The organism is Enterobacter cloacae complex sp. HYC003_NIDB, assembly GCF_056673375.1.
This window is the reverse complement of record NZ_CP114220.1, coordinates 2,245,771-2,303,441: the sequence shown is the minus strand read 5'-3', so window position 1 is coordinate 2,303,441 and position 57,671 is coordinate 2,245,771. Positions and strand designations below refer to the sequence as shown.

48 protein-coding genes (2 of these 48 only partly in view) are annotated in these 57,671 nt (G+C 53.9%); 9 read left to right on the top strand and 39 right to left on the bottom strand.

The features are described 5' to 3' along the window. The 6 genes from O1722_RS10805 to ttcA all read left to right on the top strand — a co-directional run. A protein-coding gene (locus tag O1722_RS10805) for a RecE family exodeoxyribonuclease (RefSeq protein ID WP_479954578.1) crosses the window boundary here: on the top strand, window positions 1-1,365 show its end. 1,908 nt of this gene lie to the left of the window's left edge; only the last 1,365 of its 3,273 coding nucleotides appear in the window; its start codon lies off the left edge, out of view; it ends in the stop codon at window positions 1,363-1,365. Between the two features lie 10 nt (window positions 1,366-1,375). After that, on the top strand, window positions 1,376-2,461 hold the full coding sequence (locus O1722_RS10800; RefSeq protein ID WP_033486898.1) for a RecT family recombinase: 1,086 nt from the start codon (window positions 1,376-1,378) through the stop codon (window positions 2,459-2,461). Window positions 2,462-2,499: 38 nt separating this feature from the next. Beyond that, on the top strand, window positions 2,500-2,742 hold the full coding sequence (locus O1722_RS10795; protein WP_020882485.1) for a DUF4060 family protein: 243 nt from the start codon (window positions 2,500-2,502) through the stop codon (window positions 2,740-2,742). 64 nt (window positions 2,743-2,806) lie between these two features. Further along, window positions 2,807-3,019: an excisionase family protein gene (gene xisR, locus O1722_RS10790; RefSeq protein ID WP_014884030.1), complete on the top strand. Its 213-nt coding sequence runs from the start codon at window positions 2,807-2,809 to the stop codon at window positions 3,017-3,019. Between the two features lies 1 nt (window position 3,020). Next, a complete protein-coding gene (locus O1722_RS10785) occupies window positions 3,021-4,259 on the top strand; it encodes a site-specific integrase (RefSeq protein ID WP_100151289.1) in 1,239 nt (412 codons plus the stop codon). Window positions 4,260-4,306: 47 nt separating this feature from the next. Continuing rightward, on the top strand, window positions 4,307-5,242 hold the full coding sequence (ttcA, locus tag O1722_RS10780) for a tRNA 2-thiocytidine(32) synthetase TtcA (RefSeq protein WP_033486896.1): 936 nt from the start codon (window positions 4,307-4,309) through the stop codon (window positions 5,240-5,242). A gap of 43 nt (window positions 5,243-5,285) precedes the next feature. On the opposite strand, the gene dbpA is transcribed toward ttcA, so the two are convergent. From dbpA to O1722_RS10650, 26 genes are all read right to left on the bottom strand, one after another. Then, a complete protein-coding gene (gene dbpA, locus O1722_RS10775; RefSeq protein WP_033486895.1) occupies window positions 5,286-6,659 on the bottom strand; it encodes an ATP-dependent RNA helicase DbpA in 1,374 nt (457 codons plus the stop codon). Window positions 6,660-6,716: 57 nt separating this feature from the next. Beyond that, window positions 6,717-6,869, bottom strand: coding sequence for a proline-rich small protein YnaL (gene ynaL / locus O1722_RS10770; RefSeq protein ID WP_015570430.1), 153 nt, complete (start codon window positions 6,867-6,869; stop codon window positions 6,717-6,719). A gap of 275 nt (window positions 6,870-7,144) precedes the next feature. After that, window positions 7,145-8,128, bottom strand: a complete 984-nt coding sequence (gene zntB, locus O1722_RS10765) for a zinc transporter ZntB (RefSeq protein WP_017382256.1) — start codon at window positions 8,126-8,128, stop codon at window positions 7,145-7,147. A 90-nt stretch (window positions 8,129-8,218) separates the two neighbouring features. Beyond that, a complete protein-coding gene (locus O1722_RS10760; protein WP_080296605.1) occupies window positions 8,219-9,349 on the bottom strand; it encodes a methyl-accepting chemotaxis protein in 1,131 nt (376 codons plus the stop codon). A gap of 297 nt (window positions 9,350-9,646) precedes the next feature. Then, complete coding sequence (locus tag O1722_RS10755) at window positions 9,647-10,135, bottom strand: hypothetical protein (RefSeq protein ID WP_033486893.1); 489 nt, start codon at window positions 10,133-10,135, stop codon at window positions 9,647-9,649. Between the two features lie 28 nt (window positions 10,136-10,163). Continuing rightward, window positions 10,164-11,480, bottom strand: coding sequence for a VasL domain-containing protein (locus tag O1722_RS10750; RefSeq protein ID WP_033486892.1), 1,317 nt, complete (start codon window positions 11,478-11,480; stop codon window positions 10,164-10,166). A gap of 23 nt (window positions 11,481-11,503) precedes the next feature. Next, entirely contained in the window at window positions 11,504-11,959 is a 456-nt protein-coding gene (gene tssE / locus O1722_RS10745; RefSeq protein ID WP_033486891.1) for a type VI secretion system baseplate subunit TssE, read from the bottom strand. Then, window positions 11,959-12,504 (bottom strand): type VI secretion system lipoprotein TssJ, encoded by a 546-nt coding sequence (tssJ, locus tag O1722_RS10740; protein WP_033486890.1) that lies wholly within the window; start codon window positions 12,502-12,504, stop codon window positions 11,959-11,961. Before tssJ ends, tssE begins: the two co-directional genes overlap by 1 nt. Beyond that, window positions 12,482-13,567: a type VI secretion system baseplate subunit TssG gene (gene tssG, locus O1722_RS10735; protein WP_033486889.1), complete on the bottom strand. Its 1,086-nt coding sequence runs from the start codon at window positions 13,565-13,567 to the stop codon at window positions 12,482-12,484. The genes tssJ and tssG overlap by 23 nt, the downstream gene beginning before the upstream one ends. Next, on the bottom strand, window positions 13,531-15,285 hold the full coding sequence (gene tssF / locus O1722_RS10730; protein ID WP_015570425.1) for a type VI secretion system baseplate subunit TssF: 1,755 nt from the start codon (window positions 15,283-15,285) through the stop codon (window positions 13,531-13,533). The genes tssG and tssF overlap by 37 nt, the downstream gene beginning before the upstream one ends. A gap of 41 nt (window positions 15,286-15,326) precedes the next feature. Next, on the bottom strand, window positions 15,327-16,928 hold the full coding sequence (gene tssA, locus O1722_RS10725) for a type VI secretion system protein TssA (RefSeq protein ID WP_033486887.1): 1,602 nt from the start codon (window positions 16,926-16,928) through the stop codon (window positions 15,327-15,329). Continuing rightward, window positions 16,928-20,383 (bottom strand): ImcF-related family protein, encoded by a 3,456-nt coding sequence (locus O1722_RS10720; protein WP_310889587.1) that lies wholly within the window; start codon window positions 20,381-20,383, stop codon window positions 16,928-16,930. The genes tssA and O1722_RS10720 overlap by 1 nt, the downstream gene beginning before the upstream one ends. After that, window positions 20,346-21,521 carry a hypothetical protein gene (locus O1722_RS10715; RefSeq protein WP_033486885.1) on the bottom strand — a complete coding sequence of 392 codons (1,176 nt, stop codon included), beginning with the start codon at window positions 21,519-21,521 and terminating at the stop codon, window positions 20,346-20,348. Before O1722_RS10715 ends, O1722_RS10720 begins: the two co-directional genes overlap by 38 nt. A gap of 51 nt (window positions 21,522-21,572) precedes the next feature. Beyond that, entirely contained in the window at window positions 21,573-22,478 is a 906-nt protein-coding gene (locus O1722_RS10710) for a DUF4123 domain-containing protein (protein WP_017382246.1), read from the bottom strand. Between the two features lie 208 nt (window positions 22,479-22,686). After that, window positions 22,687-23,646 (bottom strand): putative type VI secretion system effector, encoded by a 960-nt coding sequence (locus tag O1722_RS10705; protein WP_033486884.1) that lies wholly within the window; start codon window positions 23,644-23,646, stop codon window positions 22,687-22,689. Beyond that, on the bottom strand, window positions 23,643-26,411 hold the full coding sequence (locus O1722_RS10700) for a T6SS effector BTH_I2691 family protein (protein WP_033486883.1): 2,769 nt from the start codon (window positions 26,409-26,411) through the stop codon (window positions 23,643-23,645). Before O1722_RS10700 ends, O1722_RS10705 begins: the two co-directional genes overlap by 4 nt. Before the next feature lie 46 nt (window positions 26,412-26,457). Continuing rightward, complete coding sequence (locus O1722_RS10695; RefSeq protein ID WP_017382243.1) at window positions 26,458-26,724, bottom strand: PAAR domain-containing protein; 267 nt, start codon at window positions 26,722-26,724, stop codon at window positions 26,458-26,460. 15 nt (window positions 26,725-26,739) lie between these two features. Next, window positions 26,740-29,112 (bottom strand): type VI secretion system Vgr family protein, encoded by a 2,373-nt coding sequence (locus tag O1722_RS10690; protein ID WP_033486882.1) that lies wholly within the window; start codon window positions 29,110-29,112, stop codon window positions 26,740-26,742. Next, window positions 29,109-31,754, bottom strand: a complete 2,646-nt coding sequence (gene tssH, locus O1722_RS10685) for a type VI secretion system ATPase TssH (protein WP_033486881.1) — start codon at window positions 31,752-31,754, stop codon at window positions 29,109-29,111. The genes O1722_RS10690 and tssH overlap by 4 nt, the downstream gene beginning before the upstream one ends. Before the next feature lie 173 nt (window positions 31,755-31,927). After that, entirely contained in the window at window positions 31,928-32,419 is a 492-nt protein-coding gene (gene hcp, locus O1722_RS10680) for a type VI secretion system effector Hcp (RefSeq protein ID WP_009653685.1), read from the bottom strand. A gap of 5 nt (window positions 32,420-32,424) precedes the next feature. After that, window positions 32,425-34,131, bottom strand: coding sequence for an OmpA family protein (locus O1722_RS10675; RefSeq protein WP_033486880.1), 1,707 nt, complete (start codon window positions 34,129-34,131; stop codon window positions 32,425-32,427). Further along, the gene (gene tssL / locus O1722_RS10670) at window positions 34,128-34,817 is read right to left on the bottom strand and encodes a type VI secretion system protein TssL, short form (protein WP_033486878.1); all 690 of its coding nucleotides are present in this window, start codon (window positions 34,815-34,817) and stop codon (window positions 34,128-34,130) included. Before tssL ends, O1722_RS10675 begins: the two co-directional genes overlap by 4 nt. Then, window positions 34,814-36,154, bottom strand: a complete 1,341-nt coding sequence (gene tssK, locus O1722_RS10665) for a type VI secretion system baseplate subunit TssK (RefSeq protein WP_015570415.1) — start codon at window positions 36,152-36,154, stop codon at window positions 34,814-34,816. Before tssK ends, tssL begins: the two co-directional genes overlap by 4 nt. Window positions 36,155-36,169: 15 nt before the next feature. Continuing rightward, entirely contained in the window at window positions 36,170-37,705 is a 1,536-nt protein-coding gene (tssC, locus tag O1722_RS10660) for a type VI secretion system contractile sheath large subunit (RefSeq protein WP_023324775.1), read from the bottom strand. Window positions 37,706-37,745: 40 nt separating this feature from the next. Further along, complete coding sequence (gene tssB / locus O1722_RS10655) at window positions 37,746-38,237, bottom strand: type VI secretion system contractile sheath small subunit (protein ID WP_033486877.1); 492 nt, start codon at window positions 38,235-38,237, stop codon at window positions 37,746-37,748. Between the two features lie 613 nt (window positions 38,238-38,850). Next, on the bottom strand, window positions 38,851-40,467 hold the full coding sequence (locus O1722_RS10650) for a peptide ABC transporter substrate-binding protein (RefSeq protein WP_033486876.1): 1,617 nt from the start codon (window positions 40,465-40,467) through the stop codon (window positions 38,851-38,853). A 183-nt stretch (window positions 40,468-40,650) separates the two neighbouring features. On the opposite strand from O1722_RS10650, the gene mpaA reads away from it, so the two are divergent. Next, window positions 40,651-41,364: a murein tripeptide amidase MpaA gene (gene mpaA / locus O1722_RS10645; RefSeq protein ID WP_033486875.1), complete on the top strand. Its 714-nt coding sequence runs from the start codon at window positions 40,651-40,653 to the stop codon at window positions 41,362-41,364. Here mpaA and ycjG read toward each other — a convergent pair. Then, window positions 41,355-42,320: an L-Ala-D/L-Glu epimerase gene (ycjG, locus tag O1722_RS10640; RefSeq protein ID WP_033486873.1), complete on the bottom strand. Its 966-nt coding sequence runs from the start codon at window positions 42,318-42,320 to the stop codon at window positions 41,355-41,357. The genes mpaA and ycjG overlap by 10 nt on opposite strands. A 106-nt stretch (window positions 42,321-42,426) precedes the next feature. Between ycjG and tpx the strand changes: the two genes are divergently transcribed. Next, a complete protein-coding gene (gene tpx, locus O1722_RS10635; protein ID WP_033486872.1) occupies window positions 42,427-42,933 on the top strand; it encodes a thiol peroxidase in 507 nt (168 codons plus the stop codon). Between the two features lie 34 nt (window positions 42,934-42,967). Here tpx and tyrR read toward each other — a convergent pair whose 3' ends face one another. The 3 genes from tyrR to O1722_RS10620 all read right to left on the bottom strand — a co-directional run bounded on the left by tyrR (window position 42,968) and on the right by O1722_RS10620 (window position 47,067). Continuing rightward, window positions 42,968-44,509 carry a transcriptional regulator TyrR gene (tyrR, locus tag O1722_RS10630; RefSeq protein ID WP_003856887.1) on the bottom strand — a complete coding sequence of 514 codons (1,542 nt, stop codon included), beginning with the start codon at window positions 44,507-44,509 and terminating at the stop codon, window positions 42,968-42,970. A 111-nt stretch (window positions 44,510-44,620) separates the two neighbouring features. Beyond that, window positions 44,621-45,673, bottom strand: coding sequence for a YcjF family protein (locus O1722_RS10625; RefSeq protein WP_033486871.1), 1,053 nt, complete (start codon window positions 45,671-45,673; stop codon window positions 44,621-44,623). Then, on the bottom strand, window positions 45,670-47,067 hold the full coding sequence (locus O1722_RS10620) for a YcjX family GTP-binding protein (protein ID WP_023296695.1): 1,398 nt from the start codon (window positions 47,065-47,067) through the stop codon (window positions 45,670-45,672). The genes O1722_RS10625 and O1722_RS10620 overlap by 4 nt, the downstream gene beginning before the upstream one ends. Window positions 47,068-47,222: 155 nt before the next feature. Between O1722_RS10620 and O1722_RS10615 the strand changes: the two genes are divergently transcribed. Further along, on the top strand, window positions 47,223-48,233 hold the full coding sequence (locus O1722_RS10615; RefSeq protein ID WP_023296696.1) for a LacI family DNA-binding transcriptional regulator: 1,011 nt from the start codon (window positions 47,223-47,225) through the stop codon (window positions 48,231-48,233). A gap of 33 nt (window positions 48,234-48,266) precedes the next feature. Here O1722_RS10615 and O1722_RS10610 read toward each other — a convergent pair whose 3' ends face one another. The 9 genes from O1722_RS10610 to O1722_RS10570 form a co-directional block, all read right to left on the bottom strand. Next, window positions 48,267-49,181 (bottom strand): OmpG family monomeric porin, encoded by a 915-nt coding sequence (locus O1722_RS10610; RefSeq protein ID WP_023303821.1) that lies wholly within the window; start codon window positions 49,179-49,181, stop codon window positions 48,267-48,269. A gap of 65 nt (window positions 49,182-49,246) precedes the next feature. Beyond that, complete coding sequence (locus O1722_RS10605; RefSeq protein WP_058686507.1) at window positions 49,247-50,329, bottom strand: ABC transporter ATP-binding protein; 1,083 nt, start codon at window positions 50,327-50,329, stop codon at window positions 49,247-49,249. A 13-nt stretch (window positions 50,330-50,342) separates the two neighbouring features. Then, the gene (pgmB, locus tag O1722_RS10600) at window positions 50,343-51,008 is read right to left on the bottom strand and encodes a beta-phosphoglucomutase (RefSeq protein ID WP_022648295.1); all 666 of its coding nucleotides are present in this window, start codon (window positions 51,006-51,008) and stop codon (window positions 50,343-50,345) included. Next, window positions 50,998-53,277, bottom strand: a complete 2,280-nt coding sequence (locus O1722_RS10595) for a glycoside hydrolase family 65 protein (protein ID WP_033486870.1) — start codon at window positions 53,275-53,277, stop codon at window positions 50,998-51,000. The genes pgmB and O1722_RS10595 overlap by 11 nt, the downstream gene beginning before the upstream one ends. Continuing rightward, window positions 53,271-54,329 carry a D-glucoside 3-dehydrogenase gene (ycjS, locus tag O1722_RS10590; protein WP_094058377.1) on the bottom strand — a complete coding sequence of 353 codons (1,059 nt, stop codon included), beginning with the start codon at window positions 54,327-54,329 and terminating at the stop codon, window positions 53,271-53,273. The genes O1722_RS10595 and ycjS overlap by 7 nt, the downstream gene beginning before the upstream one ends. Before the next feature lie 11 nt (window positions 54,330-54,340). Continuing rightward, a complete protein-coding gene (gene ycjR / locus O1722_RS10585) occupies window positions 54,341-55,129 on the bottom strand; it encodes a 3-dehydro-D-guloside 4-epimerase (RefSeq protein WP_033486869.1) in 789 nt (262 codons plus the stop codon). A 16-nt stretch (window positions 55,130-55,145) separates the two neighbouring features. Continuing rightward, window positions 55,146-56,198: a D-guloside 3-dehydrogenase gene (gene ycjQ / locus O1722_RS10580; RefSeq protein ID WP_015570403.1), complete on the bottom strand. Its 1,053-nt coding sequence runs from the start codon at window positions 56,196-56,198 to the stop codon at window positions 55,146-55,148. 28 nt (window positions 56,199-56,226) lie between these two features. Next, window positions 56,227-57,069, bottom strand: coding sequence for a carbohydrate ABC transporter permease (locus O1722_RS10575; protein ID WP_015570402.1), 843 nt, complete (start codon window positions 57,067-57,069; stop codon window positions 56,227-56,229). Continuing rightward, window positions 57,056-57,671, bottom strand: partial view of a carbohydrate ABC transporter permease gene (locus O1722_RS10570; protein WP_033486867.1) — the 3' portion only. It continues 266 nt past the right edge of the window; the window shows 616 of its 882 coding nt (coding positions 267-882); the start codon falls outside the window, past its right edge; its stop codon occupies window positions 57,056-57,058. Before O1722_RS10570 ends, O1722_RS10575 begins: the two co-directional genes overlap by 14 nt.

Below are 57,671 nucleotides of genomic sequence, written 5' to 3'. Positions count from 1 at the left end.
CCTGCACACCAGAATGAGCCAGAACCGGCACAAAGCGAGCCAGAACTGCAGCAGGGAGAACCAGCTGTTGAATATCCTGCTTATTTTGAGCCAGGCCGCTATGAAGGTCTGCCGAACGAGGTTTACCACGCCGCCAACGGTATCAGCTCCACCCAGGTGAAGGATGCCCGCGTGTCGCTGATGTATTTCAATGCGCGCCACGTTGAGAAAACCATAGTCAAAGAGCGATCCGCGGTGCTGGACATGGGTAACTTGGTACATGCGCTGGCGCTGCAGCCTCAACAACTGGACGCAGAATTCAGCGTTGAACCGGTAATCCCGGAAGACGCATTCACAACGGCCGCGACCTTGCGCGCCTTTATCGATGAGTACAATGCCAGCCTGCCGGTGCTGCTAAGCGCGGACGAGATTAAAGCGTTGCTTGAAGAACATAATGCAGCCCTTCCCGTTCCAGTGCCGCTTGGCACGAGCCTGGAAGAAACGGCTCAAAGCTATATGGCTCTCCCTGTTGAGTACCAGCGTATTGAAGAAGGCCAGAAGCAGACAGCAACAGCAATGAAGGAATGCATTAAAGAGTACAACGCCACCCTGCCCGTGCCGGTTAAAACCAGCGGCAGCCGTGATGCGTTACTTGAGCAATTAGCAATCATCAATCCAGACCTGGTGGCGCAAGAAGCGCAGAAACCGACACCACTGAAAGTGTCCGGTACCAAAGCAGACATGATCCAGGCAGTTAAATCAGTTAAGCCCGATGCCATCTTCGCCGACGAACTGCTGGATGCCTGGCGCAACAACCCTGGCGAAAAGATATTGGTTACCCGCCAGCAGTTGGCCACAGCGCGGGCAATTCAGTCTGCACTCCTGGGGCACCCGACCGCCGGCATGCTGCTGACACATCCAAGCCGCGCCGTTGAAGTGAGCTACTTCGGCTTTGACGACGAAACAGGTTTAGAGGTGCGTGTACGCCCTGACCTCGAGATTGAACTGGACGGCGTGCGCATCGGTGCTGACCTGAAAACCATCAGCATGTGGAACGTGAAGCAGGAAAGCCTACGCGCCAGGCTACACCGGGAAATCATAGACCGGGACTACCACCTCAGTGCGGCTATGTATTGCGAGACAGCGGCGCTGGACCAGTTCTTCTGGATTTTCGTCAACAAAGACGAGAACTACCACTGGATCGCCATCATTGAGGCGTCCACCGAACTGCTGGAACTGGGCATGCTCGAGTACCGCAAAACGATGCGCGCCATCGCCACAGGCTTCGATACGGGCGAGTGGCCAGCGCCGATCACTACCGATTACACCGATGAACTGAACGATTTTGACCTGCGCCGCCTTGAAGCGCTGCGCGCTCAGGCTTAAGGGGGGATTTATGCATAACACAAACGTTACCGTTGCTGACCAGAACACCGTTATTAACTCCAACGTGGCTTTGTTCGATTCCCAGTATCTGAACGCCATCAGCACGTTCGCGCAGATCATGGCGCAAGGCACTGCCACCGTTCCTAAACACCTGCAGGGTAATCAGGCCGACTGCATGGCTGTAGCGATGCAAGCGGCACAGTGGCAGATGAATCCCTTTGCCGTGGCCCAAAAGACGCACCTGATTAACGGTGTGCTCGGGTATGAAGCACAGCTTGTTAATGCCGTCATTTCACGCAGCGGCGTGCTGGCCAGCCGGTTTGAATATGAATGGTATGGTCCATGGGAAAAGGTCGTTGGAAAATTCAATATCCGTAAAGGCGACAAAGGCGAGTACCGGGTCCCGGGCTGGACCCTGGCTGACGAAGCCGGGATCGGCATCATTATCCGCGCAACGTTGAAAGGTGAAGATCAGCCGAGAGAACTTGATTTACTGCTGGCTCAGGCCCGTACGCGAAACTCTACCCTCTGGGCTGACGACCCTCGCCAGCAGCTGGCGTACCTGGCCGTCAAACGCTGGGCGAGACTGTTCTGCCCGGATGTAATTCTGGGAGTTTATACCCCGGATGAACTGGATGATCGCCGTGAAGAACGAGAGGTAAATCCGGCACCGGCGCAGCACGTAAGCCTTGCAGACATTTCAGGTGACAACGTCACTACCATTCAAACGGCTCAGGAATCAGCTCAAAACATCGATGCACTTGCTGATGATTTCCGTGACCGCATCGAGGCGGCTCAGGATGTGGATAGCGCTAAAGCTCTGCGCGCTGATATTGAAACCGTGAAAGCAACGCTGGGTTCTGCCCTATTCACTGAGCTGAAAAACAAGGCCGTGAAGCGCTACTACCTGGTTGATGCACGGAACAAAGTCGAAGCAGCTATCAATTCCTTGCCACCTTCAGATGAGCCCGATGCAGCTACGCGGTTCGCAGAAGTTGAGCGAGTTCTTGCAGCGTCCAAACGCCATCTGGGTGACGAATTGCATGGTCAATTCAGCATCACCCTGGCGGATATGAAACCGGAATACGTGGACTAACGAGATCGGGAGGGGAAACCCTCCCTCAAGGAGAAGAAATGCGACTGATTAACCGAGGCAGTAAGCAATCCCCTTTGGCTCGCCAGGCATGTGAAATCGCACTCGCAGCCCACCAGCAAAGATACGGCGACTATGGGCGCAGCAAGATGAAAGAGACCTATACGGTGAGAGTGGAAGGCGTGAAGGTCTGGGTTGAAGTGGTCAACTGCAAGGCAAGCTACGTGGCCACGGCAATGACCGGCATGCGCCGACTGCGCTCCCTGCCCGGCCAGGCAAACTGAAACTGAAATATCAACGACTGAAGACCGGCATATCTATACTCATGCCGGTTACCTTAGGTGAACCATGTCGCAGGTAATTTTTAACGAAGAATGGGTTGTTGGCGCAAGGCTCACAGAAAAAACTGGCCTGACCGAACGACAGATTGAGAAGTATCGCCAGGGCTGCTGGGTGGAAGGAGTCCATTTTAAACGGGTATCTCCTTCAGGAGAAAAAACCTTGCGTGGCACAACCTGGTATAACTATCCGAGAATTAATCAGTTAATAAGGGATGCGTAAGATGGCAGCTTTGCCTACAGGTGTCGAAATCAGAAACAATAAGATTTGCATCTGGTTTATGTACCGGGGAAAGCGTTGCCGCGAAATTCTAAAAGGTTGGATTAACACCCCGGCGAACATCAAAAAAGCCGGGAATCTTCGGGCTGTGATCGTTAGCGAGATCAACCTTGGAGAGTTTGATTACCACCAGCGCTTTCCTTCATCTTCCAGAGCAAAAAAAACCGTAACCACTGTTTCAGTTCAAACCTTTTCAGAGCTGTGTGAACTGTGGACGAGCATTAAAGAAACAGAAATTAGCGCGAATACGATGCGTAAGACGCGCTCACAACTCGGTACGTTAATGCACATCATTAACGAAGACACGCCGGTTTCAACTATACGGCACAGCGACATTCTGAAATACAGAAAGGAACTATTGAACGGTGAGACACTTTACCTGGCAAATCCCAGAAGCAACAAACAGGGACGCACTGTGCGTACCGTGAATAACTATATATCGCTACTGTGCTCCCTTCTTCGGTTTGCACACAAATCAGGCTTTATCAATGGCAAGCCCTTCGAAGGGAGCAAGAAATTACACAAAGGGAAAGTTAAACCGGATCCTTTAACGAAGCAGGAGTTTAGTTTGCTTGCGGAATCCGAGCGTGGCCAAAGCCTGAATATGTGGACGTTCGCAGTATATACTGGCGTCCGTCATGGAGAGCTCGCAGCTCTTGCCTGGGAAGATATTGACTGGGAAAAAGGTACAGCCCATATAAAGCGCAATCTTAATGCGTTGGGCATGTTCGGCCCACCAAAAACCGAAGCAGGTAACCGGGTTATCACCCTATTAGAGCCGGCACTTGAAGCCTTGAAAGCACAGCGTAAGCTGACAGCACTACAGCCTAAAACCGAAATTGTCTTTAATCATCGCGAGTATGGCGCAGTGGAAAATCAAAGCCTGCGATTCGTTTTCATACCCCGGATGCGCAAAGGAGAGCAGAAAGCCTACTACTCTTTATCAAGCATCGGTGCGAGATTCAACGCAGCTGTAAAACGTGCTGGTATTCGCCGCCGGAATCCGTACCATACGCGGCATACTTTTGCCTGCTGGCTTTTATCTGCCGGCGCTAACCCGTCTTTCATAGCCAGCCAGATGGGGCATGAAAACGCGCAAATGGTTTATGAAGTCTACGGTGCGTGGATTGAAGAAATGAATGGCGAACAGGTGCTGATGCTTAACGATAAGCTCGCACGCTGAAAAATTTGCCCCTATTATGCCCCTATTGGCTCCGAAGGTAGTAATAAATGCAACAAAATCAAGAATTTAACAAGAAAGAACAATACAACCTGAATAAACTGCAAAAGCGACTGCGCCGTAACGTGGGCGAAGCCATTGCAGACTTCAACATGATTGAAGAAGGCGATCGCATCATGGTCTGCCTGTCGGGCGGTAAAGACAGCTACACCATGCTGGAGATCCTGCGCAATCTACAGCAAAGCGCACCGGTGAACTTTTCCCTGGTCGCGGTTAACCTCGATCAGAAACAGCCGGGCTTCCCGGAGCATATCCTGCCGGAGTACCTTGAGAACCTGGGCGTTGAGTACAAAATCGTAGAAGAGAATACCTACGGCATTGTTAAAGAGAAGATCCCAGAGGGCAAAACGACCTGCTCGCTCTGCTCACGTTTGCGTCGCGGCATTCTGTACCGCACCGCAACCGAACTGGGCGCCACCAAGATTGCGCTTGGTCATCACCGGGACGACATTCTGCAAACGCTGTTTCTGAATATGTTCTATGGCGGCAAAATGAAGGGAATGCCACCGAAGCTGATAAGCGACGACGGCAAACACATCGTGATCCGCCCACTCGCCTACTGCCGCGAGAAAGACATTGAGCGTTTCTCCCAGGCCAAAGCCTTCCCTATCATTCCGTGCAATCTGTGCGGCTCACAGCCGAACCTGCAACGTCAGGTCATTGGCGACATGCTGCGTGACTGGGATAAACGCTATCCGGGCCGCATCGAAACCATGTTCAGCGCCATGCAGAACGTGGTGCCTTCGCACCTGGCCGACGTTGAACTGTTCGATTTCAAAGGGATTAACCACGGTTCAGAGGTGGTGAATGGCGGGGATCTGGCGTTTGACCGCGAAGAGATCCCGATGCAGCCTGCTGGCTGGCAGCCAGAGGAAGAGGATGCGCAATTCGATGAACTGCGCCTGAACGTGGTAGAAGTCAAGTAACCTGGCAGCGTCTCAGATATCGTTTCTGAGACGCGTTTTAAGCTTATTTCAGTAGTCGAACGCGGCAGGTCTTCCCTTTAATCTTCCCGCCCTGCAACTGCTTCCAGGCCTTATGCGCAACCGACTGGCGAACCGCTACGTAGACATGCGCAGGATGGACCGTGATCTTGCCAATATCTGCCCCGTCGAGACCGATATCCCCAGTTAACGCCCCCAGAACGTCACCGGGACGCATTTTGGCCTTTTTACCGCCGTCGATGCACAGGGTGGCCATCTCCGCCGCCAGCGGAGCGATGCTGATATTACCAGGGGTATTCACCCAGTTGAGTTTCAGTTGCAGCATTTCCGCAAGAATATTGGCGCGCTGCGCCTCTTCAGGTGCGCAGAAGCTGATGGCGAGACCACTGTTACCTGCACGCGCGGTACGCCCGATGCGGTGGACATGCACTTCCGGATCCCATGCCAGTTCGAAATTCACCACCAGCTCAAGCGATTTAATATCCAGGCCACGGGCCGCCACATCCGTTGCAACCAGCACGCGAGCGCTGCCGTTAGCGAAACGCACCAGCGTCTGATCGCGATCGCGCTGTTCCAGATCGCCATGCAGCGATAATGCGCTCTGTCCGGCATCATTCAGGGCATCGCACACCGCCTGACAATCTTTTTTGGTATTACAGAACACCACGCAGGACGCTGGCTGGTGTTGGCTCAGCAATTTTTGTAGCAGTGGAATTTTGCCCTGCTGCGATGTCTCGAAGAACTGCTGCTCAATCGCCGGTAACGCATCGACAGTATCGATTTCAATGGTCAGCGGGTTCTTCTGCACGCGCCCGCTGATCGCTGCAATCGCCTCGGGCCAGGTGGCAGAAAAGAGCAGCGTCTGGCGTGTGGCTGGGGCAAAGCGGATCACTTCGTCAATCGCATCGCTGAAACCCATATCCAGCATGCGGTCAGCTTCATCCATCACCAGCGTTTGCAGTGCATCGAGTGAAACAGTGCCTTTTTGCAGGTGATCGAGCAGACGGCCCGGCGTTGCCACAATGATATGCGGCGCGTGCTGAAGGGAATCGCGCTGCGCACCGAACGGTTGCCCGCCGCAGAGCGTTAAAATTTTAGTGTTAGGCAAAAAACGCGCCAGACGACGCAGCTCACCCGCGACCTGGTCGGCCAGCTCGCGCGTCGGGCAGAGTATCAGGGACTGAGTCTGAAACAGGGTTGCATCAATGTATTGTAACAGGCCTAGCCCAAATGCAGCCGTTTTACCACTGCCGGTTTTCGCCTGCACGCGCACGTCACGGCCTTCAAGGATAGCCGGCAGCGCGGCGGCCTGGACAGGGGTCATAGTGAGGTAGCCCAACTCATTCAGGTTAGTCAGTTGGGCTTCAGGCAGAACGTTCAGCGTGGAAAAAGCGGTCACAATATACTCTCGTGGTAATGATTGCAGTCAGATGGCGCGTATCCTCGCAGATCTGCGCTAACGATGCGACAATTTAATCGGTTCTTCATCCGGCGGCGGATCCGGCATCGGCTGCGGACGTGGGACAGGATCGGGTATCGGCGTCGGATCGGTGGGCACCGGATCGGACTGCCAGGTGTTGAGGCGTTGCAGGGCAAGTAGCATACTCATCTTTTCCTCCAGATTAGGGTGCTGACCCCTAAAGGGTAGACGCAGATAAACAGGAGGCAAAAAAAAAGCCGACTATGAAGTCGGCGTCGTACGAATCAATTGTGCTATGCAGTAATTCAAAAAAAGGAAGTAAGACAATATGGAGCGCAACGCCCATCGCTTGACGTTGCATTCACCTGCGGGAGTAATATTGCACCTAACATGGTCGGAGTTTATTGACTTCGCTCAATTAAAATGTCGTTTTGAAGCCGACTCTGCCTCAGAAAAGCGTAAATTTACAGCCATTTACTACGATGCAACCACCATGCAACACCCCCAATCAAAACCACTAACATGACGCAAAACGTGGTGAAGCCATAGTGATATTCACCGCCGGGGATCCCTCCGAGGTTTACGCCAAACAACCCCGTCAGGAAGGTACTCGGTAAAAAGACCATCGCCATCAGCGACATGGTGTACGTTCTCCTGGCTAACGACTCCTGCATCACCTGGGCTATCTCATCCGCCATGACTGCCGTTCTGGCAATACATGAGTCAATCTCGTCCAGTCCACGTCCGAGCCGGTCAGCGATATCCTGCATTCTGCGGCGCTGATCGTCGTTCATCCAGCTCATGCGTTCGCTGGCCAGCCGCGCATAAACGTCGCGCTGAGGGGTCATATAGCGGCGCATCACGATGAGCTGCTTACGCAGCAGCGCCAGAAAACCACGTGGGGGGATTTGCTGATCGAGCAGGTTATCTTCCAGATCGATGATTTTATCGTGAAGTTCTTCTATAAACTCGCTGGCATGATCGGTCAGCGCATCACACACATCCACCAGCCAGCTGCCGCAATCCGTAGGCCCCGTGCCCTCTTTCAGATCGTTAATGACGTCATCCAGCGCCAGCACTTTTCGCTGGCGGGTGGAAACAATCAGCCGTTCATCCATATAAACACGCATTGCCACCAGCTGATCCGGACGCTCATCCGTACTGCCGTTTATACAACGCAGCGTAATTAACGTCCCCTCACCCATCCGGCTGACGCGGGGTCTGAGACTTTCTCCCGCCAGCGCATCCCGAACGTTGTTGGGCAATAGCGGCGTGGACGCGAGCCACTCGGCGCTGTCCGGGTGCGTGTAGTTGAGGTGCAGCCAGCATGGATGTTCGCTGTCGATGTGATCCTGATCTTCAAGCGGCCTTGCGCCGCCTTGTCCATCAAACACCCATGCAAAAACTGCGTCAGGTACGTTAACCTCAGACCCTTTAATGCTCTCCACAGCGCCTCCACCGTTTTATCTCTTTCGGTGTCAGTCTAGCTTTCGCCGAGGGTTAAGCAATAATTATGTGAGGCATCGTCCTGAATACGTTCAGGAATTCACCGCCCATTCGCGGCTTTTTAATGCATTATCAGTCTGGAACTCATTTTCCAGACGGAAATTACGTGTTCGTGTCTGGAGCTCAATCACCTGATTGCGCAGCACATCTGACGATCCATTGAGTTCTTCAACCATTGACACGTTGCTCTGCGTTACGCGTTCAAGCTCTGACAATGCCTGCGTAATTTGTGAAATACCTTTTTCCTGTTCTGATGTTGAGGCGGATATTTCATCCATCAGTCTGCTGACATTGCCCGAACCGGTAACAATGTCATGCATGTTTTTTTCGGCTTCAGAGACCACGTTAACGCCCTGCGTCACGTTATGGCTGGTAACTTCAATCAGTGACTTAATATTTTTTGCCGCTTCGGCGCTACGATGCGCCAGGCTTCTCACCTCACCCGCGACCACAGAAAACCCTTTACCATGGTCGCCCGCTCTTGCCGCTTCAACGGCGGCGTTAAGCGCCAGAATATTGGTCTGAAAAGCGATACCGTCAATCAGCGAGATAATCTCTGTCATTTGCTGGGCGCAGTCGGTAATCGACTGCATATTGTTCGCGACCTGCCCCATTAATTCTCCGCCTTTACGCGCCTGCAACGTCGCGAGATTCGCCTGTTCGCTGGCTAAACGGGTATTGTCGGCATTATTTTTTGTACTTGCAGCCATCTCTTCCATGCTGGCTGCCGTTTGCACCAGCGAAGCTGACTGCTGTTCTGTTTTGACGGAAAGCTGCGCGCTGCGTGAAGAGAGTTGATCTGAAAGGGTCATCGCGGTTTGCGAGGAGGCGCGAATCTCACGGACCAGCGTTGCAATGTTGCTGGAGAGACTATTAATCCCCGGGATCAGTCGTCCCGCACAGTTGTTACCAAATTCAGGTATCGACACGCCAAGTTTGCCTGACGTCACTTCTTCAATACTTTTTTTCACAGTATTGATGGGCGTCACAAGATATTTTGTCATGTACGCCCAAAGCAAAAATAAGGCGATGAATTGTACAATTATGACTGCAATAAAAAGCGAAGAATTTCGTGAAAATAGCGCTATAACTCCATCACTTACCAAAAATACACATAAAAGGAAATAGACAATGAACGTTCTGACACTAATATTTCTTAGCATACGTTTTCCTGGGACATTATATTTTGGTTGGCATTAAGGGTTATAGCATTGCCATACAAATTTGTCCTCACGTTCGTCGCTGGTTTGTTGTTTTGCAGTTTGATTTGCGCAGTTTTACTTAAGGCGGATAAAAAGCATGTTTTACGCTAAATGTCTGGCTTGTCGTTTGGTTGCTGATACCCCTTCAAAAATGGCAATTATATATTTAAGGAGGGGTACTGTAGGGCGCCGTTGTTTAGTGGTGCTTAATAAGTTAACGTAGTTAATACGCGCCCCTCCCGTTAGAGTGGCTTACGTTCAGGCCAGATAGTCGATAGTCTGGAAAAAACAGTCCTCATTCATGAGAATATTCTCTTTTGCACTTTGATGCCCGCGACGAATATACCAGCCTGTATCAGGCGCCATGCTTAAATGGAATATCCTCGCCCCCGACAGACTATCGGGGACATTAATACTCATCGTCACACACCCCTTCTCCGGCCCCCTGATCACCTGTTCTGGCATAATGGTGACGCTGCGATCCCCATTTTGCAAAATGATCGTCGTAATGGCATAACGACATATACCGCTACTGAGGCTGTAGCCAACCGTACTTAAATCGGTGATATGTTTTTTAGATAAAAATATTTCAATACCAGAACCTTCAAACCATGTAATGATTTGCTGCGCAAGATCCTCCATCCGCTCACAAAACGCCCTGACTTCGGCCTCAGCCGTATTAACATAGATTGGTTTGTCCCCGATATTCTGTTGCACTTTCTTAAAAAAACGCTCTCTTGCTGACATGTCAACTCCGTGTTTTTCGCCAGTCTCATTATTCTTTTTGGTGCTTCAGCAGGGCATAGCTGGCAATCAACTGCTGAAGATGCTGTTCGGTCTGGTTTAGCTGCGCTGCTGACAGGGGTTGCCCGGCAGGTAAAATGGAAAGCAGACGAAGCCGCTCCTCAAGCGGAACGGTATGGCTGAAGGACTGCGACATGGCAAACACGGCTGATTTCAGTTCGCTGACCGTCATGTACTTCCCCTTCTGTTCATCCAGCGCGTTTAGCCTGTTCGTCAACTGCTGTAACTGCGTCATTCCCTGATGCCAGCCATTCAGATCTGATTCTGCAAGTCCGGCAACGCTAATCTGCTTGTGCCACTGTTGCACCAGGGGTTTGGCCTCTTTAGGCCACAGCGTCAGCGCCTGCTGCACCAGACGGTCGCCGTAGCTTACTGCCCAGTCTGGTTTCAGGCGTAAAAGCTGCGCTAACAGCTGCTGTGTCTTGCTGATCCCCGGTTCAGGTGGCGGTGACGTTTGTTGCAGCGCCTGCAACTGTGCTGTAGAGAGTCCTTCAGGTAAAGGAGTCAGGGACGCGGCCAGCTGAGTTTGTACTGAATCTGGCGCATGCATCGTCTGCCATCCCACTGCGACAATGCTGGCTGCCACCAGCATGAACAACATACCCGCAGCAAATGGCTTCCACTGCTTCACGGGTACAGGAGGCTCTTTATTCGGCAACGACTCGGGCTGAACCACATAAACCCATTTGCAACGCTCTGTCGGTTCTGTGAGGTGGAGTTCCGCGGCCCCTACCGCGTTACCCGGCAGACTTACGCCCGAATTTTCACTGTTTTCCAGACGCACTGCTGCGTTCTGCATCATCGTGCGCAGAGCATCAAGCTGAGCAGCATGCTTAAGTTCGAGGCGCTGCAACATGTCACTCAGAGCGTTCAGATCCTCCTCAGCCTGATAAAGCTGCCCTAAATCGGCATACGTCAACGTCAGCGTTCTCACCACCTGTTGCAGGCGTTTGCTCAGTGCGCTGAGGATTTCAACTCGCGCATGAACAGGCTGTGGCCAGAGGCTTCCCCACTGGCGGACGACCAGGGCAGCCAGTACCGCCAGCCCTTCATTCATGCCGTAGAGGCCGGCGAGATGCGTGCGGGCGAGCGTATACCAGGCAGCCGTTTGTAGCTCCACACCGTTATGCTCGAACAGTGACAGACAGAGCGTTTCCGCGTGTTGCCAGTTAACATCCGGGCGTGCCGGATGGGTGAGCTTGTTCATTTCTTCGCGCAAGGCAGCGTAATCCGCAAGTGTGCGCGGATCCCCGCCGGTTTTAAGTTGGCGTTCAGAATTTATTGTCATAACTGTTTTAACCTGAGTAATAACTAGATGGCGGCTCGTGCATCGAGGTATTGCTGTTGTTTCAGATGACGGATTAATACCCTGCCCTCGGGCATAAATTCCGTGCCGTAGCGCACCAGCCCGACCCCCTTCAGCTCCGCATCAATGGCGTAGCGGAGTTCACCGGGCTGAATCTGTTCCTGCATCACCACGTAAATCCGGCTCAGGCGCGGCTCATATTTCAGCAATATGGCCGACAGTGTGGTAATCAGCTGATGGGCGGTACCGGGCATTCCCTGGAGGATTTTTGTCATATCCGGCAGGCCGTAGTCCGGCAAGTGAGCCAGCGTACCGGCGCGGCAGTTGAGGATGCGCTGCATGTTATCGAGTACTGATAAAATCACCTGATTCTGTTCGCTGACCTGGTTGAGGCTCAGGCCACCTGAGAAATTGCCGCTCAGCATTTCATACAGCGATGGCGTATTATGTCCCTTAGGCATCAGTCATCCTTCAATGGCTGTAACGTCAGGTGGTTATTCCCGGCCTCCAGAATGCGCGGCTTATCCGGATCGAGATCTTCACGTTTTAGAACCTGCTTCCAGGTATTGTTTACCAGGTCCGGGTGACGAAACAGGCCGATTACCGCGACAAACTGCGTTTCTTCTTCCATTGGCATATCAAGATTTGTATCACCGCCCGGTTTTACGACCACATCGCGGGTCGCCATCAGGTCGGTTTTCAGAATAGTTTCGCCATCGTTCAATAGTTGCTGGTAAACCGTTTTATCGAAGATTTTACGGTCTTTCAGTTGATAGACACGGACTACCACCGGCTCGGAGAGTGAGTTACTTTCGCGGGAATCGGTGTTTAGCGCTTCACGCGCCGTGAAATCCAGGTGCAGCATCTTAATTTTTTTGTAGAACACGGCGTTAAATGCCGATTTGGTGCCATCGGTGATACCCTGCGTCATCCCGCACCCCGTCAGGCTGAACGCCAGCAGTGCAGGCAACCAGCCTGCGGATTTAATCAAACTTGTACGTAACACGTCGGTTTCCTTGTTGTGGTATTGCCGGCTTCAGGCCAGTGTAATAGCCCAGTTCCGTCGTAAAGGTCGGTGGGATATCGTCTTTAAGTTCCCCCTCATCAGCACCCAGCACGCCGTTCATCCCGAGCCAGAAAGGGCCTTCGCCAAGCGGCGGAACGGCCAGCAGTCGGGTCCGTGTGGTCAGGGTGATCTTTGCTTTAAAACGCCAGCCGAGCCAGACACGAAGCATCACCAGAAAGTCCTGATACAGCAGACCGTCCGGCTTCCAGCCCTGTGCCTCCTGTTCATTATCCGTTGTAAGCGCAACCAGCAGTTGGCTACCCGCATCCATCGCTTCGTCACCCAGTGGCGTGTTGCCGTCCAGCAGAAAATCGTCATCACCGTAAAAGCCCAGCGGCTGACCCATTTCCACCGGCCGCAGGCAGTATGGACTAACCTTCACGGTGGTATCCGGGGCCAGCAACGTCACCAGCGCCTGCATTCCCTCCTGAGTTTTGCCCGGTTGCTGTAGAACACCCAGCAGAGCCAGAAAACGAGATACCGGTGTGGCGATGTGGTCTGCTGTGCCGGGAATACCCAATCCCACCAGGCTCAGCAGTGACTGCGAGATGCTGTCCGTACCACCGGGTTCAAAGGTGGCCGGATAAGAGTATTTACGCCAGATACGGTAAAACTGCGTCAGAATGCGATGGCTGAAAATATCCAGAAAACCCTGTAGTGCGTCATGCCCTTCCCGACGCTGAGCGATGTCATCGAGATACGCCATCGGCAGGGGTGAGTCGACACCGTACATTCCCATAAAGGTCGTGCGGATACGTGGTGGCCGGCTGTCATCATCCTCATCATACTCCACGGCTTTCAGCTCACTGGCCGGAAATCCCATGCCCGGATGCGGGGCAAAGCGTACCGGGTCATCGCCCGGGTGACTGGTCGAGCCCATCAGCGGCCTGCCCGGGTTACGCTTCTCCAGCAACTGGCATAAACGGTAAAAGTTAATACGATGCAGGTCGGCTTCCAGCCGTGGGCTCAGCCGGGAATGCGGCGGTTGTGCTTCTCTTCCCATTCCAGGCGTTCTCCGGTCGGTTGCAGAATGATAATCAGGCGGTTAAACAAGTAGATGTCAGTGTATAGCGCAAAGAATCGGCTCATCATCTCGCCAAATAAGCAGATGTCGCCGCGTCCGGCAAAGCCATTGCTGTCCAGCGTGACTTCAATCTGCACGCCACGGACCAGGTAGCCCTGTTCAAAGCGCTCCGTTTCACTGTGCTTCACCTCGAGGATGGCTTCCAGGCGGCGACGGTTCATCTCGCTGTCGGTCCATTCATACAGCGCCAGGGTACCGCGCAGCACGTCGGCATTATCCATCATCGACAGAAATCCGCTGCCAAGGTGACTCAGTACGCGCCAGTGAAAACGGTCCTGCGCAGGTGGGTAACAAGGCAGCGTCGGCGCACACAGGTTGCGCACGGCAATGCTGACCGAAGTGGTTTTCATCACCGTATCAAGCACGGTGCTTTGCAGCGCACGTCGTGGAAGTTGACCATTGGTGCCAGTTAGCGTCAGCGACAGGCTTTCGTCTTCCGGGACGGTATGATTATCAAATGCTTCGCCGCCAAGGATGAGCCAGGTGTTATGCAGGCCGGACGGACCGCGGCGCACGCGGGTGTGGTAGTAATATTCCGGTGCTTCATGACGCATCATTCCTCCCTTATGACGGAAGCTCGAAAACGGCACGTAGGTATGCTGGCTCGATGACATCACCGAATCCACGGTATAGATCTCGGTATGGCCATCCTGCACGCGCATCGGGCGCAGCATGTATTCGGTTTGCAGAGAATTGAGCGTCAGCGGATCGGATTCCAGCGGGAACAGGTTAATGACCGGCACACAATTCAGGCGCAGGTGCTTTTCGGTAAAGCTGAAGTCATGCTCCCAGCGTTCCGCCAGCACCACGTCGATTTCAAACCACGGGATCTCAGCCGGAAAGACCACGCTCTCCAGCCCGCGCAGCCCCGTAAACATGAATTTCTCGCGAAAGGTGAAGTACTCCAGCAGCAACTGGTAACCGCTGAAACTGCTGTCCCCCTTCGGCCACAGCCTGTCATCATCACCAAACCCCAGTGCGGTGAAATACCCGTCCATCGGCCTTCTGTCCATGTCGCCCGGCATGCGCAGCCACAGACGCGCAGTATTCATGGTAAAAGCTTCATGCATAGCGCAGGCCAGCGGTGCGTCAGCATTGAAATAGAACGGGATCTGGCTGAGATCGACACGGCTCCAGTCAGCAAGATGGCTACAACTGAAGCGCAGGCTGATGACAGAGCGCCCGTCAGGATCAGTCGACAGGCGGGCATGCTCCAACGCCAGTGGCTGAAGGGTTATCTCTTTAGTTGTGGTGTAGCGACAACGCGTGCCTTTTTCACCGATCGGCCGCGAATTGACCTCGAAACCTCTGGCAATACGCATCGGTTCTTTCATCTCACGCCAGACAGGAGTGAACTCCACCACCGACATCGAGGGAATAGTGCGCAGGTAATGCGGCCATAGCAGACTGACCAGCCCTTCAGTTAGTTCAGGCAGGTCGTCATCAAGCTTCTCACGCAGGCGGCCCATCAGAAAGGCAAAGCCCTCGAACAGTCGCTCCACGTACGGGTCGCGCGCGCCCGCTTTATCGAGATTGAGCATTGCCGCCTGTTCAGGGTGAGCGCGGGCAAATTCTTCGCCGGCTTCCAGCAGGTAGCGCATTTCAGCGTCGTAATAACGCAGGGTTAAGTCGTCCATAAGAACCTGAATATGTGTGTTTTAAAGGTATGTCAGTCGCTTTACCCGCAAAGTACCGCACAGCCTGCCGGGTCAAGGGCAATCAGGCCCGCCAGAAGCTGGTCCATCTCTGGCTGAAGCCGTGACTTATCGGTTTCACTGCGGGCGGCTTTCATACGCAGCAGCCTGAGGCGGCGCGATTTCACTTCAAACAACAGCGCTGGCGTCCACTGAGTGAGGGTGATGGCCTGTGCTGCAGCGTCAAGCTCACCCAGCAGATGCAGCGCCAGTTCATTCTTACCCTTCTGCTCAGCCACACGTGCCATCAGCAGACGCACCAACCATTTGTCTTTTGTGGTGTCGGTGCCCGGGCGCGTTTGCAGCCAGTGGAGTGTGGCATCCAGACCATCCGTGTCAGCTTTCTCCAGTGCTTCCGGTTCAAGGGCCAGAATATCGTTGCCAGTTTCACTCAAGGCACTGACAGACTCATCCCGCCAGTTGGACATCTCGTCGAGCACGCTCTGGTTTATCCAGTTCAGCGTGACCTCATCAGCAAAGGGTGTGCCGTCATTGAAGGCCAGCGTTTCAAGTCCAGGAAGGCGCCGCAGCAGCCCTTTCAGGTCAGCGGTAATGATATCGGCCAGCACATCCTGGCCTGATTTAATCAGGGCCTGATGGATATACCACTGCAAATCCAGCCAGAGATGATTGGCGCCACGCGAGAAAGTGCTGTCCGCTTGTTCCAGTATCTCCAGCCAGCTCTGTTGCAAATACAGCCGTTTAAGCATTGCACGCTGGTCAGCCCGCGGCGGTTCGATGCGCGTTTTCCCTTCGGCATCCGGTGCCGGGATTGCTCTTAGCGTGTCGTGACGCAGACTTTTCATCAGCCGGTGTGCGGCAAGCCAGCCATCAGGTTGCTCACGCAAATATCCCGTCAGGGTTCGGGCCTGAGCCAGCAAATCCTGACCGGATGTGATGCGGCTCAGCACTGGCGCATCCTGTTCTGACGTATGAGATGCCGACTGCGGGCGTGTCTGACTGCTGGCGTTCTGGGGCATTACCGCATCCACGCCACCGGCTTTCATCAGGCGGGCTCCCAGCGCGCTGTACAGGGCACTCAGATCTGGACGTGACGCTTCCGACTCAGTTTCAAGACTGTCTCGGATGAGCAGCAACGCACCGGTCGTACGCTGGGCATCGTCGCGTACCACTTCTGGCCAGAGTAACAGGCTGTCAAGTAGACGAGAGCCTGCGAGCCACTCCAGCGCCGGTTTACGGCTTCGCTCGCGCTGAGGATGGAGCTGTGTTCCATACTGGGTTAGTAATCCCGCCAGTAACTCAAGCCCTTCAGCAAACCCGGTTTCACCGTCCTGGTGCAAGCGCGCCCAACAATAGTAAGCAGCAACCCGGACATCTTTGGCCTCTGTGGTCAGCACCTTTTCAGCCAGCTGGCAAATCAGCCCGGTATCAATGCCGGAAAGTTTATTGACCTCCTCCCGGATACGCTGGAAATCATCGTCATAACCCGGGTCTTCTCCTGTAGGATTGATCTCACTGATAGGGGTAAGCCAGCTCTGCCAGCTTTCCATACGTGACTGCGCCTGCTGTCGCAGCAAGGTTTCATCCGCCTGGCAGGCAACAACCAGATTCTGCAAAGCGTCCATTATTCGACTCCGTCCATGTCACTGTTTTCTGTGTTGGTCATCAGCGCCTGCGCCATAGCCGCGCTGTCGACGCTGAATATTTGATCTGGCAGCGTAAAACCCCGGAGTGCCAGTAACGCCAGCGGCCCACTGCCCAGTTGTGAACGCAGTACCCACTGTAGGGTACGACCATCCGGGGTGGTAAAACTCATCATCCACTGACTGCGGTCAAGCTGCTCTCTCTTACTTTCATCCAGCCAGCGAATAAAGCCCCAGGTTCCGCTGTAATCACCAAACAGACGTGCACCCGCATTGACGGTGGTCCATGTCAGCATGGTTCCGGGCTTGTAGGTGTCACCAGGCCAGCGGAAGCTCTGCCAGTCTGCCATCTGGTTGAAGTAGTGCAGCTTTTGTCCATCAATAGTCAGTTGCGTTTCTACCACCTGCGGTACCGGACGCGCCTGTAGCTCAAAGCTGATGCCCTGACTGCCGTCGGTAAATAAGATATCCGATAGCTGGCTGAGCTGATTAATCGCCCGCAGGAAGGCTGGATTAAAGCTCAGCCCCTGGCTATTAACCTTATCTGGCACCCACTGGCTGCCCTCCTTATGCAGCACACCGCCGAGTTCCGCGGTCAGGAAGCGCTCAATGCGTCCGCTGTCCTTACGCACAAACTCAGCCAGCATTGGCAGAGAGGAATCACTCTTGCTGATCGCGAATGGGAAACGTCCGTCAAATGCCGTATGCCAGTTCGCCACCACGGAGCGACTCCATTTGTCATTCAGGCTCGCTGCCGATGGCTGAAGCACAGTTTCCCAGGCCTGGGTCAGTGGCTGCACAAACATGGTGCTGCCAAAACCACTCCACTCTTCGCCCAGGCTTGCAGCAATCAGGCTGCCGTACTGCTGGGTGTCGGTCAGATCCACGCTTTTACCCTGGAACACGGTCTGCGCCAGGCTCTGCATCATTTCCTGAGGGTCAGAGGCGCTGGCGACCTGTTGCAGACGCAGACGCACACGGGTGATACGGGTAAGATACGTTTGCAGGCTCAGTGAGTTGTCAGCCGACATAACGTTGCTGCCTTTGTTTTTACCCATAAGTGCCAGCAACGGTCCAAAGGTTTCATCCAGTGGGCCCTGCGGGCCTGAGGCTGACTGGTCAATTACCGGTTTGTCCTTCCCGCCTACCAGGTCTTTAGCCGATTTGATGATGGAATCCGACAGGTCTTCACTCTTCTGGCCGGTCTGCCCCTGCCAGGCGAGGGTGTTCATCAGGGCAATCAGCGGTGACTGGCGAACATCACTCATCAGCGTCAGCTGGTCGGTGACGTCTGCAATATTGTTTGCCGGATTAAGTTGCAGGCTGTTGAGGAAGCTCAGCCAGCTACCGGCAAAGTCGGTGAAGTAGCGTTCCGTCAGACGTGCTTTCAGTGCTTCCGGCGACAGGTCTGAGGAGACGGCTTTCCGGCTGTCGCTCAGCACCCAGTCAATTTCATCGCGGCGGGAGTTTGCCGCTTTCTCAATGGCCTGCTGAATACCACCCTCCCAGGCCTGACGGGTGAACATGCCCGGCACCACCTCATCGGTGGTAAACAGGCGACGGGCATCGGTACCGCCGGTCATGTCCTCCAGAGACACATCGGCGAAGTTACGACGCACGGATTTGAGCATGTTCTCGTACAGCGTACTTTCCGCGTTGCGCCGTCCAATTTGCTGCAACAGCACCTGGCGGCTCTGGCTGACCAGTTGCGCATCCGGTGTGGTTTTCCACTGTGACTGCGCTGGCAGTTCGTTGATGTAGAAAGCCCACAAATCCGGTGACAGGCTTTGCCACAGGCCAGCTGAGATGCCTAAACGCGTCGGCTGCACGGTTTTCATGGTTTGCGCGTAGAATGCACCATCAGCTTTATCCGGACGGGACATCATCAGCCAGGCTTTCAGCTGGTCATAACCCGGTTTCGCCATCTGTGTCCGCTGGTCGCTGTTGGGTGCCGAATTGACCAGCGCAATGAGCTTCTGCTTAAGCGCTTCATTTGCCGGGTCACGTATCAGACGGTTGTTCGCCACCCCGTACCAGGGCAGCATTGCGTCAAGCAACTGCTGATCATGGTCCAGACCAAAGCGCTGATACCATGGCGCGCCGTCCTGAATATGGTGCAGCAGACGACCGGCATCATTACGCAGAGCATGCAGGGCCGTCAGTTGGTAATCCGATACAGAAGTGTGCTCCACCAGAGCATGAGCCTGCTGTGCAACAGAAACTATTTGTGACCGGTTGACCGCAAACGACAGCAGCGTCCCTACCCCCCAGAAACTGATGATGGCCATCAGTGCCCAGGCCAGCGCTCGTTCCCACGGCATACCGACACGACGGCCACGTACGCGGGTGCAGTCGTCGACAATACCCTGCCAGGTTGCTGGCAGAGTCAGGGCATGACGCTGTGATCCATAATTCTCAGCGTCGGCTGTTCCCGCTGACATTCCGGCAGGTTTCTTCTCCGACAGGCTGAACATCAGACCACGTAGCGGGACGCGCTGCTGAGAAACAAAGAGCCATGGCTGCAACTGCTGAGCCCAGCGGGCAATAGCACCGTCGTTCAGGTGCTGGCTCAGGCGCAGCAGGAAGTCGTGGCTGCTGTTTTCCGCGACCTGACTCATCCCCTGCGCCCGCAGGGCCGGCAGCATCAGTTCCAGCTGGCGGATTACATCGTCTTCTTTTGCGCGTGGTGGAAAGCTTGCACCTACCGCCTGCTCAGGACGCGTACCCTGCGACCAGTGACTGCTGCACAGTTGCCACAGCCAGACCGGAGCGGAATAACGCAGCAGTTCGCTGATTTTTTCCAGGCCGCGTAAATCGCTGTCGCTGATATGTGGGGTCAGCTTAAGCGACTCGGGCAGTAAACGGATAATCCCGTCCAGCGGGCGCCCGCGGCGTAGTTTACGCAGCGCTGTGTATTTTTCGCGGTCAGGCTCCGATGCCAGGCTGCCGCCGTAAATCAGCACGGTGCGGTTGCCTTCAAGCCACTGCTGCTTTTGCAGGCCGGGTAGCAGTTGCTCAATCGCGGCTTCATCGCCGGTGATCAGCAGCAGGCGGATCTTGTTTTGCCAGAAGAAGCTATAGCGTCGGCATAAATGAGCTTTTACAGGATCCTTTTTACTGGACTTTTTATAGTTATTAAGAACATTAGCTGTGACGGACTTCCCTCCCGCGATATGCTGAAAGCGATACTCTTTTTGATGGAACCATACACCGAAGTTCATCAACATCAGGAACACAGAAATTAAAAACATGCATAAGAACCAAAGGCTCACTTTTTCTTTTGAGGATACCCATCCAAAGATATCCCCATAGTAGTAACATCCTATAAAAGTCAGTACACCAAAAATAATGAGACAGGATACAAGGCCAATCACTCTCCATTTTGCCGAGGTGTTCAATTTAATGCTCCTTGCTATTATCAAAGGGCTTAATGACATTTAAAAGGTATTCATCACCAACGCCAGTGACCATTAAAACCGGCTCATTGTTTTTTTCTGATATGAAAAGTGCCAGAGCAAACACCAACCAAAAATGGTGCTCATTTAAATTACCCAGCATCAAATTTAAATACATTCTCTCACACTCCCATTCAACATTCATAGATAAAGATGAGAGTCTTAATATCCCCGAAACTTCTGAAACTTCCTCTGCACTCATATTGCTAAAAAGTACTCTTGTCGTTTTAAGGACATCTGACTGGTAAGTCATCATGTGGATGACCTCTTGTTTGGTGAGATTTTTGTTGCATACCATTGGTCGCAAGGCTATACCGTTATTGGCTTTTTCAGGTGGTTGCTCTTGATGAGTCACCAGCAATATTGAAGCGAACTCTGTTGAGTTAGGAGGGTATTTTTCAAAACTTTCAATGTTTGCAGATATTATTATTGACACCCGATTTTTTGAGATGTTGGATAATGTATCAAATTCCTGCCCTAATGCTTTACTCCAACAGTAATAATTACGCAAGCAATTTTCATCAAACCCGATCGCAGCCCAGCACTCTTTAAATATTGAGAAAGTAATATAATTACTATCATAGGTAAATATAACATCAAATATACATGATTCACTCAACCGTAACAGCCTTGTTCTGACAGATGCCAACAGTTCGTAAATCAGTTGTTCTTCAGTATATAAATCATCGTTATGGCCCCGTAGTTTCAATCGCTGGTTATTATATATTTCAACCGAATGAGACATTGCCATATCGGTTTGCGATATTACAGAAGGGAGAAACGCTTTATAAGCGGAAACATAAAATTTTTGACTTGCCCATTCAGTCCAGTCTTTCCTGACCAATGCTGCTTCGCGCTCTCTTGCTTCGAATGCCGACAAACACAAACCATGGTAATAGGTTCTAACGGGAATTATGACAGAAAAAGCTAGGGGCACCGAAAAAACCAACAGGGTAAGTAATTTTAACAACTCATTATCTTCAGCAGGCAAAATAATTTTAGCCCCAACCCAACTAACCACCACAGTCAACAAAATACTTATGAAAGAAAAAAACCATTTACTCCATTTAATTCCAGGAATCTTATCGACTGGAGGGATTATTTGTACAGGCCAATTCATATCATTCTCCATCATTGTTAACAGCACATTTTCTTTAAGAGAAAAAACTTCTTAACATGCCATACTGTCAATTATGGATTTAATATCTGAGTATGACTGAAGATCTTTACTGCGATTACTAAATATGATCTTCTTAAATACCTCATCCTGATAAAATAGTCGCTGCGCGCTCAACACGTCAAGCCCAAAATCAATAAGATCCTTAGCGGATGTAGAGAAAGTTGAATAATAATAATCCAGCGCAGGACTCAATAATTTCATCACATCACGCTCACTAAATTTATGCGGCATTCTCATTTTCCGATATGCTCGCAAAATATTATTAACAACTGAAATCCGGCCCATTTCGAATGCATTTTGCTCTGTTAATCCAAGTGAGTAGTTTAATTTTTTTTTGCATTTACCATCACCATTCGCCACCTGAGCTATTCCGCCTCCATCAATATAAGACCATGTATTAATATTGCTTAATAGCTGTTGCTTTTGCCATTTATCCAGCGTATACATTAACAAACCAAATACTGATGGGTCGTAATAGCGAAGTAATATATTACCAACTGATTGAATCGACTGTACGGCGGACAAAGCGACCTGTTCAGCAAGCTGCTCCCCAGTTAAATCCGTCGAAATCCACGCACAGACGCTGCGCCCTTCCCCGGACTCAAGCTTTTCTATTTTCAACTCATTCAATGAATTGTAAATACTATTCTTAAACAATTGGCCATCTCTCTCGCTGGAGGCACTAAGAGGGAAAAGGTAAAGTGGTAAAGCCCCCTGAAGTTCATCCTGGCGGAATGTAACAGGGTAAGATTTATATTCTCTAAGAATACTGGGCAAAAAAAGTGATGAATGATACTGTTCTAAAGATGCATCTATCAGTAGAAAACATTTCCCATTTTTCCCAAAAGCAGCATTGGTAATTTCTTCATGTATATCGTTAAAAAATATACCATCCATAATCAACCCCACCAGAATAATATCAGAAACACATTTCAATTAATTTATATTTATGACTTTCATAAAACATCATTATCTTATTCATATTGAGCCGCCCCTCTCAGTAGCGATAGCAATTTTCTCCTGAATAGGTAAATTTCAAACTTGGGCATGCTGGTTTACCTTGATTCCTGCCGGGGGCAACCAAAATAACAATGTTTTTTTCTGTCTAGTAGTAAAACCAGCCTTCATCTGAATAAATGAATTTCCCACTGGGACAGGCTGGTTTGCTTTTATCACCCGGCTCATACCACTTCCCATTATCTTTTAGTTGCTGCTCATGTTTTTTTGTTATTTTATTGAGATTGATTGTTGCAACACGTCTCATCCCCAGCAACTGAAATATCTCCTCCGCCAGTTTGCAGCGTGTTGGCGCACAGGCTTTATATGCAAAGAATGCAATCAACCCCGAAATTACAGAAGACACCACAAAAGCCATTACCAGGAAAAGATAAAACCTCTCAAATAAAGAGACACCATTTGGATTTCCTTTTGAGAGAGAGATAAATACACATACAGAAACAAAAGCCACCATCAATATGGTGATTAGAATGAACATATTTTTAATGCGCCACAGCATATGCGCAATATGCCCCATATCACATTTCGGACATACTGACACTATCCGCTCTTCCGGTAACGCAATGGCATAGACCTCATAATGGTCATGCTGCCACTCAACAATCATGTCCACATCATCGCCAGTCTGAAGTCGGGTGACACCCACCCAGCCGCGAAACGGCTGGCCATTAATCATCCCCTGCACATATTCCGCCGAATCATTCGATGACTCGCTTTCAGCCATCATTACAGCCCCGACACCCGGGCTCCCTGCAACTATCGCTGCAGCGGCGGCAGCTCCGCGCTGGCCATCTGATATCTCCGGCAACATGCTGGTCCGGTAGGCAACTGCATCAAAATACTCCCGAAAATATTCGCTACGGAAAGACTGCAGTTTCCCTGATATTTTCTCCAGAGGACCATAAGGCGGCAATACCGGCGGCGGCGGAAGCTCACGTGTCCACGGCCTGCCGTTCATCACCTCAATCTCTCGCTTTGTACGCAGGTCTGCTAATTTTTCTGGCTCAACAAAACGGGAGCATATCTGCTGATTTTCAACTGAATTCATGAAATATCCTTTATCGCCCCTTCCAGGGCTTTATTCTGGTCTGTCAGACTGCGGTTGAAAGGTGCTGTACCGAACACGCATTTTCTACACCATATCTGAAGCTCATCGTCCGATATCCAGGTCACAACCACCTGTAACAAAGTTATCGCAACCATCACTTCCCAGGTCATCAGTACTGCAAGTATTCGGATCCCTAAAATTTCCCAAGCCAAAAAACCTGTAATTTTCCCAGCTACTTTTTTAGCTATCGGTTGACTAAACTGTTCCAGCAGAAGACCGACTGATTTTGTGACTGCCAGGACATCAACTGTTGTTTTAATAAGCAATACAGAGGAAAGTAAAAAACGATTGCTTTGCAACTCTTCGTAAGTACTTGCACCATCAGCAAACACCGAAATTAAAGACGCAGTTCCACCCGCTGCCGCCCCAACCCCCTTGACCCAGGCCACTGTAAGCTCACGCGCTTCCAGACCTTTTTCTATTGCCGGCAAAATAACCGACGTCCCCTGACTCACCATCGCCAGCCCGCTGGCCAGCAGGCTCGCCAGCGGCTTCTTTTCATCCCTTACCTGTCCGCACAGGTAGATAAAATCCATCGCATTCAGCACCAGCAACAGACTGTTTATTCCCGCCAGCCGGTATTCGGCCTTGCCCTTTTCTGATGCAAAGTGCTCTTCCAGCCTGCTGCTCATTCTCTGTTTAATCTCGGCGACTTCATTCCCGCTCGCCATAAAACGTCCACTGCGCCGTATACCTTCCAGCACCGTCTGACGTAACGCCGGGGCATCTTTCAGATACGCATTCACTAACGAGTGAACTTCTTCTGAAGGTATTCCCGCCCTTATCATAAATATCAGCCTGAACGCCGTGGTCGCCAGCTTCTCGCCTGCCTTATCCACCCGCAGAATGCGGCTTACCCTGTCTCCCACCGTGACGATAAACGCATCCGTGTTGAAGAGCTGTACTTCCAGTTTGCTGGCATTTTCCCTCAGCCCCTTCACGACACTGTTCATCGATTTCTGGTAATACCCCTCCAGCTTTTTCATATTGCTGACCTGCTGCATCAGGGCTGCCGTCATGGCGGTCGCCGTCAGAGGCGTCACGTCCTCGTCCTTTTTCCCTTTCACCGTCGCCAGATACGGCTCCAGCTCACTGATTAGCTGCGGGTTATTGGCCGCCACATGCCGCCACAGCAGATTCCCGCGATTTTTAGTGCTGTACTCATTCCACCAGCCGTCTATCTTTGCCGCCCCTGCCGGACAACTGTTGATCCCGTGCATGGCCATCCCCACCGCTGACTGGTAGAACAGCCCTGCCCGCTGTGCCTCGCAGTGGAAATCATCCAGCGTTGCCAGCAGTACCGGTGCACTGAGCCAGTTCACCACGCTGACGATACGCTTCTGGAAGATAGCGTTAACCGAATCAACCAGGTTCGTGTAGCATGTATCAAAGTTCGCCTGTCGGGTTGCGTTGAGCTTTTTCTGATAGGGTGCCCAGCTCCGGGCCCGGACTCCACTGAAATCCTGCGAGGGTTTAGGCAGATTTAACGCCAGCTCCTCATCGACCTGCGCCTGTATCGCGGCAACCCGTCGCTGGTGAGCAGCCAGCGGTTCGGGTGGACTCATCAGCACACTCTCCGGGTATGATGCCGTCACGTTCTGCGCATGCCAGTTTCTCACTAACCTGTCATCTGCCCTGATTTGTGCCAGCACATCAGGCTTACCCTGATACCTTTTCTCAAGCGCCTGCAGACGCGAATCCAGATATTCGTCTGTCAGCATGGGACCATCAGTTCTTCGTCTCCGCATTGCGTCCTCCCGAGATTCGGCATTGCTTTCCAGCAGCGTTCTGACGGCATCGAGATTTGTTTTGGTGGCGAACTCAAGCTCACGTTCCTGCAGAAACTGCGCCTGGCGCCCCAGCACATCCTGGCTCCATCCGTTAAGTTCATGAACAATCCCCACCGGATCCCAGAGTGGAAGCAGCAGCGGCGTCATCCCCTCACTTCGGTTTTCCATGGCCGTGACCGTCGCGTCTGCCATGCCACTGCGGTTTTTTGCCCACGGATACAGACTGGACTGCAGTTTCACCACATCATTATTAACCCGCCAGGGATCATCCACCGTCGGATCCCAGAGTGACGATGCCCGGCTGACGTTTACCACTTTCGCATCATCCGGACCAGGAAGCAGACCAGAAACAGAAGGAACCTGATAGTCCAGTACCTGATTCAGGCTTGCCCCGGTAACGTCGGTCCCTGTTTTTGTGCGCTGAGATCCCGCCACCGAAGGCATCACTTTCTGCATTCTCTCCGTGCGCTCTTCTGGCCTGGTGCGATACCGATCGAGCGTTTCCTGCTCCCACGGATACTGACTGAACGCAAACCACACATTGCCGCACTTATCCGGGGATTCAATGCTCATGAACTCGACGTTTTGAGCGATATGCTCGCCCGTTTCGCACAGCGCTTTATCCACCGGTACAGGATTAGACGCCACCTGTTGCAGCCACAGTGAGCCGTCCGGCGCAACGCTGTAGCACTGCCAGTAATTGGTGCCCTGCTTTCCTTTTTCATAAAAAACGTAAAGGTAGCCCTGGCGAAGCGCGCGGAGTGTGTACTTTTCATTACTGGCGAGCGTTACCCCGGTGATGCACGGATCATTCGCCCATCCCGGTAAACTAGCATTAATATTTTCCGGCACAACAGCATAGCGCACGGGCAGTACTGTCAGGCCTTTCGTTGTGCATAACCCCTGGCATGCCATATTCACATCCTTTTTTTAATTAAGCCTGTAAATAAAAAATTCTTATTCAACCAGTGAAAAAATTAGAGCCTGCGATCACTTTATGGCCGGAACATAGACAAAGCACACGGTCCTGATCCTGTACCAGAACTATGCCATTACTGACGATACCAACTGCAGTGGCCAGGATGGGAAATGTTCCCTTACAGACAGTACAGATGGCTTTGTCATTATTTTGTGCCACCTGTTTTCCATCACTAAAATAATTCGCAGTTGCAGTAATTATTTTCCCATTACTCGTCCTGTCACCTAAAACGGCTAATTTTGTAGTCATCTTTTTCCTCAAGTATTAGCTAAGCATCACCACAGCCCCTTGCTGTTGGGCTGCAGAAATTACTCCAGGTTTGCAACCAGAAGGTAGCGAAAGCGTTGAATTTAACGTCGCCGCAGACTGCTGTTGAACCGCAATACATTTCAACGTGACGTTTTTGCCAGTACCAACTTCAACCCCCGCGTCACTTAACCGTATAAATGCCCCCCCACAAACCAAAAGGATTTCTTTTTTGGCTGATATGACAACGCTGTTGTCAGAACTGGCAACAGAAAGCTTTTCTTTAGCAAATAAATTCAGCGCGTCCGACTGTGCCTGAATATCTACTTTGCCCTCCGAGGCATACATTTTTATTCCCAGTTTGTGTGCAAATAAGCTCAGAATATCGCCCACCGCCAGGGTTAATTTTTTGGCAATGCTAATGTCTGCATTTTGACCTGCGGTAACAATTAGATTCTCCCCTGCCGAGACTTGTATGCTCGCGGGGGTGACCTGCGCAATTCCTGAAGGGGCAGACAGAAGTAACGCTTGCTGCTTAAGATCGCTAAGCGTCTGATTCATTAATGTTGTTTGTTTCTCAAGATCGGCTAATTCCGCCTGGGCTGCTTGAGCAGCGTGACGTAATCCAGAAGTCACCTCTCTGGCAGCGTCAAGTTCTTTGAGCGCAGCTTGCATTTCACGCTGCAGTCCCTTCGCTTTCGCCTGCCCGTCCGCCGAGATGAATAGTCCTTTCTGCGCCCGGATGGCCCCCCAGCTGTCCGTCCTGAGCTCAAACCCCTCACCGCGCTGCTGTTTCTCGCTGTCGACCAGGTGGCCTAGATTCAGCTGGCTCTTGCCGCCGTACTCCGTGCTGACCTTGATATGCTCTTTCCCGCGCTCGTCGTCGAGGCGGATTTTATTGTTCGCCGGCGTGCGCAGCACGTTACGTCTGTAGTTGCGGATGGTGACGTGGTCGCCGTGGGCCGAGTCGTGCAGCACACCGGCAATGTACGGCCGGTCCGGGTTGCCGTCCTCAAAACCAATCGCCACCTCGGTACCCGCCAGCAGCGGCAGGTGCAGGCCGTAGGTATTCCCGGCGTACGGCCGGGACTGACGGACCCACAGGCTCTCGAACCCGGTCTCCCAGTTCTCACGGTCAAACAGCATATTGACGCGGTAGCGGCCGTCTTTATCGATATGCCCGTAGATGTCATTTTCGGTGGTGCTCGTGACGCGGGCCGGTAAGGTACCGGCCATCACCGGACGTGAACCAGGCTCAGGGCGGAAACTGAAATCCGGGCTGTCCGGGATACCGTCAAACCTGACGCAAAAGTCCGCATCACGCTGCGCATGGCTGTGCATCGCCGTGACAACCACGCCCTGCGCAAACACTTCTGCCACTTCGTACCCGCCGGTGACTTTCAGCAGCATACCCGGAGAGAGCTCCGGACAACTGGTGAAGGCAACGGTCTGCGTCTGGTCATTAAGGTAGCGCTCATGACGGATGCGGGCGTAAAACGCCCCGGACTCCGCGGCCGGGTTGCGGTCATACGCGCTGCCCGGTGTCAGGTAGTTATCGGCCCAGTGATAGGCCTCACCGTAGGTGGTGGTATCCCCGCCGGTTGCGTCAACCCGGGTGTTCATATCCTCCGTGGCCTGACGGTAGTTGTAATCGCGGGTGCTGACCTCCTTCTGGACCACCTTATGACGGCTCTCCATCTCCCACACCGAGTCCACACCCTGCGAGTGCTGCCCTGACGGCGGCACCGACGGCAGCGTCAGGCCTTTCTCATATCCCTGCCGGCTGTCGTAAAACTCCACCACGTCAATGTTGAGGCGCGTGTCGGTGGTGAAGCGGAACCAGATACCGACCTCACCCAGCAGGCGGGTGATAAAGTGCAGGTCGTCCTCAGCGTACTGCATCACCTGCTCACGGCGCGGATACTCTTTACTCAGTGAGAACAGGAAGTCCTGGCCGCGCATGCCGTGGCGCTCGCGCAGGATTTTCTCCACAATCTGCGGGACGGACATGTCCTGGTAGATGGCGTTCTGGTGCGAGCGGCTGAGCAGGGCCAGACGCGGCTCAAGCGTCACTGCGTAACGGGTTTCATCCTTTGAGGTACCCAGACGTTCAAAACCCGTGACCACGCCCTGAATCACCCGCACCGGCTGCTGTATTTTGATGCCGTACCCCTGGTCTACCGGGGCCTGAAGCGTCAGGGAAGCCGCTTTCATCAGCATCATCTCTTTGCTGATGGCATGGTCCGCGCTGGTGAATTCAGTACGGTAGCTGAACGGCGTGCTCAGGGCTTCATCGCCATCAAACGCCAGTACATCAAGCCCTGCATCGCAGCCCTTCACCGACAGCAGGTGATGGCTGTGGCTGAATCTTAGCGGGGGATTATTGCTCATGCGTGCACTCCTTGTGTCCGGTCAAACTCGAGCACTATGCCCTCTTCCTCATCCCAGCCCAGCGTAAGATGCTGCGGCTTCTGCCCCGCTGCCATATGGCTCAGCAACTGCTGGCTCAGGACCGGCAGAATCTGCTGGTTCAGCAGACTGTCAACATTGCGCGCCCCGGTGTCCGGCAGCAGGCAGGCGGCGGTCAGTGCGTCGTACAGACTTTCGTGGATATCGGTCTTCATACCGTAGTGACGGTTGAGGCGTTTACTGACCTGCGCCAGCTTCATTTCCACGATGGTGCGCATCGCTGCCTTTGCCAGCGGACGGTAAATCACCGTCTGGAAGCGCGCCAGCAGCGCGGGCTGGAAGTGGTCCCGCAGGACAGGACGCAGCAGTTCATGCAGGTCCGGCTCTGTCGCCTCCGGCTGTTCCTCCAGCATCTGCATGATGAGGTCGCTGCCGAGATTGGAGGTCATCAGAATCACCGTGTTGCGGAAGTCAATTTCCCGCCCCTCGCCGTCGCGCATGACGCCCCGGTCAAACACCTGGTAGAACAGGTTCATCACGTCCCGGTGCGCCTTTTCCACTTCATCCAGCAGCACCACGCTGTACGGGCGCTTACGGACGGCTTCGGTCAGAATGCCGCCCTGACCGTAACCCACGTAGCCCGGAGGTGAGCCCTTGAGCTGCGAGACGGTGTGTGGCTCCTGGTATTCCGAGAGGTTGATGGTGATAAGGGACTTCTCGCCGCCGAACAGTTCATCGGCCAGCGCCAGGGCGGTTTCGGTCTTGCCGGTGCCGCTCGGCCCCACAAGCAGGAACACGCCCTGCGGGCCGTTCTCCGGCGCCAGACCGGTTTTGCTGGCGCGCAGGCGCTGCGCAATGGCATTCAGCGCACTGTCCTGACCGACGACGCGTTTCGCCAGACTGTGCTCAAGGCTCAGCAGTTCCGTCTGCTCGTCCTTCATCAGGGAAGAGAGCGGTACGCCCGTCCAGTCGGCGATAACGGTGGCGACGGTACGCGCATCCACATCCAGCCCCAGCAGCGGGGTATGCTTTTGTATATCGCTCAGTTGCTGTTGCAGGTCCGCCATCTCCGCCTGACGGGAGATATCAGCCCGGCAGGCCAGCAGTTGTTCCGTCAGCGCCAGCTCCTGGCCGTACTGGATTTCCCGTTCGTCGAGTTGCAGGATGATGCGGATTTCGTCCTGTTCAATGGCCACCAGACGCTCGCCGTGGGTGGTGTTGCCCACCGCGATATCCTCCAGCAGCGCCTGCTTCTCCATAGCCAGTGCCGTGAGCTGCGCCTTCATGCGGGTCAGCGGCTCCGGTACCGTATCCAGGCTCATGCGAATACGGGCAGAGGCGGTATCCAGCAAATCCACCGCCTTGTCCGGCAGCTGGCGTCCGGTCAGATAGCGTCTGGAGAGCGTGACGGCGGCTTTAACCGCTTCATCGGTAATATGCACGCCATGATGCTCCGCGTAGCGTGACTTGAGTCCGCGCAGCATCAGGCAGGTGGTGTCGTCGTCCGGTTCGTCCACCTTCACCATCTGGAAGCGACGCTCCAGCGCGGCGTCGCGCTCAAAGTACTGTTTGTACTCACTCCAGGTGGTGGCGGCGATGGTTCTGAGCTCACCGCGGGCGAGCGCCGGTTTCAGCAGGTTGGCCGCATCGGCGCCGCCCGCCTGGTTGCCCGCGCCGATAATGGTGTGCGCCTCGTCAATAAAGAGCAGAACCGGCAGGGGTGACTGCTGCACCGCGTCGATGATGTTTTTCAGGCGCTGCTCGAATTCCCCCTTCACACCCGCCCCGGCCTGTAACAGGCCGAGGTCAAGGGTGCGTACCGCGACCGGCTTCAGCGCGTCCGGCACATTGCCCTCATGAATGCGCAGCGCCAGTCCCTCCACGAGCGCGGTCTTGCCGACTCCCGGTTCGCCGACCAGAATCGGGTTGTTCTTGCGGCGCCGGGAAAGAATGTCCACCATCTGGCGGATTTCATTGTCGCGGCCATAGACCGGGTCGATTCTGCCCTCACGGGCGCGGGCGGTGACGTCGAGGGTGAACCTGTCCAGCGCATTCTGCAACGCCGGGTTCAGCTCTCCTTTTATATCCGCATTCACCGGACGGCCGACAAACTCCACCTCATCACCCTGCGTAAGCTCCGCTTCCTGCTGCACCTCCGGGCGTTCATCCGACTGCGCATCCAGAAGTCCACGCAGGCGCTCAAGCTGGCTCTGCGCCAGCGTCAGCAGCGGCCACAGGCCGTCGCAGCGCAGCAGTTTCGGTTTTTCCACCAGCGCCATCAGGAGGTGAATGCTGCGGATATGCTCTTCCCCCGCCAGCGAGGCGTGCAGCCAGGCGTCCTGCATAAGGGACTGCACGCCCTCCGAAAGCTGCGGACGGCTGCGCACTGACCGTGGCAGGCTGTCCAGAAAACCCAGCATATCCTGCCATATCGTATCCATATCCCATTCGTAGCGCCGCGCCAGCACCGTCAGGTCGCCCTCACCCTGCTCCAGCAGTTTCAGCAGCCAGTGCTCAGGCAGTATTTCCGCATGGGCGCGGGTCTGGCACAGGGAAGCGGCCCCTTCCATTGCGCGGGCACAGTAAGGGTTAAGACGGCGTAACAGGATGGCTGGATTTTCCATGAGACTCTCTCTTTATCAGTTCCGGACACGCTACCGCCCGTCGCTGTTCCCTGTTATTCAGGAACCCAAAGCGCATCAGGTCGGGCAGGCAGATTGTGTTTTTCTTTGCTGACCACCCGTCAGTGCAGGCGCTCAGCAAAAAAAGCAGACGGCTGACCGTCTGCTCAGGGCTCTTACGCAGTGGCGCGTTCGTTCCAGGAATCGGAATGAATGATGTTGCCGTCCTTGTAGGTCCAGGTGATTTTTTCGTAGCGCAGTTCAATCTGCTCGAGGTGGTTGTGCTTCTCGAAAGCCGGGTCCTTGATGTCATGCATCTTCGGATTCACTTTCACCAGCTTCACGTTCTCAAGCTTCGTGTTGAAGTACTCCACTTCCTGGCCTGCGTCATTGATTCTGTACCATTTGAACTCAGCCGATTTCAGGGTCTGGCCGGTCGTCACCGCCTTGTACAGGTACGGGCTGGAGGAGTCGATTTCCTTGGTGAACAGGAAAGGCGTGTGGATACGGGTGCCGGTCAGCTTGCCGGTATTGTTATCGGTCGGGATGTACAGGTTGTGCTCCTGGGCCACCACTTCGATACTGCCTTCACGATCCTGAACGTCCACGGACCCTTTGATGTCCGCGCCGCCGTCGTCCTTCAGCCACAGATAGACTGGAATTGCCATGTTAATTACTCCGTTACATTGTTATCAGCGCCATCATCCTGCGATGACGCATGGGTCGTGCCCGGCGCCTGACAGGCATTCGCCTGTGGCACCAGACTGATTTCGACACGGCGGTTGAGCGCACGCCCTTCCGGGGTGTCGTTGGTGGCGACAGGACGGCTTTCACCATAGCCCTGCACCGCAAAACAGCTTTCCGGCACGTCGCCGGTATCCCGCATCCAGTTGCGTACCGACTCCGCGCGCTTAAGCGACAGCACCTGGTTGGACTGGTCATCCCCGGTGCTGTCGGTATGGCCCGCCACCACAATCAGCCAGCCGGGCTTCGCCTTGATCCCCACCAGTGAGTTCACCAGCAGCTTTGTTGAGGCGGGTTTAAGCGCCCACTTTCCGGTATCGAACAGCGACATGCTGTCGAGGCGGATGATTTTCGGTACCGGTTTGAGTTCCGGCTCAGGCGGCGGAGGCGGAGGCACATAAGAGCGAATCGTATTCAGCACTGGCATACGCAGACGTCCGCCCTGATACAGACCTAGACTCAGCCGGGCCGGTACGCCGTTACGTGCATGGTCGTCCAGCAATGCCGCATCCTCGCGCAGCACGGCAACGGCGTCAGCTTTCGGCCCGGAGTCATTCATCGGTATACGTTCATAGCGTGCAATATCGAAGCTCACGCGTTGCAGCAGCTGGCGATTATTCCAGCCACTGCTGAGTAGCGCAGCAATGGCTGCCAGCGTGAAGATTCCGAGCGCACCGCGCCAGGTTCGTCCATGCGGTGTCAGGCCTCGTCCTTCTGGCAGTAAAGGGAGGACAAAATTCGGGAACAGGGAAATAACCGTACTGTCCGTTCCCGCCGGCTGCCAGCCAGACACCTGCTGCATCGCAGTATGGCGGGACAACCACGCTGTCCAGATAGAGGTGGCCATGCTTCCGGCCAGGATCGGACCCAATCCCCACAGAACCGCAACAGGTTCAATGACAGGAATATCGGGGTTTTCATCCATAAGGACAGCCTGGACGTGCTGTTGGAACCAGCTCATCAGGCTGTTCATCAGCACCTGTTGCTGCATCGCAGGCGTTCCGCCAGTATTAACCCATTCAGCAACTGAGCCAGGCGCTGAAGTCCCACTCCAGACCTTTACCCCTTCCCCCAGGATCGCCGTCTGCCAGAGCATGTCATTCATCATCGCACTGCCGACCTGTCCATTCAGAACCAGTGGCACAGAATGGCCGGTTGCTTTACGCAACCGGCTAATCTGCCAGCGCAGGGCAAGCAAACGACTGGTAAGGCGCTCACTGTCAGGGTGCTGCTGCGGACAAACACTGACCATCACTGACAGCTGACGTCCCCAGTCGGGGCGCAACCACAGTACCTGACGGGCGGCCAGCTCCAGTTCCAGATGATCCTCCACACGGATCCAGCAGCCCTGCGTGACAGTAAGCACAGGTGACTGATGCGGCCAGGCAAGCGGCAGATCGCCACAGACCAGTACCACGGGCTGACAATAATTGGCTTCAGGCAGGTCCTCCAGACACAGGGTGAAATCGTGCTGCACGCGACGGCAGGCGACAGCCCAGAACGCTATGATGAGTCCCAGTACCGCCAGCAGGACGAGAATGGAAACCAGACGGGATGCTGGCAGAAACCACAGGCAGACCACTGCACTCAGCAGGGCAGCCCAGAGCGCAAGCCCGCGCTGTTGTGCAGGGCTCATTTCACGGCTCCCGGCAGCAGGGTAAGCAGTGTCTGATCCAGCCAGCAATCCAGTCCCCACCATAATGCGGTGACCACCACCACACTCAGGCCAATGCGCATAGGCCATGATGCCAGCCACCCCCCTATCCCCCGTCCGGCATGGCTTTCCGCCAGAACGGGATGGGGTTGTGAATAGCTGAACGGCGCAACATATTCATTCAGTGCATTCATGAGTTTCTGCCGCTCAGGATCGTTCTGGGAGCGGAAGTTGCCGAGGAATCCGAGCATCATGACTCGCTGGAAGCAGGTCACAACGGCGTGGTCAGGAGCCGGTTCACGCAGCACATCACGCATCCGATCGCATAACGTGTCACCGGCGTCCATGGTGCCAAGGAAATATCCCTGTAGGGGAATGTCATACCACTGTATACAGGCGTCATCCTCCACACCGCGACCTTTGACTGCCTCATCAAGCAGCGCACACTGTGCCGTAAGAATATGCTGGCAGCTGGCTTCATCGAGTTCGCTCGCTTTCAGTTCTCGCTGCACACGTCCGACATCATCAATGCAGCGCTCCCAAAGCGTACGACCTTCCCCGTCCTGGAATGTCGGGCCGTGACGCAGACTGATAACCTGTAGCCAGGTGTCCTGTAACAGGGCATCAATATCAATGAACGCGGCAGTAGCGCGTTTACGATCATTCATGTTCTCAGTACCGCAAAGAGTTCAAGTTCAGGCTCGGCGAGCATTCCCGGAACGTAAAACATACAGGTGCCGCTCTGGAACATTTCGATGGCCAGGGGATGAGAGACATCAAGGCTGAAATACTGATTTTCCAGGCGTAGTGGAATGGCTGCCGGCACATGGCGCAGCGGCATCAGAGGGACGCCCACCCGCGATGAATTGACGATACTCCTGACATGATCGGGACTGCCGACCTTGCACTGGCGCGGGAACTGCTCCTGCAATTGTGCCACCGGCATCGGTGAACGCACGGAGAGGTAATAATCAGCGCCTTCGCGCAGACGTGGATCATGCAGACGGGCCTGCCAGAAGTGAAGTCGGTCATCATGCTCAAGCTCAATTGCCACCACCCGCGACGGCAGGCTGGCTTCCAGAAGATCGCCAAGTAAATCAAACAGCGGCGGGAAGACGTTATTCAGCTGCTCATGCTGCCATGCCGGGATCGCACTGACCTGATGCTCCAGCGAGAATGTCAACAGGCTGCCTGCAAGCCTTGCCAGCTCCGGATAGAGACGCTCAGGCGGGCTTTGCGGGTGGCGCTGAAACTGACCCAGCACGGGCTCAGCACTGTTCAGGGCATTGAGCAGCCAGAACAATGAAACATCGGCTACGGCAAAATCCGCCATGCGCTCATTACTTTCCCGGCGCATGTCCATCAGGCGGCCCAGACGGGCGCGCAGTTGCGTCAACAGTTGCTCCAGCTGGGTCATCAGCCAGCGACTGCCCAGTAACGCCAACAGCGGCGGAAGGTATGTCTCATCAAGTGCCCAGTTCCCCTGCGAATCTTGTTGCAGGCGGGCAACCGGACAGGTCAGGTAATCGCTGTTGTTCTGATGGGCAAATCGCAACGTCAGCTCTGGCCGCATCACTGCAATCTGGCGGGTATCATCGCCAAAAAGGTTGCGGACATCCCGCCAGCGCTGGCGATAGCGAACAGGACGCGCGGCCACCTCATCGGGCTTAAGGCAGTTGCCACCATTCGCGCGCAGCAGCGGAAGAGCCAGAACCACCACCACGTCCTGTGTTTCACTCTCAAGCGCCAGCACCGGTGGCAGGTCGTCAGCATTGTCCGTATCGATTAATGTCCCGTCAGGGAACCGGAGGTGCAGATGACGGGCCTGTAGACGGCCCAACTTCAATACATCCGGTTCGAAAGTGGCATTAATCACCCCCCAGGGATGGGAGAGACCCAGTCGGGCGATACATTCCGCAGACCAGGCCGCATAGGCGGCCTGTTGCTGGAAGTGCTGGGGAGAGACCATCTGGCCCCTGCCCCATAACGGTTGTTCCGTTTTCATGCTTCCTGCCTTACGTTACGCTTTCGCTTTCGGCATCTGGCTCACCAGAGACAGGTTCACATCCATGCCTTCCACCTGGAAGTGCGGCACCGCAAACAGCTTCACGCGGAAGAAACCCGGGTTGTCTTCGATATCTTCCACCACCACCTTCGCGTCACGCAGCGGATGAGAAGCCTGCAACTCATCGCCCGGATCGGTCATTTCCGTCACCAGACTACGCACCCAGGTATTCAGCTCCAGCTCCAGCAGGCGGCGGTCCTTGGTGGTGCCGATGTTCTCGCGCTGGATGAGCTTCAGGTAGTGCGCAATACGCGACAGCAGGAAGATGTACGGCAGACGTGCGTTGATGCGGCTGTTGGCCGTGGCATCCGCAGTGTCATACAGCGCCGGTTTCTGCGCGGAGTTCGCCGAGAAGAAGCAGGCATAGTCGCGGTTTTTGTAATACGAGAGCGGGATAAAGCCGAGGTTGGCGAACTCGAACTCGCGGGTCTCCGGGATCATCACCTCAGACGGGATTTTCACCTGGTTGCCGGTACCCAGATCGTACAGATGAATAGGCAGGTCTTTCACCGCCCCGCCCGCCTGCGGGCCACGGATCTGCACGCACCAGCCGTTATTGATGAAGCTCTTCACCATGTTTGACGCGAAGGAGAACGACGCGCTGGTCCACAGGTATTTCTCGTGATCCGGGCCTTTCACCTGCTCAACGTAGTTAAAGCTGCGTACAGGTACGGTATCCGGGCCATACGGCAGACGCCCCAGCACGCGCGGCATCACGAGGCCGATGTAGCGGGCGTCGTCGGTGTCGCGGAACGATTTCCACTTGATGTATTCCGCGCGGTCGAAGTAGTTGCCGATATCCTTAATTGCAGCCACCTCTTCCATGGAGTCTTTCAGGAAGAATTTCGGCCCGACAGAGCCAATAAACGGCATATGTGCGGCAGCTGACACTTTAGAGATGTTGCGCAGCAGCGCCACATCCTGCGGGCTGGCGTCAAATTCATAGGATGAAATCACGGAACCAATCGGCTCTCCGCCCGGGGTGTCATATTCGGCGGTATAGGTGTGCCAGTAGAGGCCGCTCTGGATAAGTTCTGGCGCGTCTTCAAAGTCCTGACGCAGATCTTCTTTCGACACATCCAGAATTTCGGTTTTCACGTTCTGGCGGTAGTCGGTGCTGTCCACCAGCTGCTTCAGGCCGCGCCACAGGGACTCCACCTTCTGGAACTCCTGGTGATGCATTACGGCATCCAGCTGACGACTAATCTGGAAATCCAGCTCAGCGATATGGTGGTCAATCAGCGTTTTGTCGAGCTTCTCCACCGGCTGACCGGATTTGCGGATGCAGTCCATAAACACCTGCATCGCCGCCGTCAGGCGTTCACCCGCCGGAGCGTCAGAAAGCGCGGCGTCATCCAGAAACGCATTGATATCCCCCAGGCTGGAGGCCGGGGTCAGGTTGATTTTTTCAAACAGGGAGGCGTAAACGCCCTCTTTTTCCAGTACGGTGGTCTGCCCCTGCGCGGAGGCGGTTTCAGTATTCACAGACATCAGCATATTCCCGGTTAATCCATTAAATTACACATGCCGCTTATTTCGGGGCCAGTGCACTCATTTCGTCGCGTAATTCCTGAGACAGCGCCGGGTCTTTAAGAATTTTCTCGAGTTCTTTTCTGAAAGTGGCGTTATCAAGGAGATTGGATTTGAGGTCGCGTAATAAATTACGCATGGCCAGCATGGCGCGGAGCTGGGGGATCTGGCGGGCAACCTGTTCAGGTTCGAAATCCTTAATATCGGAGAAATTCAGATTTATGCTTTCTTCCGAACCATCCCCGGCCATTGTGTTAGGAACCGTCAGATTCACTTCCGGGTTAAATTCCGAAAGTACGCTGTTGAAGTTATTTTTGTTGACGTTAATTTTCTCCCTTTCCGATAATGGGCGATTCTCTTTTCCATTACTGAAATCACCGACGGTGAGGAGTTTAAGCGGCAGTTCGATTTTCTTCTGCGCGCCACCTGTATGCAGAGCCAGCTTTAAGTTTATGCGTGCCTTGGGCACCTCATTCTGGAATGAATCGGCCATAGCAGTCCCTTTCTTTAAAAGAAATAAATGTTAAGTGAGTGACGTTTCTTTACAAAACCATATTAGAGCAAAAGCCCATTTAAAATCAACTTATCAGATCAAAGATCTACCATTAGACTTTTCTTAAGAATATTCCACTAAATTATTGTATTCATAAATGCCATAGATACATGACACACAGTAAAAATTAACCATTTATTCACATTAATTTGGCAGAAATGACTGCTTTGATTGGAAATATTGAACTTATTGTTCCATGAGGTTGAATAATTGATTTACATCAATGCATTTATTAACGCATCCCTTAACAGTGCAGAGAAATAAGGTTTTAATTCAATAAATGGCCTGAATATGAAAAATCCTGTATCGGACAAATTTAATCTTAAAAAAAGTAATGACTACATTGCTACTGGAATGGCGAATAAATGACTACGCGTTTTTCGATAAACGGGAGGAAGAATCTCTCTGAAGATATTCATCATGACAATGAGTGATGGGCTGATAGGAAGGGGATATTCGGTATTAACCAGGCTGTAAAATCATACCCCCTGAGAGCGGGCGCTTATGCGGTTAATGGATGTTTACCATAATCACGTAGCGCCCTGACCTCTTTTTAATGCTTTTCAATATACATTGTTCGGCTGTATGCAACATCCTCTGGGTTATTTATCGGATAACCTTTAACCCAGGGCTTGATGAGACGGCCATTGGTGTATTGATAAATAGGGGCAATCGGTGCTTTCTCGGTGAGGATCTTCTCGGCCATGTTGTAGTCGGCATTACGCGCTTTTTCAGTGGTTTCGAGCGTCGCCTGATGAATAATCTTATCGTAAGCAGGATCGTTGAATCGTGAGATATTCCCGCTGTGGGAGGAGGTCAGCAGCGACAGGAATGTCGACGGCTCGTTGTAGTCCCCTACCCACGATGCACGGATGACGTCAAAATTCCCGGTATTGCGGCTGTCGATGTAGGTTTTCCACTCCTGATTCTGCAACTTAACGTCAACACCCAGATTTTTCTTCCACATGGATGCAACGGCAATCGCAATTTTCTGATGGTTTTCAGACGTGTTGTACAGCAGCGTTAATTTAAGCGGGCGCTGAGGGCCATAGCCTGCCGCCTGCAACAACGTTTTCGCCTGCGCATTCAGCTCCTGCTGCGTCATCTGCTCAAATGGCGAGGCTTCCGGCGTAAAACCCGCAGTGACATCGGGAGTAAAATGCCAGGCCGGTTTCTCACCGGTCCCCAGGACTTTCTCCGCCATAATACGTCTGTCGATAGTCATGCTGAGCGCGAGACGTACGCGGGCATCCGCGGTTGGGCCTTTTTGCGTGTTAAACGCGTAGTAATAGGTCCCAAGCTGTGGCGGTGTATATACCTGACCCGGAATATCTTTAAGCAGCTTCTGGTACATGTTTTTCGGAAACGATTCTGTAATATCGATATCGCCCGCCAGATAGCGTTTGGTCGCTGAGGACTCCTGATTGATTGGCACAAAGGTGACTTTTTTAAGCACCGTCCTGGCGTTATCCCAGTAATGAGAGTTCGGCTCAACCACCAGTTTTTCATTCACCACGCGATCTTTCAGCACATAAGCACCGTTGCCAATGAGCGCGCCAGGGCGCGTCCATTCCTTACCGCTTTCCACATTGGCCTTTTGAACAGGATAAAACGCGAAGTTAGCCGTCAGATTGCTGAACCAGGGCAGCGGTTTGTCCAGCTGCACGCGCAGCGTTTTAGCATCCACCGCCGTCACGCCGAGCGTATCCGGAGCAGCTTTGCCGTCGATAATGGCCTGGGCATTGTTAATACCCGCCAGCGCCGCAAACCAGGCGAAAGGTGACGTTGTTTTAGGATCAACCAGACGACGCCAGCTATAGACAAAATCTTGTGCCGTCACCGGAGTACCGTCGGACCACTTAGCGTTATCCCGCAGCGTGAATGTCCAGACGCGGTTATCATTGCTCTGCCAGCGCGTCGCCACGCCGGGAACTAACTCCCCTTTTTCGTTCTGATTCACCAGCCCTTCATAGAGGTCGCGGATCACCTGTATCTCGGGCAATCCCACCGCTTTTGCCGGATCGAGCGAAGCGGGCTCATCTTTGATATGTCGAACCAGCTCCTGCTTTTGCGCCAGAACCGTTCCTTCGGGAACCTCCGCGGCATATGAAAGTGAAGAAAGCCCGCACAGCCACAGCGCAGTACAAAGAAGCGAAACAGGATGCTTCATACGATCCCCTTAATGATGTCAGGTAACAGGCAGATGCGTAATTATTTGTTTCGAAACGGAGAAATGCAAATGCTTCCTCCGGAAAGTTGATGTCAGGCAATTTTCCACACACACGGAAACTATTTGATTAAGCGCGGCTTTTGCACAACACTGCCAGAAGTGACTTTATCATCAGGGTTTACTATGGCAACTACCCGACCAAGAACGGAACGCGGCGCCTTCCCGCCCGGGACTGAACATTATGGACGCTCGTTTTTAGGCGCGCCGCTGATCTGGTTTCCGGCACCCGAGGCCGATCGCAATAGCGGCTTAATCATTGCGGGCACGCATGGCGATGAAAACTCGTCTGTCGTGACGCTCTCGTGCGCGCTACGTACGCTGGCCCCCGATTTACGACGTCATCATGTGATTTTGACCGTCAACCCGGACGGTTGTCAGCTTGGATTACGGGCGAATGCACGCGGCGTTGACCTGAACAGGAACTTCCCGGCGGCAAACTGGCGCGCCGGTGAAACGGTGTATCGCTGGAACAGTTCGGCGCAGGAGCGAGATGTTGTCCTGCTCACGGGAGACAAACCCGGTTCCGAACCGGAGACTCAGGCATTGTGCCAGCTTATTCATAAGATCCACCCGGCCTGGGTTGTCTCTTTCCACGATCCCCTCGCCTGTATTGAAGATCCTCGTAATACGGCGCTCGGGCAGTGGCTGGCGGATGCGTTTGCTCTACCTATGGTGAGCAGCGTTGGCTATGAAACACCCGGGTCGTTTGGCAGCTGGTGCGCGGACCTTAGCCTTCACTGTATCACCGCAGAGTTTCCGCCAATCTCCTCGGATGAAGCGAGCGAAAAATACCTGCGGGCGATGACAGATCTCCTGCGCTGGCAGCCTCAAAGATGAAGTACACCGGAGGTAAAATTCAGGGCGGGTGATACGTCAACCGACAGCCAGGTTGGGCCGTCAAGATCGGCAAAACGCACGCTGTTCACCAGCGGGAGCGCAGCGCCGATCGCTCTTGACGTGCACAACATGCAGCCCAGCATCAGAGCAAAGCCTTGCGCCTGCGCATCTTGTGCCAGTGCCAGGGCTTCGGTTAATCCACCTGTTTTATCCAGCTTAATGTTCACCATTTCGTAGCGTCCCTCGAGAGCTGACAGGCTCTCACGGGTATGACAGCTTTCATCTGCACAGACGGGAAGCGGATGAATAAAATTCGCCAGGGCGGCATCGTCTTCTGCCGGGAGGGGTTGCTCCAGCATGGCAACGCCCAGATCGGCAAGCAGCTGACAACGGGCTGCCAGCCCTTCGCTATGCCATGATTCGTTCGCATCGACGATAAGAGTGGCATCAGGCACCGCCGCACGAATGGCGACCATGCGTTCGCTAATCAGACGATCGTCGAGCTTCACCTTTAATAATGTTGCACCGGTGGCATACAACGCCTGAGCGCTGGCGGCCATTTGCTCTGGTTCACCGATGACCACCGTTTGCGCGGTGACGATCGATTGCGGCAGCGTAACGTCCAGCAGCGCAGGCAGCGGTTTTTGTTGTTTCGCCGCTTCCAGACTCCAGAGTGCGCAGTCAATCGCGTTGCGTGCCGCGCCGGCCGGCAACCGAAGCTGAAGAGCCTCGCGCGTCAGACCCGCCTGCAACTCGGGCACCACCGTCATAATTTGCGCCATGACTGACGCCAGGCTTTCTCCGTAGCGAGGATAAGGGGTACATTCCCCGACGCCTTTTACGCCGTCCTCTTCACATTCAACCACGACCACACAGGCCTCATTACGGCTGCCGCGCGAGATCACAAACGGGGTGTGCAATGGCCAGGCTTCTTCATAGACCTTAACGCTTCTCATCACTGACTCCTTGCAGGCCGGAAAGGCAGAAAATTGGTTTGCCGTGCTAACTGCGGATGACATACACTAGCCACGACGTTAACTATTTGTAAACAGGAAGATATCTATGTCACAACTCGTTCATTTCCAGGGCAACCCGGTTGCTGTTGCAGGTTCCATCCCACATTCTGGCAGCAAAGCACAGCCTTTTACTCTGGTGGCTAAAGATTTGTCTGACGTCACGCTGAGCCAGTTTGCTGGCAAACGTAAAGTCCTGAACATTTTCCCAAGCATCGATACTGGCGTTTGCGCTGCATCAGTGCGTAAATTCAACCAGCTGGCGACCGAAATGGACAACACCGTAGTGCTGTGCATTTCTGCTGACCTGCCGTTTGCCCAGTCCCGCTTCTGCGGCGCTGAAGGCCTGAGCAACGTCATCACCCTTTCCACTCTGCGCAGCCCGGATTTCCTGGAAAAATACGGTGTTGCCATTTCCGAAGGCGCGCTGAAAGGTCTGGCTGCTCGTGCGGTACTGGTGATCGACGAAAACGACAACGTTGTTTTCAGTGAGCTGGTTAACGAAATCACTACCGAACCGGATTACACCGCTGCACTTGAAGCGCTTAAAGCCTAAACGTAAAAAAGCCTCTGCAAAGAGGCTTTTTTATTTATTCGTCACCCTTCTTCTGATTTAACCCATACTCGCGCAGCTTATTCGCAATCGCGGTATGTGACACCCCAAGACGTTTAGCCAGCTTGCGCGTGCTCGGATAGCTGCGATAAAGCTGCGTTAACACCGAACGCTCGAAACGGCTGGTGATGTCATCCAGCGAGCCTTCCATTGCCTCTTCGCCTACCGAGACCGTCCCGGCATCGTAATCCGGCAACAGAATATCCTGAGGGCGCAGTTCATACCCTTCAAGCTGAGTTAATGCGCGATAGACCGCATTTTTAAGCTGACGAATATTGCCCGGCCAGCCGTAACGCGTCAGCACGGTGCCCAGGTCGGCAGAGAGCTTCGGACGCGGCACGCCCTGCTCGTCGGCAAAACGGGCCACGAACAGTTCTGTCAACGGCATGATGTCCTGCGGGCAATCGCGCAGCGGCGGAATATTGAGCGTCAGAACGTTGAGACGATAGTAGAGATCTTCGCGGAATACCCCTTTCTGCACCAGCTCCACCAGGTTTTTCTGGGTGGCGCAGATGACGCGCACATCCACGTGTACTTCATGATCTTCCCCCACGCGGCGAAACGTGCCGTCATTGAGAAAACGAAGCAGTTTCGCCTGCATGCGTGGCGACATTTCGCCAATCTCGTCCAGCAGCACCGAGCCGCCATTCGCCTGTTCAAAGAAGCCTTTTTTACCTTCCGGCGCATGCCCGAACAGCTCACTTTCCACCGCATCTTCAGGAATAGAGGCGCAGTTCAGCGCCAGATACGGTTTTGCCGCACGCGGGCTGGCCATGTGCACAGCATGCGCCAGCAGATCTTTCCCCGTACCGGTATCCCCGGTAATCAGCAGCGGCGCCGTAAGATTTGCCAGCTTGCGCGCCTGGTCGATTACATGACGCATCTTCGGGCTCACCGCAATAATCTGGCTGAATGCGCCGACGTCCTGGCTGGAAAGGTTCTGTAACTGACGCCCCATGCGCACCGTGGAGCGCAGCATGATCACTGCGCCGGTCAGCACCCGCGCGGCATTTTCCCCTTTCAGGTAGACCGGCGTGATCTCCATCAGGAAATTCTGTCCGTTGATGACGACGTGCTCGCTATGGGTATTTTGCGGGTTGCTGTCCAGCCAGCGCTGGAAATTAAACCCGGTGATCAGTTGCGTGGCGTGGTGCCCGATAAGTTTTTCCTGAGTCTGCGCAAACAGCTGGCAGCTGGCCTGGTTAACGCGCTCGACTTTATTTTTCAGATCGAGAGAGAGAAACGGCTCCGGCATTGCTTCCAGCAGCGCGCTCAGCGCAAGATGTTCCCGCTCGGACGGCATCCAGGGGATGGTGCGTACATCCGTAACGCCAGCGATACGGCGGATTTCCGCCATCAGGCTACTGAAGGTATTAAATTCAATTTCGGCAAAATTGAGGTAAATTCGCCCGACAGGGTCGATCTCTATGCCACGTAAATCAATGCTACGTAAAACAAGAAGATCGAGTAACTCGCGGGTCAGACCGAGACGGTCCTCACAAAAGACTTCCAGACGCATGGGAAATTCACCGTTTAAGCCAATAACAGTAAAATGATATGTCAGATCACGGTATTCGGGAAGGTGGCTGTCAACAAATATTGACAGCCCGCACGATTAGTAAACAAAACCTCACTGAGCAGGTTTTTTATTGAGCGTCTCTTTAAGCTGGCCAATCAATTCGCGACGGAAATCCCCCAGCCGCGGCTTATCGCCATCGATCCAGGGGAGTGGACGACAAACCTCCATCGCTTTGATGCCCAGGCGTGCCGTAAGCAGACCGGCACCAATCCCCTGCGCCGCCCGGGCAGAGAGACGCGCCGCAAGATCCTGCGACATCCAGTCCATCCCGACCTCCCGCACCAGTTCGCTTGCCCCGGCGAAGGCGATATTCAGCAATACCAGTTTGAACAGGCGCAGCCGACTGTAATAGCCAAGCTCAATGCCATACAGTCTGGCGATGCGGTTGATCAGGCGCAGGTTGCGCCAGGCGATAAAGGCCATGTCCACCATCGCCAGCGGACTGACGGCGATCATCAGGGTAGATTCCGCCGCCGAGCGGCTGATCTCACGACGAGCCTGCGCATCCAGCACCGGCTGAACAATGTGGGCATAGAGCGTGACCACTTCCTGGTCATTCTGGGTTTCGTGGATCGCCGCATACCAGCGCTGAAGCGCCGGGTGAGAGTGATCAATCCCGGCCTGAGCCGCAAGCTTTTCACAAAAAGCACGCCCTTTTCCTGTGCCGTGACTGTGCAGCAGATCCCGCGCTTCATCGCGTTCGTGGGCACGCTGACGCAAACGCCAGAGGCGACGCCACTCGGTGACGACTGAGCCAACGCCCGCACCAACAATCAACGCCCCGGCGGCGCATCCCCCCAGCGCCACCCAGTCCTGCGTTTGCCAGGCATTGACGCCCCACTGCACGCCCTGACCGATTACGCTCACACCAAAAAGGGCTAACCCGGCGGTCACCATCTTGCGCCACAGGCTGCGTTTCGGGCGCAGTGCCGCATCAACAACCGCTTCCGCCTGCCCCCCTTCAACCATCGGTTCGTCTGCCAGCACGGGAGCAAAGTTGTCGGCCTGCGGCCCGCTGAAGGTTTGCGCCGTTTTAAACGCCTCATGCGGGGACTGCTCAAGCTGGCCGGTAAAATCAATGCGTGGTTTTAACGGTTCCGTCATCGCAATTTATCTCCAATTAAAAACTCCAGCGCGGCATCCAGACGGATATGCGGCAATGGCTGGTCAACGTTCATACTCTGCGGACGGAAGGCTTCGAACTGAAAACCCTGGCTTTGCCAGAAAGCCTGGCCCGGCAGACGCGCCGGAACTTCCCCCGGATAGACCGTGAGCGGCGCACCGTCGCTGAGACGGTTGCCCCGCAGGGCCGGAATTTTCTCGCCATTCAGGTCAATCAACCCACTCTGCGTAGCCTGTACGGACGCCAGCCCCAGACAATCCATACTGATCCCTTCGAAGGCCGCATTCTGCCAGGCATCCTGCACCAGCTGTTGCAGCAGGGATACCATGTTGGCGTGCTGATCGACCGTCACATGGTCAGCTTTTGTGGCGGCAAACAGCAGCTTGTCGATGACCGGCGAGAACAAACGGCGAAACAGCGTACGCTGGCCATAATGAAAGCTTTGCATCAGCTGCGTCAGCGCCAGCCGCATATCATTGAACGCCTGCGGCCCGCTGTTGAGCGGTTGCAGGCAGTCCACCAGCACGATCTGGCGGTCAAAGCGTAAAAAGTGATTTTTATAAAAGCCCTTAACCACCTTCTCACAGTAATAATTGTATCGCTCGCGGAGCATACCGGCGTTGGTGGTCTTGTCCGCCTGCGCCAGTTTCGATTCACCGATGCTGTCAACGTCCGGCCACGGGAAAAACTGTAGCGCGGGAGCACCGGCTAAATCACCCGGCAGAACAAAGCGGCCCGGCTGAATAAAATGCAACCCCTCCTGCTTGCACTGATGCAGGTAATCCGTCCAGGCTTCGGCTATGACGGCCAGACGGTTTTCATCCGCCGGTGCCAGCGGATCCAGTCCTTCGCAAAGCTGGCGCCATTTGGTCGACCACTCTGCCCGCTGCCCCTGCAACAGACCGGTCATCTGTCGGGACCAGCTCAGGTAATCCTGCGCCAGCATCGGTAAATCGAGCAGCCATTCTCCCGGGTAATCCACAATTTCGAGATAGAGCGTGGACGTTTCTTTGAAGTGACGCATCAGGGATTCATTCGAGCGGAAACGAAGCGCAAGACGGATTTCGCTCACGCCACGCGTCGGGGTGGGCCAGGCGGGAGGCTCCCCGTATAACTGCGCCAGACCTTCATCATAGGTGAAACGGGGTATGCCAAAATCACGTTGCGGTACGCGTTTCACCCCAAGCAACCGCTCCTCGCGCACTGCGCTAAGCAGTGGCAGGCGCGCCCCTGCATGCAGGTTCAACAGCTGATTGACCATCGCCGTAATGAATGCTGTCTTACCGCTGCGGCTCAGCCCCGTCACGGCAAGACGCAGATGGCGATCAACGCCACGGTTCACCAGAGAATTGAATTCGTTTTTAAGTCGCTTCATCGCCGTCCTTCATTGCCAGGAACCCTGAAAAAAGTCACTTCAGAATACAGTAAATTGGGGCAGATCGTTGATTATCAATTCTTAATTATTGCTATTGCTGTTTTCTCTCCAGTAAGATGGGCGCAATTGCTGTCCGTCTGGAGTGAGTAAGGTGTATGTCACCCACCATCTATGATATTGCCCGCGTTGCTGGCGTTTCGAAATCAACCGTGTCGCGCGTTCTGAATAAACAAACGAATATTTCTCCTGAAGCGCGCGAAAAGGTGTTGAAGGCGATAGAAGAATTAAATTATCAACCGAATAAACTTGCCCGCGCACTCACCTCTTCTGGCTTCGACGCCATTATGGTTATTTCGACCCGCTCAACCAAAACCACCGCAGGCAATCCGTTTTTCTCTGATGTATTACATGCCATTACGGCAAAAGCAGAAGAAGAGGGTTTTGATGTTATTTTACAAACGTCCAAAAGCAGCGAAGATGATCTGCAAAAATGCGTAGGTAAAATAAAGCAGAAGATGATCAAGGGGATCATCATGCTAAGCTCGCCGGCGAACGAGTCTTTTTTCGCGACGCTGGACGAATATGGCGTGCCCGTGGTCGTTATTGGTAAAGTGGAAGGCAATTACCAGAATATCTATTCTGTCGACACGGATAATTTCCGCGACAGCGCCATATTAACCGACTCATTTATCAAACATGGTCGCACTAAAATTGCCTGCCTGCATGCCCCGCTCGATTATCACGTTTCTATCGATCGCCTGGCGGGCTATAAATCGAGCCTTGAGAAGCAGGGTATTGCGATTAACCCGGACTGGGTTATTGATGGCGGGTATACCCATGAAAGCGCGCTTCAGGCGGCCTGTCAGCTACTCTCTTCAGACAACCCGCCCGATGCGGTTTTTGCGACAGACAGTATGAAATTGCTGAGTCTTTATCGTGCCGCGGATGCGCTAAACCTGACGATCCCGGAACAGGTCGCAATGGCAGGATACAGCGACCCAATGCTATCTCTCATTTTAACCCCTGCGCCTGGCGGCTTTGATATCCCCACCAGAAAGCTGGGCGAAGAGAGCTGCGATGTGTTGTTCAGGTGCATAGCGGGTAAACCTGCCCCGCATAAGATATTGGTTGAAACGCATTTTTCAGATGCGGCTTCATTACGCTAAAAACCAGGGGCAAACGCCCCTGGTGAAGTGTTATCAAAACGCGTAATTCACGCCGATACCGGCATAGTGGAAGCGGTCACTTTCCCCTTCGTCATGGTTTTCCCATTCGTAGGCATATTCCAGCGTCATGGATAAACCATTGTTAAAATCATAGGCGTACAGCATACCCAAACGGTTGAAATCATGTCCTTCACGCTCAGGATCGTCTTGCCAGTCCCAGTTTGACCAGCGATCGAGTCCCAGACGGGTATAAGGCGTTAGCGTCGTCTGACCCAATGAAATCGGCAGATAGGCGCGAATTTCCTGAGTGGAGAATTCACCGTTATTACGTGAACCGTCCATATTAAAACCGCGCTCTAAATAGTAATTAACTTTTGCCGAGACCGTTTCGTTAATTGTCCAGGTAAAACCGGTTTCGGTCTCGACGCGGCTGTCAGAATAGCCGGTTTTTTCCAGATCGTTGGCAAACTGATACATGGCAAACCAGCCGCCAAAACGCCAGTCGTCGGTTAGTTTAATATCCCAGTCAGGCTGAACTTTATAGCGCTGCATATTAGCACTACCGTCTTTAGCACCATGCTCATCCTTAAAGTGATAGCCATAATTACGGAAGCCACCGGTCAGGCCGAACGTAAAATCATCGGTGCCGATAAAACGATAGCGTAATTCTACTTCAGGTCGATCGAAATAGGTGCCGCGCGTCATGCTACTGTAATCAACCGGCCCTTCCTGATACATAGCCAGCGAAATGGTCCATGCATCCCATGTGGCATTAAACCACACGGAGGGTTCATATAATCCATCTTTATCGTCGGCCTGACCTTCGACGTTTTCAATTTCATACATGGCGCCAATATTAAATTCCCACTGTTTGGCTGATTCAGTTGCTTGCGCGCAGCTCACCCCTGCGCACAGAACGAGCGCAGCACTTCTTAGTAGAGTACTCATTAAAATATTCCTTTATAATTAACACACAAAAAACCGGAAACTTTCATTTCCGGCGAATACCTTTCTTATCTAATAGCTGTTTCAGTATCAGCATCGAAGAAATGGCACTTATTCATATCGAACTGGATGCCGATATTCTCTCCGGCAACGTAATCATCCGCCGCTCCCGCACGGACAACCAGTTCATGCCCACCCACGGAGGCATAAAGCATAAATTCAGCCCCGGTCAGCTCAGCAACGCTGATCTTCGCCGTGATGTTTTCACCGCTTCGCTGTACGGTGAGAATGTCTTCCGGACGGATCCCAAAGACAACCGCTTTACGCTGGTAACCTTGCGCATTCAGCACGGCCAGCTTGTCCTCCGGGATCTCCAGATGCAGAGTTTCCGTCACAAAGTAGCGGTCGTCGATTGCGCCACGAATGAAGTTCATCGCCGGTGAGCCAATAAACCCTGCAACGAACATATTCGCCGGCTCGTTGTAGACCTGCTTCGGCGCGCCCACCTGCTGAATGATGCCGTCCTTTAAAATCACGATGCGGGTCGCCATCGTCATGGCTTCCGTCTGATCGTGCGTCACGTAAATCATGGTGGTATTAAGCTTCTGGTGCAGCTTGCTGATTTCAGCGCGCATCTGCACGCGAAGTTTGGCATCGAGGTTGGATAAAGGCTCATCCATCAGGAAGACCCCCGCTTCGCGCACTATCGCCCTGCCTAACGCCACGCGCTGGCGCTGACCGCCGGACAACGCGCCAGGTTTACGCTGGAGATAGTCGCGCAAGCCCAGGATCTGTGCCGCCCAGGTAACGCGTTCTTCAATGACGGAGGGCGCAATTTTTTGCATTTTCAGGCCAAACGCCATGTTGTCGTAGACTGTCATATGCGGATAGAGCGCATAGTTCTGGAAGACCATCGCGATATCACGGGACTTGGCGGGAACATCATTCATGCAAACCCCGTCAATAATCAGTTCACCCGCGCTGATCTCCTCAAGGCCGGCAATCATTCGCAGCGTCGTGGATTTCCCACAGCCCGATGGACCGACGAAGACAATAAATTCTTTGTCTTCAATTTCGAGGTTGAAATCCTTCACCACGTGGACCTGGTTATCATAGATTTTCTGAATGTGTTTCAGAGACAGTTGAGCCATTATTAATTCCTTATCAATACGCCCGGGATGCCCAGAACGCCGTCAGGCGTTCCCAGGTCAGTTCCTGCGTTGAATGAAGTTGTAATCCCGCATGGTTCAGGCCAGGCCCAATCCCCACCGACAGCATTCCTGCGGCGTTAATCGCATCTACTCCTGCGGCGGCATCTTCGATACCAATGGCCTCTTCAGGACGCACGTTCAGTCCTTTACAGGCCGCAAGGAAGATTTCCGGGTCCGGCTTTGAGCGGCAAATGCGCGAAGCATCGGCGCAAAAATCGAAAGCCTGATGAATACCCAACGCGTGCAAAATCCCAGGAGCATTAAGCGATACGGATGCCAGTCCAATTTTGACCTTCGCGGCGCGAATATCCGCCAGCACGTCGCGAATACCCGGCAGCAGCGAATCCTGCGTCAGTGATGCCAGCGACTGGACGTAAAGCGCGTTTTTTTTCGTCGCCAGCGCCAGGCGCTGCTCGTCACTGAACATCCCCTCTTTCCCGCCATGTTTCAGAATGCGCTGGAGGGAGTCCATACGGCTTATTCCCTTCAGCTGTTCGTTAAATACTTCATCGAAGGTGATACCAATCTCCTCCGCCACGGCGCGCCAGGCCAGAAAGTGAAGATGAGCGGTATCGGTGATGACCCCGTCCAGATCGAATACAACAGCGTTAAGCGTCATGGCGCCCCTCCGTGGTAGCGGTCCCATTAACAGATGCAAGAAAGTCCTTACGCTCACAAACCTTTCGCCCTGATACGTGCAGCGTTTTACCCCACAGCGTCAACGTGACAGGTGCGGTGGTTTCGATGGTTAACTGGCCATCTTCACAGGTAATATGCATTGTTGCGTCCCGCCACCGCAGCGGAAAGGCGAGTTTCTGCCAGTGAGCAGGCAGCTTCGGCGCAAGATGCAGCTCCCCTTCGCTAATGTGCAGGCCAGCAAAACCCTGAATGGCGCCCAACCAGATCGCACCGGTGGCGGCGGCATGAATACCATCATCGCTGCTGTGCGGGTCGTCTCCCAGGTCAATGGCGATACCATCGCGCCAGAAGGCATACGCCCCCTCGGTGTCACCGCAGCGTGCGAGCACAATGCCGTGAATGGCTTTACTCAGGGATGAATCATGGATCGTGCGTGGCTCGTAGAACGCCAGATTGGCGGCACATTGCTGCGGCGTAAACCGTTCCGGCAGCAGGTAGTTAAGCATCACCACGTCGGCCTGCTTCAGGATCTGCATCTCGTTCACTTCCGCGCGAGAGTAATCAAGCAGAATGGTTTGCTTACCCGCTTTGGCTTTATAGCGGCTCAGATCGATGGCAGGTTTTGCCATGAAGGTATCATCCTGCGGGATCACACCCTCTGCGTCGGCCTCTGGCAGCCACAGGCGCGCCAGAAACGTCCCGGCATTCTCCGTAAAACGCGCATCTTCACGCCCAAACATCGCCATAAACTGACGCGCGCAGGCAACGTTGTGCCAGGCCAGATAGTTGGTGTAGGCGTTGTTGTTGACATGCTCGGTGTATTCATCCGGTCCGATTACGTCATGGATCTCAAGACGACCATTAATTTCCGTCGCGCGTCCCATCCAGAACGAAGCGGTTTCCATCAGCAGCGTCAGGCCCTCATTGCGCATAAAGGCATCGTCGTGTGTTGCCTGCCAGTAAGCGACAACGGCACAGGCAATATCTGCCACGATGTGATGTTCAGCGAGTGCGGAGGCGACCTTCTGGCGAACCCCGGTGCGGATGTTAATGGCCGCGAATTCTGGCGTCTCTTCCTGTCCGCTGGCGGCGCTTTCCCACGGGAACAACGCGCCCGGCCAACCGTTACGGCGTGCTTTTTCACGCGCGCCCGAAAGATTGAGCCAGCGATAGCGCAGCAGACTGCGGGCAATCTGTGGACGGGTAAACAGATGGAACGGCAGCAGGAAAATTTCGGTATCCCAGAAGACGTGTCCCTTATACCCCTCACCCGTCAGCCCTTTAGCCGCAATACTGCTTCGCTCATCATGAGCAGGCGTCATTGTCGTCAGATGCCAGACGGCGTAATCCAGCGCCAGCTGATCCTGCTGTTCTGCACAAGTCACTTCCACCCGAGCATCACGCCAGACCGCTTCCCAGGCGTACGCTGAGCTCTCAAGCAACGTATCGTAGCCTCTTGCCGCGCAGACTTTGAGATCGGCCAGCGCGTTGCGGGCGAAAGACTCCTGCGAGAGCGATTTATCGCAGCGATGCGTCAGCCAGACAATTTTTTCAAGCGTGACAGTGTCACCTTGCAAGATAGTCAGAGAATGATGAACGCTGAGGCGACGATTTTTGGCAGTGAAACAGCTATCGCTCTTAGCGGAGAGCTGACAAAACGCCGAAACAACAACTTCAGACGCCCGGTCCTGCGTTTCATACACACCTTGCATGTAGTGCTGGTCAAAGACCCTTACCGAGATTTCATCCAGATGCTGCCTGCCGCTGTTCGTTTGTGTCGCATCTATGCCGGTTTTCAGCACGGCCTGAGCGGCGCCATCAAGCGGTGTGATCGAGAGCTGCATTGCCACTAAGGGCAACTGGTCCAGCGAAACAAAACGACGGCTTTCCAGGCGATAGCGTTTTCCGTCCGGCGAACGCCAGACAACGTTACGATGCAGTTCGCCGTTAGCAAAGGCCAGCTCGCGTTGCCACTCAAGAATTTCGCCTGAAAGGAGCGTGAAATTGACGCCGTTCAGCTCAACTTCAATCCCGGTGACATCCGGCAGATTGATCAGCTCAGTGGTTTCATTGCGTCCCGCGCGATGATACAACCCCGCGAGGTACATGCCTCTGGTCTGCTGGGTGTAATCTTCTTCATGCGTGGCGCGAATGCCCATGTAGCCATTGCCGCAGGCCATAATGGACGCGTACTTATTCAGGCTATGCGGGCAAAAGCCCGGATCGGTTAATACAGACTGGTTCAGCATAACGTCACGCTTTCCCCTGTTTCCGCGGCTTCATATAACGCCGCGACTAATTGCTGGATCACCAGCCCCTGCTCCGCATCGGCAATCATGACCGGCTCGCCCATTACGTGGCGAACAAACGCGTCCATACTGCGCAGATGTCTCCGATCGTCAGCTTCTTCACGCTGGGTCAGCGTCTGCAAAACACCGGCTTCGTCGTTATAAATGTGTGCCGGGAACAGCGTTGCACCCGCCTTCTCACCGCAGAAAGAGACGTTCATGATCGACTGCTCGCGGATATTAAGCGCAAAAGAGGTGTCCAGACGCAGAATGCCACCGTTGCAGAACTCAATCGTGCCAAACAGGGCATCTTCCACGGTAAACTGCGCAGGATCCCATTCGCCAAACTGGCCGGTGTGTTTCCGGTTCCCCAGTCTCTGGAAGCTGTGCGCGGTTACCCGCTTCACGGCCGGGAAGCCGAGCACATACATCGCGGCATCCAGCATATGAATGCCGATATCGATCAGCGGCCCGCCGCCCTGAAGCGATTTATTGGTGAACACGCCCCACCCCGGCACACCGCAACGACGCAGCGCCTGCGCGGAGGTGAAGTAAATTTCACCGAGCGTTCCGTTCATAACCGCATCGCGCAGGAGCTGGGTATCCAGGGCAAAGCGATGGTGAAAATCGTACGCGAGGACTTTTCCAGCCTTGCGCGCCGCGAGACGCATCTCATCCGCCTGGTGCGGCGTCATCGCCGGCGGCTTTTCACACATCACATGACAGCCTGCTTCGAGAGCCGCCATCACATGTTCAAAATGGAACCGGTTAGGCGAACAGACGCTCACCACATCCGGTTTTACTTCCTGCAACATCTCGTGAGCGTCCTGCCATGCCGATGGAATAGCATAACGTTCCGCGAACGCCTGTGCCTGCTCAAGGCGGCTGTCCATGACAGCCACCATTTGAACATCACTGCGCGTGGCGTAATACGAGGCATGCACTTTGTCTGCAACCTGCCCGGCGCCAATGATGGCGACGCGCAGAGGCAAAGGTGTAGAAGCACTCATCACGCTCGTCATCCTTAGCATTCACGCAAGTAAGTGAGAGAGTCCTTATAGGCCTGAGCCGGATCGTCGGCACGCGCCCGGCACTCGTACACGACGTAACCCTGATAGTTATCGGCACGCAGCTGATCGAACAGGCTGGCGAAATCGAGGCTGCCGCTGCCCGGCTGATAGCGGTGGTTATCAGCAATGTGCACATGACCCAGCAGGTCGCGGTTGTGATGCAGCGCTTCCGTCAGGGAGTCTTCTTCAATATTCATGTGGTAGAAATCACCGATGATCTGCACGTGCTTCAGGCCGTTCTCTTCGATATAACGACGCGCATCGGCCAGGGTGTTGATCATATGATCCTGATAGCGGTTCAGCGGCTCCAGGTAGACGGTAGTACCGGTGCGCGCTGCCACCTCATCCAGCCAGCGCAGGGAAGCGCTGACCGCTTTGCGATCGCCGTCCAGGCTACGTGGCGAAGTCATTGGCGGCAGACGGAAGGTAAACATCCCCCACGCAGCCGGAACGATAATCCCCTTGCCGCCCACTTCTGCCAGCGCTTCCAGAATGCGTTCAATCTGCTGTAGACCGTTCAGGCGGCGTTCTTCGATAAAATCCCCGATCCAGCCATCGTATCCGCCACAGGCCGTCGTGACCGGCAGGCCGGTGGCTTTGATAGCCGCTTTTACTTCGTCGAGGTTTTCCACCAGCAGCCGGCCATCAATTTCGTAGCCATCAAATCCCATCGCTTTGATGTATTCGAATTTTTCCATGATAGCGGGCGGGAAAAAGGCCTGGTTTTGTGTTGCGATTTTCATGATTGCTGTCCTTAGCTTAAAAAGTGACGCCCATTTTGATACTGAGTTCCGGGTGCTGATCGACATACTTCATATAGCTTTCCGGGCTGGTGGTGAAGGTGACGACCGGGTCGATCAGATCTTCGCAATTGAGATAACCGTTCATCAGCAATTCCCAGCAGGTCTCTTCAATACGCTTGCGGCTCCAGCGCGGATAATCCGGGTTGGGTTCACTGCATGCGCGGGAGAAGACAATTTTGGCGTTGTTGAAGTGTGCCTCGCGACCGAGGTTGAAGCCCGCCGCAAACGGCTTGGCGAAGGCCACGTAGGAGATTGTTCCACCGTAGGCGAGACCGCGCAGCGCAGATTGCAGCGCATCTGCAAATCCGCTGGTTTCGATGATCACATCCGCGCCCTGCTTGCCGGTCAGTTTCTTAATTTCCAGACCGACATCGGTACCGATTGGGTTCAGGCAGTGGTCTGCACCGTGACGGCGGGCGATCTCACAGCGATGTTCGATAGGATCGACACCAATAACCACTGACGCGCCGGCTTTTTTCGCCAGCTGAATCGCAATCTGACCAATCGCGCCCAGCCCCACAACCACGACGAAATCCCCTACGCGGACGTTAGCATCACGCACGCCGCTCATGGCGAACTGCGCCGGATCGTAACAAACGGCATTTTTCCAGGATGCGCCCTGCGGCATTTTGCGCAGCTTATAGTTGTTCACCGCGTTAACAATGACCGTTTCCTGCAACGGGCCGTAGCAGCAGACGCTGTCGCCGATCTGGTATTCCGTCACGTCCGCACCACATTCGATGATGTCGCCGACGATCATGTTCCCCAGCTGGAATTTACCAAATTCGATGCCGCGCGCTGCACCTTCTTCACGCGGGGTAAACATCTGCCACTCAGCGTTGAACTCTTCATCGATGAACGGGCTTGCCGCGCGGAAATCCACGACTTCAGTACCGTGTTTCGGGGCGCCATAACGGGCACGAATCTTCACCTCGTGTGCTGCAACAGGACGATCTTCGTATTCCACCAGCGCCGCTACACGAGGCGCTGTCGCAACTAATTTTTTCATGACTGACTCCTTGTTAAAATCGGCCGCCTCAGCCCTTCACGCCGCCGGCGGTCAAACCACTTTTAATGAAACGTTCAGACAGGGCATACATAATGACGACCGGAAGTGCCGTTACCAGCGATGCAGCCATCATGCGACCCCAGATGTAATCTGGCGTACTGAAGAGCGTGTTCAGCCCGACCGGCAACGTGAAGTTGCTGGCGCTGGACAGGAAAATGGAGGCGAACAGATAGTCATTCCACGCCACCATGAAGCAGTAGACAAAGACCGACACCAGACCCGAGATCGCCAGCGGCACGGTGATGCGGAAGATGATTTGCAGGCGGTTCAGGCCGTCCATCATCGCGGCTTCTTCGATTTCGTCCGGGATGGTGTCGAAATAGCTGCGCAGCATAAAGACCGCGGTAGGCAACGTCTGCGTCACCATGGTGATGATCAGCGCCAGTTCGGTGTCATAAATGCCGAGCGCGGTGATGATTTTGAACAGCGGCACCACCAGCAGGATCCCGGAGAACATATAGACGGTGTAGAAGCTCGCATTGATCGTCGTGCGCCCTTTAAAGCGCAGTTTGGATAACGCATACGCGCCCAGCGTGCCGAGAAACACCGCAATGACCGAGGAGGTCAGCGACACCACCATGCTGTTACGAAAGTAATCCACAAACGGGAAAATCAGCGGGTTAAAGATGTCGATGTAGTGCTGTAGCGTCCACTCCTGCGGCAGAATAGTCGGGTGCAGCGAGATCGCCTCTTTCGCGCTTTTGAACGACGTCATCAACATCACAAAAAATGGAAACAGCGTGATAATCAGAAATAGCGCCAGTCCCAGATAAAAACCGATACGGCCCAGAACGCGTTTATTTGTTGCCATTGAGGTTTACCCTTTTTCTGGTCAGCAGAATGACAGCGAAGATGATCACAAACAGCACAACGGAAATGGCGGCTGCTTTACCCAGGTCATTGAACGCAAAGGCGGTTTTGTAGAGATATACGCCCAGAATGTCGACCTTGGTGGTGAGCAGATACACATCCGCAAACATGTAGAACATCCAGATAGTTCGCAGCGTGACGACCGTGGCCAGCACCGGCATGATGGCGGGCAACGTCACGATACGAAAACGCTGCCAGGCATTCGCTCCGTCCATCTCTGCCGCTTCGTACAACGATTTATCAATGGTCTGCAAAATCGCGAGGAACGAGATAAAGGCGTACGGGAAGTAACGCCAGATGGCGAACAGCACAACCAGGACAAAACTGCTGCCAGGATTATCGAACCACAGCGGCGCCTGATCGTAGAGATGCAGCAGATCAACGCCCAGGTAGTTCACAATCCCGTAGCCGTTGTTGAACATGTATTTCCAGGCAAATACCAGTGAAATAGACGGCGTCACGTAGGACAGGATCACCAGTGAACGAGCCGTTTTCCGCATGCGGAATTCACGGTTAAAGAAGATCGCTACGGCCAGTCCCAGC

Bases quoted from the DNA above. Each gene is read 5' to 3' on its own strand.
- O1722_RS10760 (WP_080296605.1), bottom strand. From the start codon at position 9,349: ATGCTAAGAAATATTAGTGTCAGAACGTTCATTGTCTATTTCCTTTTA.
- O1722_RS10700 (WP_033486883.1), bottom strand. From the start codon at position 26,411: ATGGCATGCCAGGGGTTATGCACAACGAAAGGCCTGACAGTACTGCCC.
- ycjQ (WP_015570403.1), bottom strand. From the start codon at position 56,198: ATGAAAAAATTAGTTGCGACAGCGCCTCGTGTAGCGGCGCTGGTGGAA.
- O1722_RS10675 (WP_033486880.1), bottom strand. From the start codon at position 34,131: ATGAGCCCTGCACAACAGCGCGGGCTTGCGCTCTGGGCTGCCCTGCTG.
- hcp (WP_009653685.1), bottom strand. From the start codon at position 32,419: ATGGCAATTCCAGTCTATCTGTGGCTGAAGGACGACGGCGGCGCGGAC.
- O1722_RS10620 (WP_023296695.1), bottom strand. From the start codon at position 47,067: ATGAAGCGACTTAAAAACGAATTCAATTCTCTGGTGAACCGTGGCGTT.
- tyrR (WP_003856887.1), bottom strand. From the start codon at position 44,509: ATGCGTCTGGAAGTCTTTTGTGAGGACCGTCTCGGTCTGACCCGCGAG.
- ynaL (WP_015570430.1), bottom strand. From the start codon at position 6,869: ATGAGTATGCTACTTGCCCTGCAACGCCTCAACACCTGGCAGTCCGAT.
- O1722_RS10610 (WP_023303821.1), bottom strand. From the start codon at position 49,181: ATGAGTACTCTACTAAGAAGTGCTGCGCTCGTTCTGTGCGCAGGGGTG.
- ttcA (WP_033486896.1), top strand. From the start codon at position 4,307: ATGCAACAAAATCAAGAATTTAACAAGAAAGAACAATACAACCTGAAT.
- tpx (WP_033486872.1), top strand. From the start codon at position 42,427: ATGTCACAACTCGTTCATTTCCAGGGCAACCCGGTTGCTGTTGCAGGT.
- O1722_RS10720 (WP_310889587.1), bottom strand. From the start codon at position 20,383: ATGTCATTAAGCCCTTTGATAATAGCAAGGAGCATTAAATTGAACACC.
- O1722_RS10605 (WP_058686507.1), bottom strand. From the start codon at position 50,329: ATGGCTCAACTGTCTCTGAAACACATTCAGAAAATCTATGATAACCAG.
- tssF (WP_015570425.1), bottom strand. From the start codon at position 15,285: ATGGACGACTTAACCCTGCGTTATTACGACGCTGAAATGCGCTACCTG.
- O1722_RS10750 (WP_033486892.1), bottom strand. From the start codon at position 11,480: ATGACAATAAATTCTGAACGCCAACTTAAAACCGGCGGGGATCCGCGC.
- O1722_RS10795 (WP_020882485.1), top strand. From the start codon at position 2,500: ATGCGACTGATTAACCGAGGCAGTAAGCAATCCCCTTTGGCTCGCCAG.
- O1722_RS10650 (WP_033486876.1), bottom strand. From the start codon at position 40,467: ATGAAGCATCCTGTTTCGCTTCTTTGTACTGCGCTGTGGCTGTGCGGG.
- O1722_RS10755 (WP_033486893.1), bottom strand. From the start codon at position 10,135: ATGTCAGCAAGAGAGCGTTTTTTTAAGAAAGTGCAACAGAATATCGGG.
- O1722_RS10785 (WP_100151289.1), top strand. From the start codon at position 3,021: ATGGCAGCTTTGCCTACAGGTGTCGAAATCAGAAACAATAAGATTTGC.
- O1722_RS10715 (WP_033486885.1), bottom strand. From the start codon at position 21,521: ATGAATTGGCCTGTACAAATAATCCCTCCAGTCGATAAGATTCCTGGA.
- tssE (WP_033486891.1), bottom strand. From the start codon at position 11,959: ATGCCTAAGGGACATAATACGCCATCGCTGTATGAAATGCTGAGCGGC.
- tssB (WP_033486877.1), bottom strand. From the start codon at position 38,237: ATGGCCGATTCATTCCAGAATGAGGTGCCCAAGGCACGCATAAACTTA.
- ycjR (WP_033486869.1), bottom strand. From the start codon at position 55,129: ATGAAAATCGCAACACAAAACCAGGCCTTTTTCCCGCCCGCTATCATG.
- ycjG (WP_033486873.1), bottom strand. From the start codon at position 42,320: ATGAGAAGCGTTAAGGTCTATGAAGAAGCCTGGCCATTGCACACCCCG.
- tssK (WP_015570415.1), bottom strand. From the start codon at position 36,154: ATGAAAACGGAACAACCGTTATGGGGCAGGGGCCAGATGGTCTCTCCC.
- O1722_RS10695 (WP_017382243.1), bottom strand. From the start codon at position 26,724: ATGACTACAAAATTAGCCGTTTTAGGTGACAGGACGAGTAATGGGAAA.
- pgmB (WP_022648295.1), bottom strand. From the start codon at position 51,008: ATGACGCTTAACGCTGTTGTATTCGATCTGGACGGGGTCATCACCGAT.
- mpaA (WP_033486875.1), top strand. From the start codon at position 40,651: ATGGCAACTACCCGACCAAGAACGGAACGCGGCGCCTTCCCGCCCGGG.
- tssC (WP_023324775.1), bottom strand. From the start codon at position 37,705: ATGTCTGTGAATACTGAAACCGCCTCCGCGCAGGGGCAGACCACCGTA.
- tssA (WP_033486887.1), bottom strand. From the start codon at position 16,928: ATGGACGCTTTGCAGAATCTGGTTGTTGCCTGCCAGGCGGATGAAACC.
- O1722_RS10625 (WP_033486871.1), bottom strand. From the start codon at position 45,673: ATGACGGAACCGTTAAAACCACGCATTGATTTTACCGGCCAGCTTGAG.
- O1722_RS10705 (WP_033486884.1), bottom strand. From the start codon at position 23,646: ATGAATTCAGTTGAAAATCAGCAGATATGCTCCCGTTTTGTTGAGCCA.
- O1722_RS10615 (WP_023296696.1), top strand. From the start codon at position 47,223: ATGTCACCCACCATCTATGATATTGCCCGCGTTGCTGGCGTTTCGAAA.
- xisR (WP_014884030.1), top strand. From the start codon at position 2,807: ATGTCGCAGGTAATTTTTAACGAAGAATGGGTTGTTGGCGCAAGGCTC.
- tssH (WP_033486881.1), bottom strand. From the start codon at position 31,754: ATGGAAAATCCAGCCATCCTGTTACGCCGTCTTAACCCTTACTGTGCC.
- O1722_RS10800 (WP_033486898.1), top strand. From the start codon at position 1,376: ATGCATAACACAAACGTTACCGTTGCTGACCAGAACACCGTTATTAAC.
- tssG (WP_033486889.1), bottom strand. From the start codon at position 13,567: ATGGGAAGAGAAGCACAACCGCCGCATTCCCGGCTGAGCCCACGGCTG.
- O1722_RS10595 (WP_033486870.1), bottom strand. From the start codon at position 53,277: ATGCTGAACCAGTCTGTATTAACCGATCCGGGCTTTTGCCCGCATAGC.
- O1722_RS10690 (WP_033486882.1), bottom strand. From the start codon at position 29,112: ATGAGCAATAATCCCCCGCTAAGATTCAGCCACAGCCATCACCTGCTG.
- O1722_RS10710 (WP_017382246.1), bottom strand. From the start codon at position 22,478: ATGGATGGTATATTTTTTAACGATATACATGAAGAAATTACCAATGCT.
- tssL (WP_033486878.1), bottom strand. From the start codon at position 34,817: ATGAATGATCGTAAACGCGCTACTGCCGCGTTCATTGATATTGATGCC.
- O1722_RS10575 (WP_015570402.1), bottom strand. From the start codon at position 57,069: ATGGCAACAAATAAACGCGTTCTGGGCCGTATCGGTTTTTATCTGGGA.